The sequence below is a fragment of the Pseudomonas sp. Z18(2022) genome (assembly GCF_036346535.1).
Lineage (GTDB): Bacteria > Pseudomonadota > Gammaproteobacteria > Pseudomonadales > Pseudomonadaceae > Aquipseudomonas > Aquipseudomonas yamanorum_A.
In genome coordinates this window covers 56,809-110,830 of sequence record NZ_JAOTOA010000005.1, presented here as the reverse complement: position 1 = coordinate 110,830, position 54,022 = coordinate 56,809, and the positions used below count along the sequence as shown (strand labels likewise).

At 58.5% G+C, this 54,022-nt stretch carries 62 protein-coding genes (2 of these 62 running past the window's edge); 28 read left to right on the top strand and 34 right to left on the bottom strand.

What is annotated here, in order from left to right; translation table 11 throughout:
* Together uvrA and V3W39_RS13730 are read left to right on the top strand one after the other, a co-directional pair.
* On the top strand, window positions 1–529 hold the final stretch of the coding sequence (gene uvrA / locus V3W39_RS13735; protein ID WP_330212785.1) for an excinuclease ABC subunit UvrA. The gene continues 2,000 nt to the left of window position 1, outside the view; the window shows 529 of its 2,529 coding nt (coding positions 2,001–2,529); its start codon lies off the left edge, out of view; its stop codon occupies window positions 527–529.
* A 164-nt stretch (window positions 530–693) separates the two neighbouring features.
* Window positions 694–1,305: a hypothetical protein gene (locus tag V3W39_RS13730; protein ID WP_259197620.1), complete on the top strand. Its 612-nt coding sequence runs from the start codon at window positions 694–696 to the stop codon at window positions 1,303–1,305.
* Window positions 1,306–1,359: 54 nt separating this feature from the next.
* Here V3W39_RS13730 and V3W39_RS13725 read toward each other — a convergent pair whose 3' ends face one another.
* A complete protein-coding gene (locus V3W39_RS13725) occupies window positions 1,360–2,574 on the bottom strand; it encodes an MFS transporter (RefSeq protein WP_177076946.1) in 1,215 nt (404 codons plus the stop codon).
* 494 nt (window positions 2,575–3,068) lie between these two features.
* On the opposite strand from V3W39_RS13725, the gene V3W39_RS13720 reads away from it, so the two are divergent.
* Entirely contained in the window at window positions 3,069–3,629 is a 561-nt protein-coding gene (locus tag V3W39_RS13720) for a hypothetical protein (protein WP_177042520.1), read from the top strand.
* Between the two features lie 215 nt (window positions 3,630–3,844).
* Here V3W39_RS13720 and V3W39_RS13715 read toward each other — a convergent pair whose 3' ends face one another.
* Together V3W39_RS13715 and V3W39_RS13710 are read right to left on the bottom strand one after the other, a co-directional pair.
* Window positions 3,845–4,390, bottom strand: coding sequence for a GNAT family N-acetyltransferase (locus V3W39_RS13715; protein ID WP_330212784.1), 546 nt, complete (start codon window positions 4,388–4,390; stop codon window positions 3,845–3,847).
* A 280-nt stretch (window positions 4,391–4,670) separates the two neighbouring features.
* Window positions 4,671–5,471, bottom strand: coding sequence for a GNAT family N-acetyltransferase (locus V3W39_RS13710; protein WP_330212783.1), 801 nt, complete (start codon window positions 5,469–5,471; stop codon window positions 4,671–4,673).
* Between the two features lie 281 nt (window positions 5,472–5,752).
* Between V3W39_RS13710 and yiaY the strand changes: the two genes are divergently transcribed.
* The 3 genes from yiaY (at window position 5,753) to V3W39_RS13695 (ending at window position 8,112) form a co-directional block, all read left to right on the top strand.
* A complete protein-coding gene (gene yiaY / locus V3W39_RS13705) occupies window positions 5,753–6,901 on the top strand; it encodes an L-threonine dehydrogenase (protein WP_177042509.1) in 1,149 nt (382 codons plus the stop codon).
* Between the two features lie 430 nt (window positions 6,902–7,331).
* Window positions 7,332–7,595 carry a hypothetical protein gene (locus V3W39_RS13700; RefSeq protein WP_177019859.1) on the top strand — a complete coding sequence of 88 codons (264 nt, stop codon included), beginning with the start codon at window positions 7,332–7,334 and terminating at the stop codon, window positions 7,593–7,595.
* Between the two features lie 43 nt (window positions 7,596–7,638).
* Window positions 7,639–8,112: a hypothetical protein gene (locus V3W39_RS13695; RefSeq protein WP_330212782.1), complete on the top strand. Its 474-nt coding sequence runs from the start codon at window positions 7,639–7,641 to the stop codon at window positions 8,110–8,112.
* Between the two features lie 18 nt (window positions 8,113–8,130).
* Here V3W39_RS13695 and V3W39_RS13690 read toward each other — a convergent pair whose 3' ends face one another.
* Window positions 8,131–8,877 (bottom strand): BPL-N domain-containing protein, encoded by a 747-nt coding sequence (locus V3W39_RS13690; RefSeq protein WP_330212781.1) that lies wholly within the window; start codon window positions 8,875–8,877, stop codon window positions 8,131–8,133.
* 133 nt (window positions 8,878–9,010) lie between these two features.
* Entirely contained in the window at window positions 9,011–10,507 is a 1,497-nt protein-coding gene (locus tag V3W39_RS13685) for a methyl-accepting chemotaxis protein (protein WP_330212780.1), read from the bottom strand.
* A gap of 414 nt (window positions 10,508–10,921) precedes the next feature.
* Between V3W39_RS13685 and V3W39_RS13680 the strand changes: the two genes are divergently transcribed.
* From V3W39_RS13680 to V3W39_RS13625, 12 genes are all read left to right on the top strand, one after another.
* The gene (locus V3W39_RS13680; protein WP_318302034.1) at window positions 10,922–11,584 is read left to right on the top strand and encodes a site-specific integrase; all 663 of its coding nucleotides are present in this window, start codon (window positions 10,922–10,924) and stop codon (window positions 11,582–11,584) included.
* A 73-nt stretch (window positions 11,585–11,657) separates the two neighbouring features.
* Complete coding sequence (locus tag V3W39_RS13675; RefSeq protein ID WP_330212779.1) at window positions 11,658–12,950, top strand: AAA family ATPase; 1,293 nt, start codon at window positions 11,658–11,660, stop codon at window positions 12,948–12,950.
* On the top strand, window positions 12,950–13,450 hold the full coding sequence (locus tag V3W39_RS13670) for a hypothetical protein (RefSeq protein ID WP_330212778.1): 501 nt from the start codon (window positions 12,950–12,952) through the stop codon (window positions 13,448–13,450). The genes V3W39_RS13675 and V3W39_RS13670 overlap by 1 nt, the downstream gene beginning before the upstream one ends.
* 147 nt (window positions 13,451–13,597) lie before the next feature.
* A complete protein-coding gene (locus tag V3W39_RS13665; RefSeq protein WP_330212777.1) occupies window positions 13,598–14,473 on the top strand; it encodes a toll/interleukin-1 receptor domain-containing protein in 876 nt (291 codons plus the stop codon).
* A gap of 136 nt (window positions 14,474–14,609) precedes the next feature.
* The gene (locus V3W39_RS13660; protein ID WP_318302030.1) at window positions 14,610–14,897 is read left to right on the top strand and encodes a hypothetical protein; all 288 of its coding nucleotides are present in this window, start codon (window positions 14,610–14,612) and stop codon (window positions 14,895–14,897) included.
* A 486-nt stretch (window positions 14,898–15,383) separates the two neighbouring features.
* Window positions 15,384–15,605: a hypothetical protein gene (locus V3W39_RS13655; RefSeq protein ID WP_318302029.1), complete on the top strand. Its 222-nt coding sequence runs from the start codon at window positions 15,384–15,386 to the stop codon at window positions 15,603–15,605.
* A 15-nt stretch (window positions 15,606–15,620) separates the two neighbouring features.
* Window positions 15,621–16,046 carry a hypothetical protein gene (locus V3W39_RS13650; RefSeq protein ID WP_330212776.1) on the top strand — a complete coding sequence of 142 codons (426 nt, stop codon included), beginning with the start codon at window positions 15,621–15,623 and terminating at the stop codon, window positions 16,044–16,046.
* Window positions 16,047–16,278: 232 nt separating this feature from the next.
* Window positions 16,279–16,662 (top strand): hypothetical protein, encoded by a 384-nt coding sequence (locus V3W39_RS13645; protein ID WP_330212775.1) that lies wholly within the window; start codon window positions 16,279–16,281, stop codon window positions 16,660–16,662.
* 95 nt (window positions 16,663–16,757) lie between these two features.
* On the top strand, window positions 16,758–17,087 hold the full coding sequence (locus tag V3W39_RS13640) for a hypothetical protein (protein ID WP_330212774.1): 330 nt from the start codon (window positions 16,758–16,760) through the stop codon (window positions 17,085–17,087).
* Window positions 17,088–17,310: 223 nt separating this feature from the next.
* Complete coding sequence (locus V3W39_RS13635) at window positions 17,311–17,529, top strand: hypothetical protein (RefSeq protein WP_330212773.1); 219 nt, start codon at window positions 17,311–17,313, stop codon at window positions 17,527–17,529.
* A gap of 429 nt (window positions 17,530–17,958) precedes the next feature.
* Window positions 17,959–18,483: a DUF1993 domain-containing protein gene (locus V3W39_RS13630; protein ID WP_330212772.1), complete on the top strand. Its 525-nt coding sequence runs from the start codon at window positions 17,959–17,961 to the stop codon at window positions 18,481–18,483.
* A gap of 58 nt (window positions 18,484–18,541) precedes the next feature.
* Window positions 18,542–18,754: a hypothetical protein gene (locus V3W39_RS13625; protein ID WP_442968402.1), complete on the top strand. Its 213-nt coding sequence runs from the start codon at window positions 18,542–18,544 to the stop codon at window positions 18,752–18,754.
* 200 nt (window positions 18,755–18,954) lie between these two features.
* On the opposite strand, the gene V3W39_RS13620 is transcribed toward V3W39_RS13625, so the two are convergent.
* The 4 genes from V3W39_RS13620 to V3W39_RS13605 all read right to left on the bottom strand — a co-directional run bounded on the left by V3W39_RS13620 (window position 18,955) and on the right by V3W39_RS13605 (window position 22,532).
* A complete protein-coding gene (locus tag V3W39_RS13620; protein WP_330212771.1) occupies window positions 18,955–19,611 on the bottom strand; it encodes a hypothetical protein in 657 nt (218 codons plus the stop codon).
* A gap of 314 nt (window positions 19,612–19,925) precedes the next feature.
* Complete coding sequence (locus tag V3W39_RS13615) at window positions 19,926–20,255, bottom strand: DUF6124 family protein (RefSeq protein ID WP_177090554.1); 330 nt, start codon at window positions 20,253–20,255, stop codon at window positions 19,926–19,928.
* Window positions 20,256–20,610: 355 nt separating this feature from the next.
* Window positions 20,611–21,114, bottom strand: a complete 504-nt coding sequence (locus V3W39_RS13610; protein WP_330212770.1) for a hypothetical protein — start codon at window positions 21,112–21,114, stop codon at window positions 20,611–20,613.
* Window positions 21,115–21,305: 191 nt separating this feature from the next.
* Entirely contained in the window at window positions 21,306–22,532 is a 1,227-nt protein-coding gene (locus V3W39_RS13605; protein ID WP_017475280.1) for an MFS transporter, read from the bottom strand.
* 222 nt (window positions 22,533–22,754) lie between these two features.
* Here V3W39_RS13605 and V3W39_RS13600 point away from each other — a divergent pair, with 222 nt between their 5' ends.
* Together V3W39_RS13600 and V3W39_RS13595 are read left to right on the top strand one after the other, a co-directional pair.
* A complete protein-coding gene (locus V3W39_RS13600) occupies window positions 22,755–23,306 on the top strand; it encodes a hypothetical protein (RefSeq protein WP_330212769.1) in 552 nt (183 codons plus the stop codon).
* A gap of 80 nt (window positions 23,307–23,386) precedes the next feature.
* Entirely contained in the window at window positions 23,387–23,860 is a 474-nt protein-coding gene (locus V3W39_RS13595; protein WP_177042501.1) for a hypothetical protein, read from the top strand.
* A gap of 27 nt (window positions 23,861–23,887) precedes the next feature.
* Here V3W39_RS13595 and V3W39_RS13590 read toward each other — a convergent pair whose 3' ends face one another.
* The 3 genes from V3W39_RS13590 to V3W39_RS13580 form a co-directional block, all read right to left on the bottom strand.
* The gene (locus V3W39_RS13590) at window positions 23,888–24,697 is read right to left on the bottom strand and encodes a helix-turn-helix transcriptional regulator (protein WP_330212768.1); all 810 of its coding nucleotides are present in this window, start codon (window positions 24,695–24,697) and stop codon (window positions 23,888–23,890) included.
* 5 nt (window positions 24,698–24,702) lie between these two features.
* Entirely contained in the window at window positions 24,703–25,242 is a 540-nt protein-coding gene (locus V3W39_RS13585; RefSeq protein WP_330212767.1) for a kinase inhibitor, read from the bottom strand.
* Window positions 25,243–25,343: 101 nt separating this feature from the next.
* Window positions 25,344–26,207: a LysR family transcriptional regulator gene (locus V3W39_RS13580; protein WP_177042498.1), complete on the bottom strand. Its 864-nt coding sequence runs from the start codon at window positions 26,205–26,207 to the stop codon at window positions 25,344–25,346.
* 113 nt (window positions 26,208–26,320) lie between these two features.
* On the opposite strand from V3W39_RS13580, the gene V3W39_RS13575 reads away from it, so the two are divergent.
* Entirely contained in the window at window positions 26,321–26,929 is a 609-nt protein-coding gene (locus tag V3W39_RS13575; RefSeq protein ID WP_177076975.1) for a LysE family translocator, read from the top strand.
* Window positions 26,930–26,946: 17 nt separating this feature from the next.
* Here the strand turns inward: V3W39_RS13575 and V3W39_RS13570 are convergent, their stop codons facing one another.
* Window positions 26,947–27,519, bottom strand: coding sequence for a helix-turn-helix domain-containing protein (locus tag V3W39_RS13570; protein ID WP_177042496.1), 573 nt, complete (start codon window positions 27,517–27,519; stop codon window positions 26,947–26,949).
* A 309-nt stretch (window positions 27,520–27,828) separates the two neighbouring features.
* Here V3W39_RS13570 and V3W39_RS13565 point away from each other — a divergent pair, with 309 nt between their 5' ends.
* Window positions 27,829–28,692 carry a sensor domain-containing diguanylate cyclase gene (locus tag V3W39_RS13565; protein ID WP_330212766.1) on the top strand — a complete coding sequence of 288 codons (864 nt, stop codon included), beginning with the start codon at window positions 27,829–27,831 and terminating at the stop codon, window positions 28,690–28,692.
* Between the two features lie 165 nt (window positions 28,693–28,857).
* Here the strand turns inward: V3W39_RS13565 and V3W39_RS13560 are convergent, their stop codons facing one another.
* The 11 genes from V3W39_RS13560 to V3W39_RS13510 form a co-directional block, all read right to left on the bottom strand.
* Window positions 28,858–29,466 (bottom strand): ANTAR domain-containing response regulator, encoded by a 609-nt coding sequence (locus tag V3W39_RS13560; protein ID WP_177042494.1) that lies wholly within the window; start codon window positions 29,464–29,466, stop codon window positions 28,858–28,860.
* A gap of 4 nt (window positions 29,467–29,470) precedes the next feature.
* On the bottom strand, window positions 29,471–30,622 hold the full coding sequence (locus tag V3W39_RS13555; RefSeq protein ID WP_294738930.1) for a transporter substrate-binding domain-containing protein: 1,152 nt from the start codon (window positions 30,620–30,622) through the stop codon (window positions 29,471–29,473).
* A 9-nt stretch (window positions 30,623–30,631) separates the two neighbouring features.
* On the bottom strand, window positions 30,632–31,636 hold the full coding sequence (locus V3W39_RS13550; RefSeq protein ID WP_294738929.1) for an asparaginase: 1,005 nt from the start codon (window positions 31,634–31,636) through the stop codon (window positions 30,632–30,634).
* 5 nt (window positions 31,637–31,641) lie between these two features.
* Window positions 31,642–32,349: a branched-chain amino acid ABC transporter ATP-binding protein gene (locus V3W39_RS13545; RefSeq protein WP_177042491.1), complete on the bottom strand. Its 708-nt coding sequence runs from the start codon at window positions 32,347–32,349 to the stop codon at window positions 31,642–31,644.
* A complete protein-coding gene (locus V3W39_RS13540) occupies window positions 32,346–34,157 on the bottom strand; it encodes an ABC transporter permease subunit (RefSeq protein WP_177042490.1) in 1,812 nt (603 codons plus the stop codon). Before V3W39_RS13540 ends, V3W39_RS13545 begins: the two co-directional genes overlap by 4 nt.
* Window positions 34,150–34,983, bottom strand: a complete 834-nt coding sequence (locus V3W39_RS13535; protein ID WP_177120228.1) for a branched-chain amino acid ABC transporter permease — start codon at window positions 34,981–34,983, stop codon at window positions 34,150–34,152. The genes V3W39_RS13540 and V3W39_RS13535 overlap by 8 nt, the downstream gene beginning before the upstream one ends.
* A 58-nt stretch (window positions 34,984–35,041) precedes the next feature.
* Window positions 35,042–36,205, bottom strand: a complete 1,164-nt coding sequence (locus tag V3W39_RS13530; RefSeq protein WP_330212765.1) for a substrate-binding protein — start codon at window positions 36,203–36,205, stop codon at window positions 35,042–35,044.
* Window positions 36,206–36,241: 36 nt separating this feature from the next.
* The gene (locus V3W39_RS13525) at window positions 36,242–37,138 is read right to left on the bottom strand and encodes a nitrilase family protein (RefSeq protein WP_177042487.1); all 897 of its coding nucleotides are present in this window, start codon (window positions 37,136–37,138) and stop codon (window positions 36,242–36,244) included.
* 236 nt (window positions 37,139–37,374) lie between these two features.
* A complete protein-coding gene (locus tag V3W39_RS13520; protein ID WP_177076986.1) occupies window positions 37,375–38,001 on the bottom strand; it encodes a LysE family translocator in 627 nt (208 codons plus the stop codon).
* Window positions 38,002–38,064: 63 nt separating this feature from the next.
* Entirely contained in the window at window positions 38,065–38,523 is a 459-nt protein-coding gene (locus V3W39_RS13515; RefSeq protein WP_177042485.1) for a hypothetical protein, read from the bottom strand.
* 79 nt (window positions 38,524–38,602) lie between these two features.
* Window positions 38,603–39,229, bottom strand: a complete 627-nt coding sequence (locus V3W39_RS13510) for a glutathione S-transferase family protein (RefSeq protein ID WP_177076990.1) — start codon at window positions 39,227–39,229, stop codon at window positions 38,603–38,605.
* A gap of 145 nt (window positions 39,230–39,374) precedes the next feature.
* Between V3W39_RS13510 and V3W39_RS13505 the strand changes: the two genes are divergently transcribed.
* Window positions 39,375–39,536 carry a DUF2986 domain-containing protein gene (locus tag V3W39_RS13505; RefSeq protein WP_177042483.1) on the top strand — a complete coding sequence of 54 codons (162 nt, stop codon included), beginning with the start codon at window positions 39,375–39,377 and terminating at the stop codon, window positions 39,534–39,536.
* A 29-nt stretch (window positions 39,537–39,565) separates the two neighbouring features.
* Here the strand turns inward: V3W39_RS13505 and V3W39_RS13500 are convergent, their stop codons facing one another.
* Window positions 39,566–40,003 carry a winged helix-turn-helix transcriptional regulator gene (locus V3W39_RS13500; protein WP_177042482.1) on the bottom strand — a complete coding sequence of 146 codons (438 nt, stop codon included), beginning with the start codon at window positions 40,001–40,003 and terminating at the stop codon, window positions 39,566–39,568.
* Window positions 40,004–40,112: 109 nt separating this feature from the next.
* On the opposite strand from V3W39_RS13500, the gene V3W39_RS13495 reads away from it, so the two are divergent.
* Window positions 40,113–40,892: an SDR family oxidoreductase gene (locus V3W39_RS13495; RefSeq protein ID WP_330212764.1), complete on the top strand. Its 780-nt coding sequence runs from the start codon at window positions 40,113–40,115 to the stop codon at window positions 40,890–40,892.
* Between the two features lie 29 nt (window positions 40,893–40,921).
* On the opposite strand, the gene V3W39_RS13490 is transcribed toward V3W39_RS13495, so the two are convergent.
* The 6 genes from V3W39_RS13490 to V3W39_RS13465 form a co-directional block, all read right to left on the bottom strand.
* Window positions 40,922–41,338: an addiction module antidote protein gene (locus V3W39_RS13490; RefSeq protein ID WP_330212763.1), complete on the bottom strand. Its 417-nt coding sequence runs from the start codon at window positions 41,336–41,338 to the stop codon at window positions 40,922–40,924.
* Between the two features lies 1 nt (window position 41,339).
* On the bottom strand, window positions 41,340–41,657 hold the full coding sequence (locus tag V3W39_RS13485) for a type II toxin-antitoxin system RelE/ParE family toxin (protein WP_259197678.1): 318 nt from the start codon (window positions 41,655–41,657) through the stop codon (window positions 41,340–41,342).
* A 181-nt stretch (window positions 41,658–41,838) separates the two neighbouring features.
* Window positions 41,839–43,404 carry a DHA2 family efflux MFS transporter permease subunit gene (locus tag V3W39_RS13480; protein ID WP_330212762.1) on the bottom strand — a complete coding sequence of 522 codons (1,566 nt, stop codon included), beginning with the start codon at window positions 43,402–43,404 and terminating at the stop codon, window positions 41,839–41,841.
* A complete protein-coding gene (locus V3W39_RS13475) occupies window positions 43,401–44,510 on the bottom strand; it encodes an HlyD family secretion protein (protein ID WP_330212761.1) in 1,110 nt (369 codons plus the stop codon). The genes V3W39_RS13480 and V3W39_RS13475 overlap by 4 nt, the downstream gene beginning before the upstream one ends.
* 22 nt (window positions 44,511–44,532) lie before the next feature.
* Window positions 44,533–45,054 carry a winged helix-turn-helix transcriptional regulator gene (locus tag V3W39_RS13470; RefSeq protein ID WP_177042478.1) on the bottom strand — a complete coding sequence of 174 codons (522 nt, stop codon included), beginning with the start codon at window positions 45,052–45,054 and terminating at the stop codon, window positions 44,533–44,535.
* Window positions 45,055–45,238: 184 nt separating this feature from the next.
* A complete protein-coding gene (locus tag V3W39_RS13465) occupies window positions 45,239–46,423 on the bottom strand; it encodes an MFS transporter (RefSeq protein WP_330212760.1) in 1,185 nt (394 codons plus the stop codon).
* A gap of 94 nt (window positions 46,424–46,517) precedes the next feature.
* Here V3W39_RS13465 and V3W39_RS13460 point away from each other — a divergent pair, with 94 nt between their 5' ends.
* From V3W39_RS13460 to V3W39_RS13445, 4 genes are all read left to right on the top strand, one after another.
* On the top strand, window positions 46,518–47,411 hold the full coding sequence (locus V3W39_RS13460) for a LysR substrate-binding domain-containing protein (RefSeq protein ID WP_177042476.1): 894 nt from the start codon (window positions 46,518–46,520) through the stop codon (window positions 47,409–47,411).
* A 255-nt stretch (window positions 47,412–47,666) separates the two neighbouring features.
* Complete coding sequence (locus V3W39_RS13455) at window positions 47,667–48,122, top strand: (2Fe-2S)-binding protein (RefSeq protein ID WP_003215609.1); 456 nt, start codon at window positions 47,667–47,669, stop codon at window positions 48,120–48,122.
* Window positions 48,122–50,374 carry a xanthine dehydrogenase family protein molybdopterin-binding subunit gene (locus tag V3W39_RS13450; protein ID WP_330212759.1) on the top strand — a complete coding sequence of 751 codons (2,253 nt, stop codon included), beginning with the start codon at window positions 48,122–48,124 and terminating at the stop codon, window positions 50,372–50,374. The genes V3W39_RS13455 and V3W39_RS13450 overlap by 1 nt, the downstream gene beginning before the upstream one ends.
* Window positions 50,375–50,391: 17 nt before the next feature.
* Complete coding sequence (locus V3W39_RS13445; RefSeq protein WP_177120236.1) at window positions 50,392–51,735, top strand: c-type cytochrome; 1,344 nt, start codon at window positions 50,392–50,394, stop codon at window positions 51,733–51,735.
* 100 nt (window positions 51,736–51,835) lie between these two features.
* Here the strand turns inward: V3W39_RS13445 and msrA are convergent, their stop codons facing one another.
* The 3 genes from msrA to V3W39_RS13430 all read right to left on the bottom strand — a co-directional run.
* Window positions 51,836–52,342 carry a peptide-methionine (S)-S-oxide reductase MsrA gene (gene msrA / locus V3W39_RS13440; RefSeq protein WP_177042473.1) on the bottom strand — a complete coding sequence of 169 codons (507 nt, stop codon included), beginning with the start codon at window positions 52,340–52,342 and terminating at the stop codon, window positions 51,836–51,838.
* Complete coding sequence (locus V3W39_RS13435; protein WP_330212758.1) at window positions 52,339–53,826, bottom strand: MFS transporter; 1,488 nt, start codon at window positions 53,824–53,826, stop codon at window positions 52,339–52,341. The genes msrA and V3W39_RS13435 overlap by 4 nt, the downstream gene beginning before the upstream one ends.
* A 183-nt stretch (window positions 53,827–54,009) precedes the next feature.
* Window positions 54,010–54,022: the 3' end of an Lrp/AsnC family transcriptional regulator gene (locus V3W39_RS13430; RefSeq protein WP_076016960.1), read on the bottom strand. Its footprint extends 458 nt past the window's final position; only the last 13 of its 471 coding nucleotides appear in the window; its start codon lies beyond the right edge, outside the window — the gene reads right to left on this strand; it ends in the stop codon at window positions 54,010–54,012.

The following is a 54,022-nucleotide window of genomic DNA, read 5'->3' as shown; positions in this document are numbered from 1 at the left end:
CCATGGCGCGCGGTACAACCCGGATACGTTAGCGATCAAGTGGCAAGGATTGACCATCGCCCAAGTGCTGGGGCTGACGGTTGAACAGGCGGTTGAGGTGTTTGCCGAAGAGCCGGGCGTGCTGCGCTCGCTGCAAGTGCTGCGGGATATCGGGCTGGGGTATTTGCGCCTTGGCCAGCCGGCCACCGAGTTGTCGGGCGGGGAGGCGCAGCGGATCAAGCTGGCGACCGAGCTGCAGCGCAATGCTCGCGGCGCCACGTTGTACGTGCTGGATGAGCCGACTACCGGGTTGCATCCGCGGGATGTGGACCGGTTGTTGAGACAGCTCAATCACCTGGTGGAGGCGGGGCATACGGTGATTGTGGTGGAGCATGAAATGCGCGTGGTGGCGCAGAGTGATTGGGTGATTGATATCGGGCCAGGGGCAGGGGATCGCGGCGGGAAGGTGGTGGTGAGTGGCACCCCGCAGAAAGTTGCGAAGAGCAAGAGCAGCCGGACTGCGCCGTTTTTGGGGCGGGAGTTGGGATAGTTTGTGGCGTTTTGCCCTAAGCTGCAGCTCAGGTAGTCTCAAACCCGGCCCCCAGGTTTTTCGTCGTGTAACTCATGGAGCTTTCTGAGGGCAGTACGCCGCTTTACCAACGATTGACCCGGTATGCCCTACCGGTTCGCAATTTCACCACAAGGAAATAAAGGATGAACAAGTGGTTACTGGCGTTCGCCGCGATGCTATCGCTGGGCGGCTGCGCCACCCCTTCCAACATGATTGATCGCGCTGATGAACGAAAGCCCATCGATCCGCAAAAAGCCATTATTGTCGGTTTTGTTTCCGAGGGCTTTCTCACTCAGCCCCACGGGCTGTATGTACTGCTCAAATATCAGGATCCGAACCCCCAAGCGATAGCGACACGCATCGCACTTACCACCCTGGACCAGAACAACGAAGTTCTTGGCAAACCGCATATCATGGGCAATACCTTCGTATACGAAGTACCTGCGGGCACCTATGACGTCACCCACTGGTTCTACCGTTTTTATGACGGGTTCAGTGCCGATCAGAAAAAACCGCTGACCTTCAGCGTCAAGCCTGGGGACGTCGCCTATATCGGCAACTTCCACGCAAACTCGCTGACGATGTGCCTTTCCAATACTGATGACTTTGCAAAGGCCGTTATCGATATCAAAAAGGCTCACCCCTTCCTGGCCAACGTGGCGATAACGAACCTGTCCCATGACCTGCAATTTCCAGGCTGGCCGAATACAAAGGCCACGGATGTGTTTGGAAAAGGGTTGTGCAAGGTGCAGTAACGCCGGATGGTTTGGCGTTGTCCGCTGCTTGTGGCTAAGAGCGGTCCTTTGCACTCACTGGCCGCGATCACCGCGTCCAGTGTCATAGCGTTTCGAATAGGAAGCGCCCATCAGATAGAAACACCCGCCCGCCACGATAAACGCTGCGAGCATATAGAACATGAAATGCGCCGGCTGCGATGCCAGGGCAAATCCGCACAACACCGGCCCCAGCGCACCGCCGAGGCTGGACAGGTTTTGCGCGCCGTAATACATGCCGCGCAAGTGCTCCGGCGCGATGCGGTCGATGAACATGTACTCGGCCGGGAACACGATAATTTCGCCCACGGTGAATATCCCCACGGCCAACGCCCAATGCAACACGGTGGTGGACAACGCAAAACCGACGACGCCCAGCAGAAACAGACTGAAGCCCGCCGTCAGCCATTGATTCAAATGCTCGTTGGTAATGCGCTTGCCCACCATGTATTGGAGGCAGATCACCACCGTCGCATTAACCGCCACCACCGAGCTGATGACCTGGTAGGTAAATTCCGGGGTGCTTGTAGTCACCAGGTATTGGGAGATGTAGCCGGTGAACTGGCCGAACGCCACAGCGCTCAACGCGCCGCCAACCGTGAAGCAGACCAGGCGATAGTCCTTGAGCAGAATGCGCCCCACCGCGACGAACGACACCGGTGCATTGGCCGGGTCGGCGGAGCTGAGGCTCCTGTCGCCCCACACCATATAAGTCACGAAGAAGCCCATGCCGAGGATCGCAGATATCAAGAACGGCAGTTTCATATCCATGTGCGCGAGCCCGGCGCCAATGAACGGCCCCACCGCGTAACCCACGTTGATCAGGGTGTAGCGCACCGAAAACACTTTGCCGCGTTCGGCTTCCGGCAGCAGTTTGCCAAACGCGGCCTTGACCACAATGTCGATAACCGAATAGGCGAAATTGAACGACACCAGAAACAGGAAAAACAGCCACAGGTGCGACGTGACGCACATACCGATGAAGCCCACGGTGAAGAAACCCGTGAAACTCAGGATCAATCGATAGCTGGAAATCTTGTCAGTCAGGTAACCGCCGTAAAGGCTTAGCAACGAGCCGACAAGCATCGCACCGCCCACCACCAGGCCGATGTCGCTGATACCCAACGTGAAGTTGGATGACAGATAAATCACCATATACGGCAGGGTAATGGCGCGCCCCAGTGTCAGAAACAACGCCGACGACAGCAGCAGATTGACCGAAAACGGGTAGTGTCTGAAGGCGGCGAGCATCAGAGTGGGTTCCTGTAATGGGCAGTATCAGGGCTGAGTCATATATCGTTACATATCCTACTTTGACTTGACAGCGGGATCTGTCAGCTGGAAAGCCACAACATCTTTTTAAAGTGCTTCCAGGTTTTGACCTGCGATGTGTACATGAAGTGCTCCCTGCGGATTGACGGTCAAGAGCGCCGTTTTTTCAGCGCAAACGGGCCGGCGCGAAAGTGGCTGCACAAACAGCAACCATCCAATACCAGGCCCGGTCGGCTTATTGCCCGGCCTGGCTGACAGGGGTAACGCTGCGGGTGTGATAATCGCCCGACGAGTCCTGGATGCAGTAATTCGGGGACATCGGTTTTTCCTTGGCGGCGGCCTTTTCTCTCCCGATGTGTCGCACGTACAGTCTGCCCTGTTATTCTGATTCAGCAATCTGACGTGTAGATAAGATGCTATTCGGCATCAAGTGACAGGAATGTCGGCTAATTGATAGTTAGGGAAAACTGAGTATGCGTCGCTTAATAGCCAGCGGGTTTGTGTTTGTCAGCATTGCGATATTCTGTTCCGGCTGCACATCTTATTCGTCCCAGCCGACAATCAACGAACCCGCTGAACCCGAAACAAAAGAAATCGTCTCCAGCTTCAGTTACGCAATAAACTCCCCATGGAAAGACAGTCGCTTCGGCAAGGACGCATACGCTGCGACACTCAAAGTTATTCCCGATGCACAGGATAAGGGCTCCAGCCTTGCCGCCCCGACCCTGCCGGCATTAGAAATAGAGATCTCGGAATTCTCATCTGGCGGCGCTTGCGGACAAGAATACTTGACGGGCCTGAGTCTGGGTTTGATCCCCAGTTGGTGTACGCGGACAAACCTTTTCAAGTTTGATTTTATATTGAATAAGGATCAGCGCTTTTGCAGGCAGAAAACCTACTCGATCAACTCCACGTCGTTTTCACATCTCACGATGATTCCGTTTGCACTATTCAATACGGACAATCAGCCATTGACGCTCTATCAGGCGGCGCTTAAAGATTTTCTTCGGATAGGTCAATGTGCGACGCGTTGAGAGGCCTGTTAACAGGCTTTGTTTTGCGGCTACGAGGGGCTCATTCGAGGCGTTGGGACGTTCGAAATTTATCTTAGGTGAGCGGCAGCTTTTGGCCGTTTTCTGCACGTCGTGAGAGTCAGAAAACGGCCAGATGCAGACATCTAAAGCGTCTACTAAACTCGGGGCGATTCAGGTTTTGGGTTGGAACATCCGTAGATGAGTGACCGCGCCTTTCACCTCAGCGATGCCTCCCAGTGAGCGCGCGTCAGTCCGTAACACTTCGCCAAGGCCGGCTTGGCGGATATTTTCAGTTCGGCGTCATACAAATGCACTGCGCCCAACTTCAGCGTGGCCGTTTGCGAACGAATGTTTGTAGGCGCTATGTGGAAATAGACGATGTCGTAAGCCCGGAATGCATGCTCCAGCATCAACTGCTTAAGCTCGCGGTTGGCATCGCCACCCCACTTCGCACGCACCAGAAAGGTAAACCCGATGGCTATGCTGTTCGGTAGATCCGGTGGCGTGTAGTAGCTTGACGTGCCAACGATATCCCCTGAGTCAATATCAGTGACCGCGAGCGCTTTCTTCGTGGCGAGTAGAGAGGCGAAGTACACCTCGAACACATCGCGTTTATAACGATCCCTGGCGGGATGGCCGTCCCAGATGTGTGGATCAGCCGCTGCCTGAAACATAGCGTCAAGATCACTGTCTGCCAGAGGTTTAAGCCTCAGGGTGCTGCCGCGCAGATCGGGTTGGCAATCGAAGTCGTGGGCGGACATGGGGTTCTTTCCGAGTGGCCAAGGGGGATGGAGCCAGTCTAGAGCGGCAGTTTGATAAAGAAAGATCCAATGTGAAGGGTAATGAGGGGGCCATCACTGTAGAAAAATGGACGGATTTATTTTCCGGTTGGAAAGCGCCCTCTGTGGGTTAGACGACGTTTAATAATAGTGTCTGCCCCCCTAATTTCCCCTAACCGAGAGCTGTTGTTGAATTGCCGTCATAAAGCGGCCACGAAAGGCCATTATCGGCCAATAGCAAACGCCCCCGCACCGACATCTTTCAACCACCCACCAAGCGATACAGCGCCTGAGCATGAGATGCCGCCAGCCCAGTGCGCTGCAAATTACGCCGACTCTGCGAACCGGGAAGCGCTGTCGCGGCAATCACAAGACTGCCGTGCTTCTTTGCTTGCTCTATCCGGTGAGATATCAGGGCTCCATGGTAGCCCAGGCCTCGTGCGTTTTTTCGGGTGGCGGCCGTCCCCAGGTAGGCAACACCATTGCTGGCCAGGTACATCAACGCGCCTGCAACGACCTGCCCATCAGCTTTAAGGACGTAGATCTTCAGACGATCATTTGACATCAGCCCTGCAAACGAAGCCTGGCTCAACTGACGATGTTCTGGCTTGGTATGAAAGCTACTCGCATGAACCGCTGCGAACTCCGGAAGAGAATCTGAAGTGGCCTCTTCGATGTCGAATGATTGGGGATTCAACACCGCATTCTCGATAGGGCACATCAGCTGCAGGTGCGTCCACCCCCTCAAGCGCTCCATTCGCTGCTCCCCCGCAAAAGCGTACTGCTCCAACGTCGAGGCCTTGCCGATAAGAGGCGTTACTGTCGAATACGCTGCTGACTCCTTGAGCAGGCTCAGCAGTGACTGAGGGTTGCCAGTGTGATCACCGTAGATGCGGTTGAACATCGGACTCGGTGTTGCCTTCACTTGAAAGCACGGAAAAGCCCCGTTGGAAAACACACGCGCACCAAAAGGATTGCCACTCACCCGCGACAAGCTCTCAACGCGTGAACACAAGTACTCGCTTTCTGCGGCCTCGATCGCATGAGCCAATTCAACATCCATGTGCACAGTTCCTCTGCAAGATTTCCAAGGAAGGTAGCGGTAAATCAAACACTGCGCACCTGCAAAGTCGCCTGCCAGTCGATCGCCTGTTCGCAGCGGTTCTCCTCCCAGTACTAAAGGAGGAGCCAATGCCCGCTAAAGGACCATTTCGGCCTGGCGCCAGAGGTTTAGGCTCAGCTTCGTGATCGTCAACGATGACAACAAGACGCACCGCACCCCTGCGATATGAGTAGAAAACCTCACCTGACTCCCGCGTTTCCAGAATAAAAAGAGGAATTATCATGAGCAGCACCTTCTTCATTCCATCCGTGAACATGATGGGCATTGGCAGCCTCGACGAGGCGATGCTCGCAATCCGCAAGTACGGGTTCCGCAAAGCCCTGATCGTCACCGATGCCGGCCTGGCCAAAGCCGGCGTGGCTGCCAAGGTCGCCGGCCTGTTGGCCCAGCAAGACATCGACTCCACCCTGTTTGACGGCGCCAAACCGAACCCCACCGTCAGCAATGTCGAGAAAGGCCTTGAACTGCTGGGCCGCAGCGACTGCGATTTCATTATTTCCCTGGGCGGCGGTTCACCCCATGACTGCGCCAAGGGCATTGCCCTGTGCGCCGCCAACGGCGGGCACATCAGTGACTACGAAGGCGTGGACCAATCCGCCAAGCCACAAATGCCACTGATCGCGATCAACACCACCGCCGGAACGGCGAGTGAAATGACCCGCTTCTGCATCATCACTGACGAAGTCCGCCACGTGAAAATGGCCATCGTCGACCGCAACGTCACACCTCTGTTATCGGTCAACGACCCTTCGCTGATGGCCGCCATGCCCAAAGGCCTGACCGCCGCCACCGGCATGGACGCACTGACCCACGCGGTGGAAGCCTACGTGTCGACAGCGGCCACGCCGATCACCGACGCCTGTGCACTCAAGGCCATCGAATTGATCTCGGCCAACCTGCGCACCGCCGTTGCCCAGGGTAACGACATGACCGCCCGGGAAAACATGGCCTATGCGCAATTCCTTGCCGGCATGGCCTTCAACAATGCGTCGCTGGGTTATGTGCACGCCATGGCGCACCAACTGGGCGGCTTCTACGACCTGCCTCACGGCGTGTGCAACGCGATCCTGCTGCCCCATGTGTCGAGCTTCAACGCCAGCGTAGGCCCGGCCCGGTTTAAAGACATCGCCCATGCGATGGGGGTGGAGACTCAGCATCTGGATGCGCAGAAGGGCGCTGCGGCGGCGATTACGGCTATCCGCAAACTGTCGGCGGATGTGGGGATTCCGAGCGGCCTCGTCGAGTTGGGCGTCAAGGCTGACGATATTCCGACCCTGGCAGCCAATGCCATGAAAGATGCCTGCGGCTTTACCAACCCGCGTCCTGCCAATCAGGACGAGATTGAGCAGATCTTTCATACGGCGATGTGATTGATGTGAAGTGACGTGAGAGAAAACGCCCCGCCTTCGGTTGAAGTGCGGGGCGTTTTGGTTTGGCGGGGGCAGTAGCGGCGGGCTGGGTTTTTAAATTGTGGGCTGTCCGTGAAATTTGGATATGGTCAGACCGGGAGGCGGAATTGCTTGCGTAAGCTCTTAGCCTTCGAGTGAGAAAAAACGCCCATGAGTGCGTGGAAGGACACTCACTGAACCGTCGCGGGTTCGGCCCTGAGTAGCCATCCAAAGCAAACGCTACGATCTTGATAAGTGTTTGGGATTACCAGCGAAATGGCCCTATAGAATGCGTCGAAAATGGATCTTTTACCGATCCATTTATCTTCTATAGTCGCCCAACGCCCCAAGCATTTAACCTCGGTCATTAGTTCGGCGATGGGGTCGGGGATCCTCATTTGCGGAAGTTGATATGAATTATAAAAACGGCTCTATCAGTATCGGCGTGTCTGCCCTTTTAGTGTTGTCAGTTTTGCGTTTGTCCACTAACCAACCGCCTACCCGGGAAGAGTTTGTAAAGTATCCATCTCTCCGACAGAAATGGTTCACGATATGCGACGCACGCAGCAACCTTGCCGAGCTCAATGATGAAGGCTGCAAGCATTTACGCGAATGGCAGGCGGCCACCAAATTTCCTGTACTGGACAATTTGATGAATCAAAACCTGGGTAAGTAGCTAGCTGCCCCTATGACTTTTTCAGTTGCCTGGAGCATCCCGTTTGAATCCGGAACTCATCATCTCCCCGCACGACGGATCCATCCGAATTCAGCGAAATGAGTCCTGCATTGTGATCGACAGCACCCTCACCGCAGATACGGCTGTGGCGGAACTGGCACCGTTCTATCTGTCGGAACTGGATCATGGAAATGGCTACGTGTGGAACTCGTACAGCGGCATCAACATCAACGGTATTCCAGGCTCTTTTGCGCTGTGTTTTTATGCGGGGCGTTTGATGGAAGTCCATTTAGGCTTATCCAACTCGAACGAGGCCACCCGTAACGTGTGGCCTTCACAAGCGTCAGTTGAGCGGGACGTCGCCTTACTCCGAGAGGCGTTGATGCAACAGCTATCTCGGCCCTTTGAGAGCGGCACAGAGACGTTCCCATGGGGCAGTGCGTGGGCTGTTTTTGATGCAAAGGCATTTTTGCCCAGCGCAGGCGTCAGGTACCGACTGCCTGAGATATCCATTTAGGCGAGGCTTCTGTGCCCTCTACCTGCGCCCCTCAATGCTGCGCACCAACGCCCCAAAGAGGTCACCCCGCGGCATCTCGCTCAAGGGAATATTCGCGTTCTCAAACCACTCCCGATCCGCCTCAGGGTGCGGTCCACTCAGCACCACGACCCCGTTTTCATACGGGTAACGCGCTGCCGCCACATCACCATTCTGGTAGGTCGCAATGGTAGAAGAAGGCACGGTCGCGTCAGGCTTGGGAAAGTAAGGTCCATCCTGATAAAAGACGCTATCGGCTTTCCCATCCCACACAACCTGCACCGCCGCGTCCGCAATGCCCGCGACTTCAAACCCAGGCCTGCCCGCCTCTGAATCAAGGTCGTAGGGTATCAGGCCAAAGTTGCTGTTATCGGCAAGATAAGCGCCCATACACAGCCCCAGGTAGCGCCCACCCTGGGCGACAAAGTCACGAATGGCTTGCACCCGCGCATCCCCCAAACTATCAAGCGCCGCAGGGATGTCCTGACCGCCACCGGGTTGAACGTAGAGGTCATATTGAGCGAGGCTTTGCGGCGTGATGTCGATCGATTCATCGGCACCTACAAAGTCAATCTGGGCATCCGGGCGGACGCGCAGCAGGGCTGTTTTAACATTCTCTGAACATCCCTCGCAGCCCGCGGGGCCTCGGTAGATAGCGACATGGGTGATGGGTGTTGCGGCGTGCACCGAGTAAGGAAGCAGCGTGAAAAACGCAAAAAGCGTCGCGGCGATGGCAGGCAGGTTCATGGCTGTAGAGTCGTCTTAAAGCTGATTGGGTCCGATCCGGACTTTGCGAGTCAAAGACTAAAGCTAACAGCCACTTGAAGGAGTTAACATTTGTAAATCGGCTAGGGAAACAAGCACCGGCCCATGCTCCCACTCACTGATGAAACCGGCGCCCCAGCGCATCCAACCGCACTGCAATCGGCGGCAACCGCTCACTGCTCCTGGCCAGCGTTTCCACATCCTGCGCCGTATTCTGCGCGATGCTCTGCACCGATTGCAGCCGTCCCACAATCTCCACATTCGCCGTGGATTGCTCTCGGGTGGTCGACACAATCCGACCATTCAACTGATCGATCTGCGAAATGTCATTGCCCACCGCCCGCAGCATCTCCACTGCCAGCTGACTGTCTTCCACGCAACGCTCCACGCCTTGGCGGCTGTCGTGCATGGCTTCAACCGCCCGCCGGCTGCCGTGTTGCAACCCCTCAATAATCGTCTTGATCTCCTGGGTCGATACCGCCGTGCGCTGCGCCAGGCTGCGTACCTCATCGGCGACCACCGCAAACCCGCGCCCTTGCTCACCCGCACGGGCGGCTTCGATGGCGGCGTTGAGGGCCAGCAGGTTGGTCTGGTTGGCGATGCTGTTGATGACCTCCAGCACCGAGCCGATCTGTTCGGCCTGCACGGCCAGCCCTTGCACCGTCTCGTTGGTGTCGTGGAGGCGGGTGGCGAGTTGGGTGATTTCCTGCTGGGCGCGGCCGACGCTTTCCTGGCCACGGATGATCTGCTGGCTGGCTTGCCCCGCGTGCTCGACGGCATGCTCCACGTGCACAGCGATATGGCCCATGGCATCTTCCATGCGCTGCATGGAACCGGTCATTTGCGCGATTTCCGCCAGTTGATGGCGCGCGCCTGTTTCCAGGGTGCCGCTGGCGTGGGCCAGTTCCTTGCCGAGTTGGCCGAGGCCGTGGGAGTCGCGGGCGACGCCGTCGATCAGGCCGGTGATCTGGGTTAGAAAGTGGTCGAAACGGGTGGCAAGGGAGACATGCACTTTTTCCGCGTTGCCCTTGACGGCCTCACCGCTGAACCGGGTGGTGACGGCGAGCATTTTTTCGAGCATTTCCTGGCTTTCTACCGCTTCGGTCTGGCTGTGCACTGCGAGGTAGAGCAGGGCGACCGTCTCCATCACCACGTAGAACGCGTGGACGAAAATCATGCTCCAGCCACCGTGATGCTCCATCACAAACAGCGGGAAACCCTGGTGCTGCAAGGCATGGAACACCACGTGATGCACCGCGATAGTGACGGCGGCCACCAGGATGGGGAGCCAGTCGCGGTAGAACGTCAGCACCGCCAGCAGCGCGAAGATACCGAAGTGCGATTCGATGACGCCCTCGGCCTGGTTGATGTGCAATGCGGCCATGACCATCAGGCCAACGCCAAGCGCGCAACGCATCAGGCGAGTGCCGCCGATGACGCGATAGGCCAGGGTCAGCACCACGCTGGTGCCGCCGCCTATGAAGAGCGCTTGGAGCAGCGTGTCGTGCCAGAACGCCAGGCCCAGGGAGAACAGGGCCATCAGCCAGATCAGGGCGAGCATGATGCGGTCGGCTTTGCGGTAGTGCTCGGAGAAGCGGGCTTGGGCAGGCATTCACTCGTACTCCATGTGGGCGGGCCGGGGTGAGGCAAGCATGCGACGTGCCATACGGGCATGCGGGGAGCGAATCGGGTGTGGGGGAGCGGGGGTTGATTGGTGGTAGGAGGTTATCGGCGGTGTTGGGTGGGGCTTTAGGCCGAAGACGACCTTTAGGCGCCTCTCGCAAAAGGCAGCCATCGGCCAAAAGCGGACCGCCGGCGCGGTTCTGGTTCAGCCCGATAGTCAAGGCTCACAGCATGCGACTGCATATCTAAAGTCATTCTGGCTTATTGCTTACACCTATATCCCTATAGGCCCCCTCTCATTTTCCGTGAACACAAGGTACACCAAGTAAGCTGGGGCTAGCTCTGGCTTTTTTGGTGACGTACTATGTCAGGATTGATTGTAAATCATGGCTTAGAGTGACATATGCCTAAAGCCATTGTTATCGAAGACGAGCAGCTTGAGCATGCTGTGAAGGTCGCCAAAGTGAGCAGCCCGGAGAACGGCGGTCGTGATGCGGCGCTGCTGCTTACATGCTTTGGAACCGGCATGACCGTGACGGAGATCTGCCGCCTTCGCGTGAGCGACTACCTCACCGAGTCCGGCGCTGTGCTGATCGACTCCCATGTGCGTGCAGAAATCGCCTACAACCATCGTTCCAGGCCGCTGTGCTGGACGAGCAAGAAGTTGACCAATGCTATAGACGCTCACCTTGCCGAACGCCTCGCACGCGGTCATGGTGTCTCAACCAGAGTGAAGGCCTTTCGCGGCCTAGATCCTGACTCACCGCTGTTTGTATCCGGTCGTACTGGCGAAGGCTTGAAGATCAGCGCTCAGCGGCGCGACGGTAAAACGTACTACAGCGCGAACCAACTCAGCCGACTTTATACAAGGTTGTTTGGTCTTGCTGGCATTGAAGGGGCCAGCGCGCAGTCAGGGCGACGGACGCTTGCGGTAAAGCTCAAACGCCGTGGTATCGACTTGAGACATATAAGCGAGATTTTGGGTATCGAAAGCTTGGAGGCGGTCAAGAAGCTCTGTGCGAGCGATCCTGCCCGATTGGGCGATATTGTGCGAAGAATTATTTGATGGCTACCAGAATAACGGCGGACCAGCTCAATAACGCCGAGATGCAGATCAAAAAGCTTAGGAAGGAGTGACCATGCTGACAAATATCATTATTAAGGGATTTAAAAGTTATCGGGGTCAGCGGTTACCGCTGTCGCCCTTGACTCTGATGATAGGTGCCAATGCCTCAGGAAAAAGTAACGCGCTAGAGGCCTTCCGCTTCCTATGCTGGCTTGGCCAGGGTCAGAAGCTGTCAGTGTTACGCCACCGGGTCGATGAGTCTGAGCAGATTCTCCGAGGTCAAATCAAGGATCTTCCCTACCACCAAGGCCTATCATTCACCTTGGGTTGCGAAACCGACGACTCGGAGTGGAATAGCCTAAGTGTCGAAATTGCCCTGCGAGAAGATGAACTTCACATTGTTCAAGAAAGTATCAGCTCTCCTCTCCAAAAATTCCCGCTTTACCGTATCGAGCAAACCTCTAGCGGTTTAAGTACGGACGTGCGCGTTGCATACAATAATTTCTCAACAGGTGGTAAGAAGCCACAAATCACATGTACTGATCAAATCGCCATTCTTAACCAACTCGCCAGTTCGGCTTTGTTCGACTCCGGGCATAAAAAAGCACAGAAAGTTATCCCGCAAACGACTGAACACTTCCAGTACCTACTTGCTAACACTTTGTTTCTTGATCCCGTGCCTGCTCTGATGCGTGGCGATAGTTATCCGGATAAAAAGTTGCGTGGTGACTGCTCTAACCTGTCCGGAGTTTTGTATTCGCTCTGGCAGGATGAGGAGGTCCGTCCTGCCATAATTGAATTCATCAAGAGTCTGCCCGAGCAAGATGTAAAAAGCGTGAATTTCTTCGAGGACCGTCGTGGACGTATATCTCTGGAATTGGTTGAGAACTTTGGTTCTGTCGAGCGAAATTGGTCCGTGGAGCTGCTTTCAGATGGCACGCTTAGAGTACTGGCTATTGCCGCAGCCCTGCTTTCTGCTCCTACGGAGTCGACGCTGGTAATCGAAGAAGTTGACAACGGCGTCCACCCATCACGTGCGCGTCAATTACTCAAAACTATGCGTGAGCAAGCAGAGCTACGTGGTGTGCGCCTGCTGCTTAGCACTCACAACCCAGCTTTGATGGATGCGCTCCCAGACAGCGCTTTGGGAGATGTGGTGTTTTGCTACCGTGATCCCCAGGATGGCGACAGTCGCTTGGTACGCCTTGCCGACCTGCAGGACTACGCTGGTTTAGTTTCCCAAGGCCCATTAGGGGAGTTAGTAACCAACGGTATCGTGGATCGCTTTGTGAAATCGCCCGTGACGATGGAACAGAAACGCCAAAACGCACTGGATTGGCTCCGGAAAATGCAGGGAGAAGCCTAATGAGCTCAATCTGCTTGATCGATACTAGTGTGTTTGTAAACATGCTAAACGTGCCGGGTCTCAATCAGGATGCCGCACGTGTGGGTGCCGATTTCCTAGAGTACGCAAACAATAACTGCACGTTCATTCTGCCGATGGCCACCATCCTCGAGACCGGCAACCATGTGGCTCAAAACGGCGACGGAAGACTCCGCCGAGAAACAGCTCAGCGCTTCTGTGATGCTGTGCGCGCGGCGTTCGCCGATGAGCCCCCTTACAGACTCAGCGAGTTTCCCAGTACTGTACAAATCCTCGAGTGGCTGGCTGAGTTTCCGGATAGAGCAGGCCATAATAAGTCTGCCGCCCGAACCGGTGAAGGCACTAGCTTTGGTGATCTAAGCATCATCAAAGAATACGAGAGGTGTTTAGCGCGGTTCCCCATGAGCGAGCTATTCATCTGGTCCTTGGATAGCGACTTGGAAGCATACCATCACCAACCTGGACATCTGATCCAGCGATGATAGTGCCAGGGTGAATAATTGGCCTGTTGAAGGAAAACTGCTGCACCATGAGCGCATCATCGTTGTGGGTTTTGGCAGCGCCAAGTGTACTAATGTTGCATCTATAAGACCATAATAATAACGAATATCAATCTAAAAGGAGGCTGCATGACCAACGGACTAACAGCACTTAACGGACAAACCTTTGCCGTAGGCCTTTCATTTGCTGGCGAACAGCGCGCCTATGTTCAGGACGTTGCGCTTAGTTTGAGAGAGAAGGGTGTAACGGTCTTTTATGATGGGTTCCACGAGGTAGATCTTTGGGGATGCGACCTCGTAGACACCCTGAATGAACTATATTCCGAGAGCATGAATTTGGTTGTGGTTTTTATTTCGAAAGATTACGTCGCCAAGGACTTCACAAATGTTGAACGGCGTGCGGCGCTCTCAAAGGCTATCACTTCACGTCAGAAGTACGTCATGCCGGTGCGCTTTGATGATACCAAGATACCTGGTATACCGAACACCTTTGGTTATCTAAGTGCATCGGAGAACTCTCCAGAGCAATTGGCTGTCAAGATCTGCAAGGCACTCGGGATCAGTGAGCGGGTTAAGGCGAATGAAATCTCACCACCATACTCAAAAAGCGCCCAAGGAACGATCACCTTCAATCATACAGATCATGACGGTAGATTTTTGATTGGTGAGGATGAGTGGCAATTCGAGATTGCAACTTCAGGTGCAAGCAACGACGGCATATATATTTACAACGATCCACCAAGCATCAACGGGGTAGCTATAGCTGAAGGCTACTTGGCGATTGCTGAAGTCCAGAATGCAAAGGCTCTCAATTATACATCCCGTACAAGGCGCCCTAAGGAGGGGCAGGTCGCCGTCTTACTTAACAATCAGGGATTCTATGCGGCTCTGAAAATTGTAGATGTCAAGGCTCTGGATTTTAAAGATGACATTGACTCTATAACCATCGAATACGTCATTCTGCGCAGAGGTGGCTGCGATTTTTCTGTTGAGTTAATCGCCTGACCTATGCGGCCAATTGGGTCGACCTTATGGTTACAGAGTTATAGTAAATCGACCGTTAATGCCCCAGCCCTGCCATCGCGGGGCTGCGTACATAGAGTGGTACGCGGTTTGCGTACCAGAATTCAAGGAGAGATAAATGAAGTACAGCATCGACTATCAGCAACTGCACAAGGGCCACCAGCGACCTTCTGACGATGGAGATGTCGTCGGTGTGGAATTTGAAAGCGAGTCGGGATTCGCTCTCATACCCAATGTCGGGGATGTCGTGTATGTCCCAGCGATGGAGGGGCACGTTAGTGTGCAAGGTCTGGTGAAGACGCGCCTCTTTAGTTACACCCGCGTCGGTGCAGAACTCTACTGTGGCATCAATATCGTGGTTGAAGAACGCGACGACATTAACTGGGCCGCTCTAATTAAAGAGTAATTATGGGTAGGCCCGCTCGCGGGCCTGTTTTGTTGCAGGAAAAAACGCCCGCAGTACCCAAAGCCCCGGCCAAAAACTGGGGCCGAGGACGTAGAGAAGCGCGGTGCGCGCGCTTGCAAAAGGAGAACACAATGCAACCGAAAATGGATAACTACTCAGAACACTACGGGGCGGAGCTGCTGTGCCCTTGCTGCGGCGGAAATTATTTACACCACGCGAAGGTTGAAGTTTTTGAGCGTGGCGAAGATGCGAAAGTTGGCACACACGTAACCTTCGAAAATGGTGCGGCCAAATTAGATGGGGACATCAGCGGAAACCCTAGCCGCCGCCGAGGTGGAATTTCCATTCACTTCACTTGCGAGCATTGCCCGGCAGAGCCTGTCCTATACATATCCCAGCATAAGGGATGCACATTATTGGACTTAAAGTAGGCCTTCTGTAATCGATCCATGCCCCGGCTCGCCGGGGCTTCAAGGGAAAAGATTGGTGAAAGTCTCATCTGAAAATGATCAGCACCCTTTATTGCTTGCTGCAATGATGCAGCTGGTCGCTAATTATCCTGCTGTTGTGTGGATTGTTGGCGATACGTGGGTGCGTTGCGAAAACTGTGAGTACACAATTGACGCTGACGAATCTGTAACGCGTGAACAGGTTCGACAACTTCTGATAAACGCAGACTGGAACGCTGAGCAGTGGCTAGGCGACTGACGAAGGAAAAGCCGAATGAGCGTTAAACAGTCACTCCGCGATTATGAAGCCGCCCTCCATGTCGCGCCGCGCAGAATCGTAGCGGAAGGCCAGAAATGGGCGAGCGACGTGCCACAGGATGCAGGTGTCTATGTTCTCTGGAGAGATGCCACCCCTATCTACGTTGGAGAAACTTCATCTTTAAGGTCGCGAATGAGGGACTTGACTCGGGTCGAAAATCATACCTTCGCTCGGCTCACATGCAGGCAGTTCAGCATTGACGTTGGTGACCAGCCGGGATTGATCAGCATACTTTCGAAAACCTACATGCTTTCCTTCGTTTTGGTACCTCTTGGGCGAAAAGAAGTCGAGGAGTTTCTGATACTTCGGTGGCGTACAAACCCTTTTCAACAAGCCGACGACACGATTGATGAAGGGAACTCAATACGATTGGGTTTCTGAAATTGTACCCAGCCAAAAGGCTCTCTGAACTAGGAAAAAGACGATGCCCATTGAGCCCATTGAGCTTATTCAGCGAGTTGTCGCTCTTTCCCAGCATGAGGCGGCACACTGGATTATTGCGGTTGCGTTGGGTTTTGACGCGCAAGAAATCAAGTTGGAAATCCAATCGTTATAAGCCCATAGGGGCAAAGCCAACACTACTTTTGATGCGCGGTTCGAGACGATCGAAGAGATGCGTGCTGTTGTACGGCGGCGAGCGCTAATCAAGCTAGCCGGAGCGATGGGTGAAGCCATAGATCGGGGGCAACAGAAAGTTAATTCCCAAGCAGCACAACTCATTCTTGAGGCCGGGGAAACAGGCGCCGGCCAGGATTATGCAATTACACGAGAGCTAACCGTTTTGCTCCACAATTCGTTGCCGTTCAGCCAAAGCTTTTCGTCCAGGGATTTGTTGATTGCGCTTCAGAATGAAGCATTCACTCTGGTCACCCTCAACATGAAACCAATATGCGATCTGGCAGATGCGCTGACCAAAAAGGTAATGACTGGGAAGGGGCTAGGGGAAGTCAGCAAGGCTGCGATTTATCAGCCCCCGCTCTACTGCCAATTGCCATAGAAAAAAAAGCGCCACCACCTTGCGGGCCATCACGAGATTCGTATAGTCGGAACGACCATCCCGACGTGCGGATGGCAACTCAACAGAGACAGCAAATGAAAAAAACCATCGACAACACCATTGCGGCGATCACGGACGGCCTGGAGAAATTCTCGGGTCCAACTGATCGCGCCGGCCACGCTATTGAGCGCGCCTATAAGCTGGATCAGGCAGACGTTCCCCATGACGCTATCGCTTCGATCCTGACCGCTAGCAGCAAGCGGTTGGGCAAGAACAACGAATACTTCGAGAGCGAGATTCCGACCATGGTCAAGCTGTACGACGACTGCCTGAGTGGTACTCCAATCTCGGACAAGACGACGCGTGCAGTTCTTCGCGATCAAGAAGAAGCTCATGGCTTTGACGGTAACTCTATGCCGGCTTGATTTATGCGCTGACGTGATGCGTGAGCTGGGGCACCTGTAGGCGCCCCAGTCTCGACCCGGACAGATCGTTCCCCCGGACACCCTCACGAATGCGTACGCGACCGATAGGGTCAAGAAGATCTAAGCCGAATTACAGGAAAAATAACTGCGCCTACAAGCCCGCCTTACGGGCTTCGGCGGTTTAGGGGTGCGGTTTTCGTGCTCTCAAAAAAAGGGACGACACATGCCGAATGCACTAGAAAAGGCTCGCCAGTACATCAAATCAATCAAAACAGCGGTGGATGTCGAGAGCACTGAGGGTGCTCATAACACCGCGTGGGGTTATCAGCTTGCTCTCGGGGACTTTGATCTGATCACCCAAACTGAGAAAGACATGCTGGATCATGAAGCTAGTGACGCGAAAAAGGCGCGTTTGGCCGAGCTTAAAGCCGGGCGACGGTAACGAAGCCTTATCCTCGTGCAACCGACTGGAAAATCTTGATAGACAACCCTTACGGTTGCTGCAACCACCTACGGTGGTCGCGGCAACTGGGTCGTCGCTCGCATCGATTCAGGTAAGGAAATGATCTTACCTGGAAGGGCATTGATCGACCCTAATCATCACGATTGGTCGTAGGAAAAATCGGGGTCAGACCACATTTAAAATAATGGTGGTCTGACCCCGATTTCTCCCTGTTGATAGTACCAGCGAAGGAAATTGGAAGGGAATTGGGGGCGCCGCCATTATTTTAGATGTGGTCTGACCCCAATTTTCCCCTATGGGCTCACCCTGGCAGTCAGCAGCCCGTTGCCCGTTTTCGACGAGGAGGCTGTACAAGTAAAATAAGCTAAGATTTGAACACCCTCGCGAAATCAAGGAAGACACCCAGATATGGCCATCTACGACATAACGGCTCCCCGATTCTGGCAAATGCTGGAAGCGCTCCACGGCATGCTCTTAAAGGCAGAGCAGAGTGCAGCCGAACCTGGCGATAGCCCTGACGATTTACTGAATGCGCGGCTTGCACCCGACATGCATGACCTGTCCATGCAGATAAGATTCGTGTGCACGCAGGCTCAGGAAGCTATAGCCAGACTGACGCGAGCGGAACTCCCTGCTTTGGCAGCGCCTACCGATTTCGCCGAGGCCAAGGGGTTGATCGCGAGTACGCAGCAACTGTTGAAATCTGCCGATCGCGCAGCGATCAACGACAACGCTCAGGGCCGCATTTGCATTGAGCTTGATGGCGGGTTGACGTTTGATATGACGGGGGAAGAGTACGTCGTAGACTGGGCCATCCCTCAGTTCTACTTTCACCTCGTGACCGCCTATAACATCCTTCGAAATAAAGGCGTACCGCTGGGCAAAGCGGATTATGTACCGCATATGTTTGCCTACTCGCGTCATTGCGCTTGAGTGGGAGCGGCTTATAGCGTCAGTGGCAGACCGGACCTTCAAGGAATCAGGACAATTTATGACCTACTCGGTTGAGGGCGTTTCCCTTCGAACATTGGGCTATGACGATGTTGAGTTGACCAGCCGCTACGAAAAGGCCAACCGCGCCCATCTGCAGCCTTGGGAACCTGCGAGGGACGAAGAGTATTTTACCATTGGCAGCGCCAGGGCCCGAGTTGAGCAGCAGGTGCAAAGCGTGCAAGCCGAAGGCTCGATTTTTCCTGATGCTTGAGCCTGAGAGCGGAGAGCTTCTCGGCCGGTGTAACTACACGAAGGGAATATCGGGGCCAGACCACACTTAAAACAATGGTGGTCTGACCCCGATTTCAATCTATTAATTACATGCATTGTATATAGCAATTATTTATTGTGCTAACCAGGCAGTAATGTGCAATAAGTCAGCGCTATTTTTTCTTGGCTGTTGGAGAATACTCATTTGCGCAAGTCTACGAGATTGTGAAATTCTGATGCATTTTCGATGTTATCTTTCAATGCTTGGCCGAGCGGCATGAATAGCCTGTCCAAATCACCAAGTGCGATACCATCTTTCGCTAGCGCAGTGATGCGCTCAATGTAAAGATCGTATCCAGCCTTTGTTTTCGATCCACTGATGATAGCCTTCCATGTACCGTCTTTCTTGAATAATAGGCTGTAGCAGATGTTCGCCTGATCTGAAGTTAGCTTGACATCTATTGCCAAAAGCGCACGGAGTGCGTGTTGATCGTAGATTGGATTTTCGGGGTTCTGAAGATGTTTAGCAAATGCATGAAAGACAGACTCAGTACTCTTTGGCGAACTTGAAGGGCTGCTGTAGTTAGCCACAAAAGACTTGTATATGTTCCATTTGCCCATCTTCCATAGCAAGGCCTCCGCCAGCGACTCGGGTGCCGAAAGTTCCGGGATAGCCCAGGGATAGTCAGAAGGTAGTGCTGGGAACGATTCGGCGTCGTACTTGTAATGATGCTCTGCAAGTTTGTTTGTAGCCAAACGAACCGCATTGGTATCAAACTTGTCTTCTTGGATGCAATTTTGCAAAGTGGCAACAATGGTTCCGAGTATTGACTTAAAGTCGTGAGCCAAACGAGCCATGTCTGCAAATCCTTTCGGTAGCTATACAGGTTTATTTCAAGAGTAACCTCTGGAAACACCAGTCACAATCTTCTAGATCACTGCTGTAGCGTTTAGCAGCTTTTATTCTCCAGCTATCGGCTGGTGCCCGGTGTGTCTGTGTCATTCAATACCGTTCGCAGGTGACTGCTTTTGGCCGAAAGCCGCCATTGAGCGCGGCATGAGCGGCGACTCACCCAGTTGATGGCACATCGTCGCTGAGTCGTTGTAGACACCTACAGCGCCTCGGCGACTAAATGTTTGAACTAGTTAAGCAGCCTGGACAACGTCCGGCCTCAGCTACAAGGCACCTCCCGATCCATCAGCTTCCCCATCAACAGCACCCCCAACTCACTGAGCTGGTGAATAGCCAACGCCACATCACGGTCTTTCCCACTCAGCTCTTCCGACAGGTCAAGCAGCAACGCGCTGACCGAGGCAAAGGTTTCATAGCTATTGGTAATCAGGCTTTCACTGCTGGCGTCCGCAGCAACACTGAACAGCGCACCCGACGGCGGGGTAGTTTTGGCGGAGGAGGGATTGAGGTAGTGATCCAAGGCGCGCTGGGCGGCCTGGTGGAGTTTGAGATCGGGAGTTCCCGGAGGATTCGGCGTTACCTTGAACATCGTTAAGTTCCTTGCTCGGGCTTCCACCCCGTTGCTACTAAACGAGGGGGTGGCAGCTGTACGCAGGTTAGTAGACCGGGGGAACCTAACAAAAACCGGCGCGCCCGAGGGCGCCCTACGCACAGCCACCATCAAGCACAGACAAGGACGTCCGACAGATGAAGCTCATGCACACGTTAGGTTGGACCTCGGGCTACTAAACCCGATCACTGAGGTTTCAGCGACCGAGCAACCTTAGAGACGCTAACCCAGGTGCACAAGCCGGCGGATTCTGACGCAACTGTAGGTAATGGAGCAAGGTGCCGTACTCACTGCCTCAGGCGTGCGATAAGCCATTTCAGGTGAGTCAAATAAATCAGTCTGGTTGTTCCCCGGTAAAAACGGCTGAGGCCGATGCTTGAAAAATCACAATGCCCGCCTCAGCCAATCTGTCTGGTGTAATTCTCGACCTATTCAGCTTGTTCAGTGCCAATGTTTCCTGCGGGCTTAAAAGCACTAGGCGGTAATGTTTATGAATGTAGGAAATAATCTCTTCGTCTGTGCAACCACTGGTAACAAGCCGGATCACTTCTTGTGCAAAGGCTCTTTGCGGCATCACATGCTCAATCAAGACTCTTTCACCACGGGTCCTGGCATGATGCGCATCAATGCTGCATTCGGCATCTGGGCGTGTCTTCAAGCTATTGATATGGCGAAGGTTGGGATATTTCACGCGCTGACAAAGTATGTCGAGTATGCGCTCTACAGAATGGATTGCACCGCCGTTGTCAGTAAACCCAGCCTCGATAGCCTTATTCCGGGCGTCTATAAATAAACGCAGTGGAGGCAGAAGGGTGGGCGGGCTATATTTTCCTTGCATAGTTTATGGCTATCTCACTTGATTGAGTCAATCACGCTTACTGTCATGTCGCTATTGTTATTGGTTTTCCACTCAAGCGCTATCTAGCCATCAGCTCGGGTCTGATAAGAGCAATTATTCTTAGGGGAAAGCAAAAAAGGAGATCTATTTGATTAAAAATAGATCCCCTTTTTTCTATTTACACAGGTTTGTTAGGCCGGCTGCGCCGCCAGGCTATTACTCACCTTGCGCCCCAACACCAGCACAGTCACAAACCCGGCACCCACCAACGCCGTCGCCAGACTCAACAGCACCGAAGTCCCCATCTTGTCGACGATCTGCCCGCCAAAGAACGAGCCCACGGCAATGATCACCTGAAACAACGCCACGAACAGCGGCATGCCACGTTCCACATCCTTGGGCGCAACCACGAACATCCAGATACTCGCGCACGCCGGGAAGGCGCCAAACGCAAAGCCCCACAAGGCGATCAGCATCACGGCGCCGCTCATGCCAGTAGCGAAGTAGGGAAACAGCGCGGTGCTGGTGCCGATCATCAGTGCCACCAGCAGCAAGGTATGGCGCACGCTGCGGTTGGCTGCGAAGCCGGCGAAGACGTTGCCCATCACGCCGGCCACGCCGTAAAGCAGCAGCAGCGAGCCAATGGTCGGGCCGTCGAAGCCGGAGCTGTTTTTGAAGAACGGGGCGACGTAGGTGTACGCGGCAAAGTGCGCCAGGCCGATCAGCAATACCGCGATCAAGCCAACCCGCGCTTGTGGGTTGATGAACAGGGCCGGCAGGTCGGAGATGCGAATGGCTTTTTCCGGTTCAAGCCGGGGCAGCAGGAACATCTGTGCCAGCAGTACCGGGATGCCTACCAGTGCGGTGACGAGGAAGGTCATGCGCCAGCCCATCAGCCCGCTCAGCCAGGTGCCGACGGGCACGCCGAGGACGGTGGCCAGGGTCACGCCCATCATGATGATTGAGGTGGCCTTCGCTACGCCCACGCCTTTGGGCGCCAGGCGGCCGCTGAGGGCGATGGCCGTGGCCCAGAAGCCGCCAATGCTGATGCCCAGCAGTACGCGGCCGAACAGCAGCAGGCTGAAGTCGCTGGCGTAGGCCACCACCATGTTGGCGATGATCATGATCAGGGTCAGGCCGATCAGCAGGTAGCGACGGTCCATGGCGCCAATGCCCACCGACAGCAACGGGGCGGCGAGGGCGGCCATGATGCCGGGCAGGGTGACCATCAGGCCGGCGTGGCCGGCGCTGATGCCCAGGTCGGCGGCGACGTCGTTGAGTACGCCCACCGGCAGGAATTCGCTGGTGACCAGGGCGAAGGCGCCCACGGCGACGGAGAGAATCGCCAGCCACTGTTGCAGGACGGTTTGTTGATTATGTTCGGGGAGGCCGCTAGGGGCCCGGCTTGCGCTTGGCATGGTGTTGGGTTCCGGGAGGAGATTTCGCCTGCGGGCAGACGGGAGGGAGAAAGTGGAGGCGATTATAGGAATGGGTTTTGGTAAGCCAATAGGCGAGCAGTTCGATAGTAATCATCAACCTCATCGATTAGACGCTCTAAACCCCACGACACGGTGAATGGACAGCAGTACCGCCGTTCCGTAGCATTCCGCGCTCGTTTTCGTGTTTCAAGGATGAACTCCATGCCGTTTTTCACCCGTCGTTTGCCTGGCGCTATTGCCGTTGCTGCGTTGTTTATCTCTGTGCTGGCAGGGTGTGCGGCCAAGAGTAATTACGTCGATGCCACCGAACCCGACGCCGCCAAGCTGCGCTTCGTGTCCAATTCCTCAAACGCTAAGCTCTATTACCTCGACGACCAGCATTGCGCGGGGCGAGAGGCCGGTGCGCTCAACAACCTTTACGTGCCGGACACTCCTCGCCGTGCGGGCATGATCGTGCCGCCGCCGGCCAAGGCCCGGGGCTTTCTGGAGATCAAGGTCAAGCCCGGCACCGAGGGTTATGTGTTTGTCAGTACTGACGGCTACAGCTGGATGTGCGGCTTCCAAATCGGACTGACTCCGGAACCTAACGCTGAATATGAAGTGACCTTGAACGTGCGTGGCAATAAATGCGGCGTTGAGTTGAGCCGTTTGGGGCGGGTAGATGGGAAAGATGTGCGGGTGCCGATGCCAGCCGTCCAAAACGGTACCCCGGCATGTCTGGGGATGAAGCCTGCGGGATCAGCTGCTAAATAGTCGCCACCCGTAACGGCTCAAAAGGGACAGATCGAAAATGGATTCGTCCGCTTCTTCACTACCGGCTCGGAGGGTTGGATATGCAAGATTGGCCGACGCTATGTAAGTTAAGGGCTGGGAGTTACGTTGATTTTCTGAAGGACGCAACGGCTCTGGAAGATGGGGTCTATAAAATCTCGGACTCCATCTACTGTCTGGCAGATAGCGTTCTTGAAGCAGGTGCAGAAAGAATCCAGTGGGTCTCACTTTTTTGGGCATGCAGTGAGCCAGCCTTTCGACGAGTCTATTTCAGAGAGATTGAAAACGACGATAAGGCCGAATGTGCCCCACCGGTGGAGTTGCTTCCCTCCGGAGCGGGAATGAACTACGGCAGTATCCGCGATGCTTTGAGGTGTCTGGATCCAGAGCGTAGTTTGGAGTGTGCATCCTATCGCATCATGTCTGACGGTGCGTTCGTGCATAAGACTCTGGAGGGACGCAGGGCAACTTATTACTTCCGCTCAGCTGAAATTATCGAGAGTGAGTTGCCGTACGCAATTTTGTGGCGCAGTTAAATCAGGCATCACGGCCTTATGACAACCTCACATCGCCGCCCGCAACGACCGCGGCGACAGCCCATAGTGCGACTTGAACCTCACCGCAAACCGCGATGCCGACGCATACCCACACGCGCTGGAAATCTCGCCAATGGAATCCCTGGACGTTTGCAGCTGTTGCAACGCCGCTCCCAGGCGAACATTTTCCAGGATCGACCTGAAGCTCGCATCCTCATTGGCCAACTGCCGGCGCAGGGTCGACTCCCCCAGATTCAACTGCTGCGCAACGCTGGCCACCGTCCAGTCCCGGGACAGGTTGCTGCCGATCAACCGCTGCACCCGCTCGCTCAACGGATCATTGCGATCCATCAGCAACGGCCCCGCCTGGCCGGCCAGGCACAGGCACAGCAGCACGGCTTCGCCATAGTGGGTGCACAAGGTCGCCGGGGCGCCGGTACCCAGTGCGGTCAGCAGTTGGTCCCAGGCTTGGCGGGTCTGTTTGTCCAGGCGCACGCACAGGTCTGTATTCAGGCTGCCCTTGAACTGCGCGCCATACCGGGCAACGAAGTTGCGCAACACCGGCACCGGAAACGACACCACGTCAGCGATGTAGTCACCCTGGGCGCCGGGAAAGTTGGTTACGCCCAGCTCGCGACCCGCCGGCAGCAAAATCAAATCCTGTGGGCCGGCGCGCATTTCGCGCGCGTCCCACTGCATCAGCTTTTGCCCCTGGCGCACGCGGCACAGGGCGGTCATGAAGATCGGCACGCGTTGCAGGGTGTGGTGTTGCCGGGCCCTGATCACGCAGCTTTCGATGATGCTTTCCCTGTGCCGCAAACCTTCGTGAACATCCATCGTGACTAGCGTCCGTAAGGGGCCGTGATTGTGGCCTTGGCCAGGCTGTTGGCATTGAGCATGTAGCCGACCAGGGCGCCGCTGGACTGATTGTCGATCGGCAGCGTGTCGACTTTCAACGCCCATACGGTGAATTGATAGCGATGGGGTTTATCACCCACGGGCGGGCAGGCACCGCCGAAGCCGGGTTGGCCGTAATCCGTGCGGCCCTGCACAGCACCGGCCGGCAGGTGGGCGCCCACGTTGCTCGGCAGGCGGGTGACGGTGGCGGGCAGGTTGACCACGGTCCAGTGCCACCAGCCGCTGCCGGTGGGTGCATCGGGGTCGTAGACGGTGATGGCAAAGCTTTTGGTGCCCGCCGGGGCGTTGGCCCAGGACAGGGCAGGGGAGGTGTTGCCGCCGTTGCAGCCAAAGCCGCTGAATTCTTGCAGGCGCGTCAGTGGGCGCTGGTCGGCGATGTCCGGGCTGCTGAGGGAGAAGCTGGCGGCGTGCCCGCTGGCGGCCATGATCAGGGTGATCGCAGGTGCAAGTGCTTTGAGTTTCATCGCGGTGGTGTCCAGGCGTGGTTTGAGCGTTAAGCCTAAACAGCGCCGGCACGCGGCACTGCGCCGAAGCGCTCGATGATTGTGCCGAAACGCTCTGTGCACTAAGGCTGAACCCTCAGCGTGCGGATGATGAACGCATGCAGGCTGTTGACCGCCTTGGACCCGCGAGACGCCCGGCTGCGCAGTATCGAAACTTCCATGGGTTCAATGCTGCCCAGGCCGTGCTCGTCCCCCAGTACCTGCAGCGATTCCTGCACGGTGCACTGGGTGATCGCCGCAATCGCCAGCCCGCCCTCGACGGCAGCCACCTGGCCGGCAAGGCTGGAGCTGTTGTACACCACCTTGAATTCGCGCCCTTGCTGGGTGAGTGCGTTCACCGCATACCGCCGGGCCAGGCTTGCGCTTTCGTAGACGGCGATGGGGATCGGGTCGCGTCGCCACAGTTCGAACTGGGGTGAGCCCACCCACACCATGGGCTCCTTGAACAGGAAGGTGCCGCTTTGCGGTGAGTCCCTGGAGACCAGCGCCAGGTCAAGATCGCCGCTGCGCAACTGCGGGATCAGCGTGGTCGACTGTTCACAGGTGAGTTCGATTTCCACCCCGGCGTAGCGCGGCGAATAGCGCTTGAGCAGCGGCGTGAGGTACCGGGCCGCGTAGTCTTCCGCGACGCCCAGGCGGATGCGCCCGGTCAGTTCTTCACCGTGAAACGCCGCCTGGGTCTCGGCGTGAAGGGCGAGCATGCGCCGGGCGTAGCTCAGCAGGGTCTGGCCGTCGGCGGTTAGTTGCAGGTGCCTGGGGCCTCGGCTCAACAGTTGCCGGCCAAGGGCGGCTTCGAGTTTTTTCATCTGCATGCTGACGGCGGACTGCGAGCGGTTGACCTCATGGGCAGCGCCCGACAGCGAGCCGGCATCCACCACGGCCACAAAGCATTTGAGCCAATCAAGTTGCAAATCACTGGCCGGCATCGCGGTGACCTCTATTCGTTAATCGAATGGCTAAAGCCTGAATTATGCGCTTTTCATGAGGGTTTGTTCACCCGCAACATTCTGCCCGGAACCAACACTTACTGGATCGGATCATGCCCTTTGATACATGGCTGCTTTACCTGGTCACCTGCGTCGGCATCTCGGTGGTGCCAGGGCCCAATGCGTTATTGGCGCTGACCCATGGCGCCCTTCACGGCAGCCGCAAAACACTGTTCACCATCAGCGGCGGCGTGCTCGGTTTTGCGATTGTGCTGGCGCTGTGTGCGTTGGGGTTGGGGGCGTTGATCCAGGCGTCGGCCAGCTTGTTCACTGCCTTGAAGGTGGCGGGCGGGCTGTATCTGATCTGGCTGGGTTTCGGGCTATGGCGGGCGGCACCGGTCAGCCTTGAGGCGACCGGCACTACCAGCTCACGGAGCTGGCCGCTGTTCCGCCAGGGGCTGGTGTCGGCCATTTCGAACCCCAAGGCCTTGCTGCTGTTCACCGCGTTTATTCCACCGTTCCTGGACCCGCACCGCAACATCATCGCGCAGACGATCACCATCGCGCTGACCTACGCCGTGGTGGAGTTTATCGTTGAGTATCTGGTGGCCAGCGCTGCGCACCGGGTTCGGCCTTGGCTGGCGCGAACAGGGCGCCGCTTCAATAAGGTGTGTGGCGGGTTTTTTGTGCTGTTCGGGTTGGCGCTGCCGATTCATGCCTGAGGGCGCATCCCCGCACCTCAAGGGTGTTCGATCACCATCACCGCGGTGGTATCGGCCTCCAGCGCTTCGAACACATGGGGCGCATTTGCCAGATAGCTGATGTAGTCGCCGGCATGCAACAACACGGGCTCATTGGCCGGGCCGATGTTCGCGCTGCCGCTGCACAGCACCACGTGTTCCAGGGTGCCGGCAGGGTGAGGCTGCGACAGCCGCACTTCGCCGGGCTGGACCTTGAGCCGGTAGATATCGCGGCGCACTCCCGCCGGGCAATCCGCAAGCAGTGTGGCTGCGTAGTTGCCGGTTTCAGTAGAAGTGGTCGGGCCTTCGTTGGCGCGAATCACCCGCAGGTGCTGCTGGGGTTGTTCGAAGAACCGGGTCACCTGCAGGCCCATTGCCGTGGCCAACGACCACAGTGTTTCGATGCTGGGATTGCCGATGCCGGATTCCAGTTGGGACAGGGTCGACTTCGCCACCCCCGCGCGTTTCGCCAGTTCGGTCAGTGAAAGCCCGGCGGCCTGGCGCTCACGCTTGATCGACAGGGCCAGCAGGTCGATTCGGCTCGAATTGGAGTTGTTCGTTATGTCGGTCATTTGTTCCTCAAATCATCCTTAAATGGGTTGACGCTTTGTCGCCTGTTGTTCAGCATAGCAATCATTCGTTCATTATAAAAACCGAGCGTCGAATGATCTGGTGCGTGTTCCACCTTCACTCCTATTGGCCGTGGCTGCTCTGGCGGGCGCTGTCCTATGATCTGGAAGGGTGGCGCAGCCTGCTGGTGGCGACCCAGTTGACGCAACAACATTGCCTTGGATTATTCTGTGGGCCGCTGTGATTCCTTTCCGCCATCGTTCGGGATCGGGCTATGATCGCCCAATCCGAACCAGACGCTCCCCCGACCTATGCCCGTTGACCTGCAAGCCCTCTATCCCAAACTGATCCACTTGATGCTGGATACGGTGTTCGTGGTCGACAGTGACAACCAGATCGTTTTTGTCAGTGATGCCTGCGAAGCGTTGCTGGGTTACCGCGCTGACGAGTTGATCGGCACCCCAATCACGAACTACATGCACCCCGAAGACCTGGCGCGCACCCGGGCCTCGATTGTGCGGGTCATGAACGGCAAGCCTCACGTCGACTTCCGCAACCGCTATATCCGCAAGGATGGCAGCGTCGTACACATCCTGTGGGCGGCGTTTTGGTCCGAGGAAGTGGGGGCGAGAATCGGCGTTGCGCGGGATATCACAGCGCTGACGCAAGCCGAGGAAGAGCTGCGTTTCCTCGCTCACCACGACCCGCTGACGGCCCTCACCAACCGCTCATTGTTCAATGATCGGCTGGACGAGGCCCTGCAAGCGGCCCATCACCACAAAAATCCCCTGGCCTTGCTGTTTCTGGACGTGAATGACTTCAAGGGCATCAACGATGTGCACGGGCATGCCATGGGCGATCGCGTGCTCTGCGTGATTGCGCGGCGGCTGGAAGGCTGCGTGCGTGAGAGCGATCTGGTGGCGCGCATGGGCGGGGATGAGTTCACCGTATTGCTGGCGGATATCCAGTCACCGGAAGCCGTGTCGGCGAAGGTGCAGCAGATACTCGCGGTGATGGCCCAGCCCCTGAGCGCGGAATTTGGCGCGGTGAGGATGCCGTCCTGCAGTATCGGCGTGGCGTTTTACCCGGCGGATGGGGCAGATGCCGACAGCCTGCTCAGCCACGCGGATGGCGAGATGTACCGGGTTAAACGGCAGCGGTTTGCAACGGAGTGATATACGTAACGATCACTACAATAATGTAGGAGCTGTCGAGCTTTAGCGAGGCTGCGATGGCGGTATGTCAGCCAACATCAATGTTTGCAGGGCTGACGCCATCGCAGCCTCGCTAAAGCTCGACAGCTCCCACCTTTGATCCAAGTTGATCGTTCAATACCCCACCTAAAGCCCAAGCCCAAGCCGCTCCATCGCCTCATGCGCCTCGATGATCATCCCGGACACCTCGGCCACCGTAACGTGCAAGCTGGTGGCCCGCGACCTCATGTGTTCGTAAGCCTGGGTCTCGGTCAGCTTTTGACGCTCGACCAACACTCGAATGGCTTTTTCGATCTGGCGCCGGGATTTTATGGTCAGTTCCAGCTTGTCGATCTTCCCCTGCAGTCGTTCCTGATAGCTATAGGACGCTCTCGCCAGTACCAGCGTGCTGAGAATGCCGGAGGACCGAAACGGTTTTGAGATAACACCGTGGGCACGCGTGTCGAGCAACAACTTCAGGATGGTCGGGCTTTCGTAGTCGGAGAGGGCAATGAGTGCCGCGTTGACGGAGGCTCCGGACCAGATTTTGTTGCCTTCCAGCTCCTGCGTGATCTGAAACAGAATAACGTCGACGTCTGCCGGAGGCTCTGAGGGGAAGGGCCACACGACTTTCACGCGGCAGCCAATTCTTTTCAGTTGCTGCATGACAATATCGCGATCATCCCCGGGGGGATAAACAAACGCGACGCAGATACTGCGCAAATCTTCATAGAGGCGGCGAAGGCTGGAACTCATGGCGTTACCTCAACCAAAACTCGGAGAACCCGAAAGTAGACAGGTACGGATCGGGTTTGACCGGACCTGAACCTTCCCAGACGACGTCGAACTGTCCATCACTGCGGCAAATGCCGATTCGGGGTGTGAGCGCGCAATGGTTGTTTTCCGGGTCAATCGCAATGGGACCTTCCGGAGACGCAAACTTTATCTTGTGTGCGGCCTCGACCAATTTTCGCCTGTCCAGGCTGCCCGCTCGCTGCAGGGCGCGCGCGAACAGATGCACTTGAGAATACGCCATTTCCGACCAGGTGCTGGTGGGGCGATCCCCGAATCGATTGCGCCAAAGCTCGATGAACCGTTGATTGCTTTCATTGGCCAACGAGCCGAAGTACGTCGCCGCCGTGATGTGGCCTTCACACAGCTGTGGCCCGATCAAACGGATTTCTTCTTCGGCCATGGACAGGCTGGCAATCGGGATTTTCTTCGGGTCGAGCCCATGGGCGGCATAGAGCTGATAGAACGATCGCGCCGACTGCCCGACCAGGGTCGAGAAGACAACATCCGGCTGGGCTTCGCGGACTTCATCCAGAACGTCCTTGATCCGCTCTGGTTCTGCGTCGATGGGCAGGTAGATTTCGTCGACAATCTCACCACCGTACTGCTCGACCACATCGCGCATGATGCGGTTGGATTCGCGCGGATAGATATAGTCCGCCCCCACCAGAAATAACCGTGTGCCCTTGTTTTGCAGGAGGTAGGCCGCGAGCTGGATACTGTTCTGGTTGGGAACGGCCCCGGTATAAATGATGTTGGGCGAGTATTCGAACCCTTCGTAGAACGAGCAATACCAGAGCAATGCGTTATGACGTTCGATGAGCGGCAGCACCGCCTTGCGGCTGGACGATCGGGAACAGCCAAAGATGACGTTGATCTCGTCTTCGATGAGCAGCTTGCTGGTCAGGCGCCGGTATTCCTCCGGCGAGCCCTTGGGGTCATACGCGGTGGGAATCAGCGGCAGATTCAGTACGCCGCCCAGCGCGTTGATTTCTTCGATGGCCAGCGCAGTGCCAAAGAAGTGCTCGGACTCGGTGACCCCGGTTGCACCCGAGCGCGAGTACAAGACGCCGACCGGCCATCCCTGATCTTTAGCGACTACTGTCCGGGTAGTTGGCATGACGCTCACCTATTGATCAAACAGTTCTTGAAGTCCGGATGTGGGCCTGATGACCTGGAGGGCCAGCATCAGCAGGATTCTAGCCTTTTGCGGGCTCAGGTCATTGGCGAAAATCACACCTGCGCTCTTGAGCGTCATGCCGCCTCCGGGGAAACCATACACCGGGCCGACCCGCCCGCGGGGCACGCGGGAGGCAATGACGATGGTAATGCCCGAATCAATCGCGTACGAAATGGCCGTTAATAGATCGGCGTTCACATTGCCTGCGCCCAAGGCCTGGATGACCACACCTTTGGCGCCCGCGTGCACGGCGGCGTTCAACAACGCAGCGTCTGCGCCGGCATACATCGGCACGATGTCGACGCGAGGCAGTTCATCAAGCGCCAGGGGCACGTGTTGTCGACGGCAGGAGGTGCGGTAGAAGGTGACGCGATCACCGTCCACTCGCCCAAGCAGGCCCGCATCGCCGGAGTTGAATGACTCGACGTCGCAGGTATGTGTCTTGGTGACTTCCCGGGCAGCATTGATCTGGTCGTTCAGCACCACCATCACCCCCTGGCCTGACGATTGCGGTGCAACGCATACCCGCGCGCCGCTCCTTAGGTTGCGCGGGCCGTCGAAGTCCGGCTCGGACGCGTTTCGCTGGGCGCCGATGAGCACCACCGGCTTGTCGCGGTGCGTCAGCGTCAAGTCGAGAAACCACGCCGTCTCTTCGAGGGTGTCGGTGCCATGGGACACCAGTACTCCTGCAATCTCCTTGCGCGCCAATGCGGCCTCGATCGCGTGATGCAGCTGCACCCAGCGTTGCGGCCCCATTTCGACGGATGGAATATTGGACAGGTTGTTCACTTCCAGCTGTGCAAACGCTGCTATTTCCGGCGCCGCCTTGATCAAGTCGCTGCCCGACAACGCCGGTATCGCGGCCAAGGTGGAAGGGTCTACCCGCATGGCAATGGTGCCACCTGTCGCAATGAACAAGCACATCGGTAGCTCGTCAGCAGTTGATTGGGTCATGAGCCTCACACCCTCAGATGGTTGAAAATCGACTCGGCGGCGCCCGGTGCGTTGGCGTCGCCGTCTTCTTCGATTTCGCCTTGTTTGAGCACCAGGTAGCGGTCCGCGACCTTTAGCGCAAAGGGCACATTCTGCTCGATCAGCAGCAGGGTCGTGCCATGGAGCTGTCGCTCGTGCATCAGGGCGACGGCGATCCGGTCAATCACCGAGGGTTGCAGGCCTTCAGTGATTTCGTCCAGCAATATAATGGAAGGACGCATCATCAGTGCCCGCGCGACCAGCAACATCTTTTGCTCGCCGCCCGACAGGGTGCCGGCATACTGCTTCAGACGGTCCTTGAACACCGGGAACACGGGCTCGATGGCCGCGAAACGTTCATCGAACAACGCGTCTTTTTCGAGCCCCATGCGCAGGTTGTCGCGGATGCTCAGCTCGGTGAACAAGGACTTTTCCTGGGCGGCATACGCAATGCCCACCTGTGCGACGCGGTGCGGCGGGAGCCGGGTGATGTCGATGCCGTTCACGCGCACGGTGCCTTGCTTTTTGGGCAGGTAGCCCATGATGGTCTTGAGCAAGGTCGTCTTGCCCATGCCGTTCTTGCCCAGCAACGCCACCGCTTCGCCGGCCCCGACCGTGAGCGACAGGTCGCGAATCACGACGGAAGCCCTGTAGCCGCTGGTGACGGCACTCAAGTTCAACGTGGCACCGTTCATACGACCTCCCGTGGCGCGAACGCAGACCCGGCATAAATCGTCTTGACCAATTCCGAGTTGACGACCTCTTCGAATGTCCCCTGCATGATCATCTTCCCTTGGTGCAACACCACAATGCGCGTCGCGATCTGTTCCACAAAGTCCAGGTCGTGTTCAACCAGCAGGCAGCACAGCTGGTAGCGGTGAGCGAGCAAGGACAGCACCTCGCCAATCTGCGTGCGCTCGGTTTTTGTCAGCCCGGCGGTCGGTTCGTCGAGCAGTACGATGCGCGGCTCCAGCACCAGCACCATGGCCAGTTCCAGCGCTTGCTGTTCACCATGGGACAAATCCCGGGCGACCACGTCCAGCATGTGGTCCAGCCCGGTGACCCGCAGTACGTCGAGCGCATAAGAGGGCAGGGCCAGGGTGTTTGCCTGGCTGAAAAAAGCCGGTTTGTGGTGAAGCGTGCCGGCGATGCGCAAGCACTCGGCCACAGTCAGCGATTCGAAGATATTGGCATTCTGGAATTTTCGCCCCAGGCCAAAACGCACGCAGGCTTCAGCCGGAAGCCGACGGATATCGTGGCCACACAGGTGCACGGTGCCTGAGGTGCGGTCAGCTCCGTCGCTCATGCAGCGCATCAAGGTGGTTTTGCCCGCACCGTTGGGGCCGATCAGGCCCACCAACTCTCCGGCTTCGGCCTTGAGGTTGATGCCCTGCAATACCTTGAGTGACCCATAGTGTTTGGTCACTTCCTCCATCAGCAGGGCGGGCGTTCCCGTCGACGCGGCAACCTCCCGGCCCGCACGCTCCACCAGGGTGGGCGCTCGCCGCGTGCCTGCACCCAGGCCGAAAGGCTTGAGCAGCGCCGGCACGATGCCCTGGGGCAGCAAGACAATGACCAGCACAAAGGCGAGGCCCAGGATCAGTTGCCACAGGAACGGCATCCGGCTGCCCAGGTAGGCAGTGGCGACGTTGATCAGAATGGCGCCCGCCAGGGGGCCCCACAAGGTTCCGCGTCCACCCAGGGCCACCCAGATAATCAATTCGGTTCCCAGTACAAACCCCGACAGCTCGGGGGCCACCACGCCACTGAAGGCCCCATAGCCAAACCCTGCGATGCCGGTAATCGCCGCGGTGGCGATCAGCAGCAGGATTTTGATGTGCGCAACATTGATCCCCAGGTAAGCGCACCTCGACTCGTTGTCACGGATCGCCGCAAGAACCCGCCCGGCATCACTGCGTACGAACAGCCATGCGAAAACGCCGATCAGTGCGACACCGCCGCCGGCGATCCAATACCAGGCTTGCAGCGACAGGTCGAAGGTGTCATAGCCGGTCAGCCCCGAGCTGGAGCCGGTCCACTCGCCGCCGGACAGCAGCAGTTGAGTCATGACGATTGGAAGCACCAGTGAGATCACCGTGGCGAAGAACGGGGATGCCCCCCGGTAGAAGGACAGCCATCCCACCAATGCTGCGACCCCCATGGGCACAATGATTGCCAGCCCAATGGCGATGGCAATCGTGGCTGGCGACAGGCCAAAGTGGGTGAACACCAATCCTGCGGCATAGGCGCCGATGCCGAAAAATGCCGATTGCCCAAACGTCAGGTAGCCGGTATAGCCCCACAGCACATCGACGGTGATGACAACGATCGCGAACAGAAACGCCTTGATCAGCAGGTTGAGCACGTAGCTGTCAAAGATCCATGGGCCTGCGACCAACAACGCAATGCCGACCAGGGCCAGCACGGTCGAGCGGCTCAAGGCGCGCTGGTCACGCGAGCGTGAGGGTTGAGTGTGCGTCGCTTGCAAGGTTGGATTAGTCATGGGCGAACCCCTTTGGACGGATACGTAAGGTGAGCGCCGCCAGCACGGCGATCGTAAGGCCGCCGAGTACCGGACTCCCATAGGTACTCACGAGGACCTGGCACGCACCGAATACGGCGCAGGTCACCAGCAGGCTGAGCATCGAGTGCCCGGAGACCATCACCAGCATGAAAGCGGAAACCAGCCAGGTAATGCCCATACCCGGGTCAATGCTCGACAGCGGGCTGATCAAGGCGCCGGCCAAGGTGCCGAGGCCCGCCCCCAGGCTGAAGGTGATGAAGCGTATGCGCCCGGCATGGATGCCCAGGCCGCTTGCCAACTCCTCGTTCATGATCACTGCGCGAGTTTTCACCCCAAAGCGAGTGCCGTTGAGCAACACGGTCAACAAGGCGCACACGCCCAGGGCCAAGGGGATTAACAGCAAACGGTAAGCGGAGTAATCCGTGCCGTCCAAGGACCAGGTACCGGTCAGGGGCACGTCGGCGAACTTCACATCGCGGCCAAAGCCGATGATGATCAATTGGCCGATCACGATGCCCAGGCCCCAGGTCGCGAGGATGGCATCCAGGGGCCGTTTGTAGAGTGGCCGCACAATCAGGTATTCGATGATCGCGCCCACCGTCATCCCGGTCACCAGCGCCAGCGGCCAGGCCAGCCAGGGGCTCCATCCCAGTTGGGTGACGACGAACGCCGCATACCCACCCATCGTCAGCAGCGCACCATGGGCGAAGTTGACGATTTTCATGATGCCGAAAATCATCATCAGCCCCGCCGTCACAATAAAAAGCATGGCTATTGTTGTTGTTATATCGAGAATTAACACCATGACGTCTCCCTCCGGGGAGCCTGTAGCGTGAAGCAATACTGAGTGAGCCTGCGGTGGACTATTTCAGGTCCGGGCATTGAATGCCTGGGCTGACCGCCTCTTGGGTATCGAGTATGCGAATCGAGCCATCGCTTTGTATCTGGCCCAGGCGCATGGCGAGCGGTGTATGGCGGCTGGCGTTCATCTGCACCACGCCACGCGGCCCGACGATCGAGACTTCTTTCAGCGCCGCGACGACGGCAGTGGAGTCGGTGGTGTTGGCTTTTTCGACCGCCGCCTTATACAGAAAAAACGCCTCGTATTGCGGCTCGGAAAGCTCGTTGGGCGTGGACAGGTTGCCTGAAAATTTCTGGCTCAGGTCCGCGAGGAATTTCTTGTTTTCCGGTGTGTCGATAGTGGTCAAGTAGGAACCGGACATATACATGCCCGTAGCGACATCCCCCATGGTCCTGGCTGTGCCTTCGTCGATGGCCAGGTTGCCATAAGGCAGCGTCAGCGCGGCCGCTTTCAACTGCTTGGCCAATGAGACGTTGGGGGCACCACCGGCCGTGGCGCTGATCAGCGCGTCGGGTTGCGCCGAGCGGATTTTTGAAATCACTGCGGTCCAGTCGCTGCCGTCCATCGGCAAGAACTCTTCGCCGATGACCTTGCCACCGTGTTGCTCAATATAGGCTTTGGTGAACTTCAGCATGCCACGGCCAAAAGCGTAGTCGTTGCCCACGAGAAAGTAGGTTTTGGCTCCCAGCTTCTGGCCGAAGTAATCCACTACAGGCGCCACTTGTTGTTCAGGCACCCAGCCGTTGACGTACATCCATTTGTTGCAGGAACGGCCTTCATAGAACGAGGTGTAGATATACGGCACGCGCCCTCGGGAAATCACCGGCAGGGCAGCATTGCGCGCGGCACTGTTTTCCATTGCGATAATCGCATCGACTTGCTTTTCCAGCACCAGGGTATCGAATGCTTTCTGCGCGCCTATCGCGCCGGAGGCGTCATCAACAATTTCCAGCTGCACCGGGCGCCCGAGTATCCCGCCGGCCGCGTTGATCTGGTCCACTGCCAATTGCGAGGATTGGACAACTGCGGGTGCCACGACGCTATTGGCGCCAGACAAACCCACCGCCACGCCAATCTTTATCGGCTCGGCGGCGTAGGCCTGGGTGGCGAGCAGCGCTGTTGCTGCCAGCGCCGCGAAGCGGGTGAGGTGATGACTGTGTTTCATGTGGGTACTCCTCAACTGTTGTTTTTATCGATGGGGTCAGTAGCGAGGTGGCTGCCAACCCGTGCCGAGCATGGGGTCGTAGACGTCGGTACGGCGGTCACGCAGGACCGTGTTGAACGCCGTCAGGTGATGGGATTGGCGAGACGTTTTGAGGTTGATGTCGGCGTAGAGTATTTGCTCGCGGTCTGCACTGGCGGGAGCCGCCAAGGGCCAACCGTCGGCGCCGACGATGAGGCTATTGCCGACAAAGTACTGGCCGCGCTCGGTACCGACACGATTGGCGCAAATGATGTTCAGGCCGTTGACGTGCGCACTGGCAATCGCAAGGGTGTTGGCCATGATCGTGGCGCCGTCCTCTTGGCCCGGCATGGGCACCCAATTGGTCGGCATGCACACGATATCTGCGCCCCGCACGGCCAGGAGTCGATACACCTCGGGAAACCAACCGTCGTAGCAGATGATCATTGCCAAACGCCCCAGGGGCGTGTGGAACACTGGTAAGCCCAGGTCTCCGGCTTCGAAATACAGGTGCTCGTCGCCCCAGAGATGAAGCTTGCGATAGGTGCCGATGTAGCCTTCAGGGCCGACCATCACAGCAGAGTTGTAAAGCGTCTGTCCCACGCGTTCCGCGATGCCCGCGATCACGTAGATATTGCGTTGGCGCGCGATGGCTTCCCAGGCTTGAGTGCTGGCCCCGGCGGGTATCAACTCTGCCATTTCGAAGGCCTCCTCGCGGCTGGAAAACACATAACCGCTGCTCGTCAGCTCGGGCAGCACAACGATCTGTGCACCGGCAGTCGCCGCCTCGTCGATCAAGCGTAACGAGGCTTCAAGGTTGGTTGCCTTGCAGCCCACACGGGGCTCCATTTGCACGGCAGCCACGGTGATGTTCGGAAATGCCTGGGGCTGTTCGGTGAAGTGCAATGTCGACATATAAAAATTTTCCAAAAAAAAAGCCCCCGAATGCGTGAAAACGCAAATCAGGGGCTTCTATAGCCGATATGTACTCAGCAATATTGCTGAGGGCCTACGATTTCTCTTACAAGAAAAAGCGACCGATGTGACCGAAATTACAGAGATCTACTGAGCGATGTCAATGCATTTTTTTCAAGGGATTAAAATCTCGTTTCAGGGGCGAGCAAACGGCATCGACTGGGTCAGTGCGCGTCTTATCGCTGCTGAAACGCTATTTTCAGCCCCAACCCCATAAACAAAGTACCAATGATCTTCCCCTCCCAACGGCGCAGCCTCGAAAGCCCCACCATCCATTGACTCAGCGGGCGAATCGCCACCGAAATCAGCGTGGTGTACACCGCGCTGAGCCCTGAAAAGATCAGCCCCAGCACCGCGAATTGAGCCAGAGAAGAACCCGATTCCGGGTGAATGAACTGCGGCAGAAAGGCCAGGAAGAAAATCGCGGTTTTGGGGTTCAGCACTTCCGCACCCACCGCCTGGAAGTACGCCTGGGTCGATGTCACCGTGGGCAAGTCTTTGCGCGTGCTCGCGCCGGGTTTGGCCATGAAGGCGCGCACGCCCAGGTAGATCAGGTAACAGGCACCTGCGACTTTAACCACGTTGAATGCCACGGCCGAGGTCATCAGGATCGCGGACAGACCCAGCGCCGCGCACAGTGTGTGGATCAAGTCGCCCGAAGCCACGCCCAGCCCGGTGGCAATGCCCACCTTGCGCCCACCCTGGAGGGTACGGGTGATCACCAGCAATACGGCCGGGCCGGGGATCAGGAAGAGACCGATGACCACGGCGATATACGTGAGGATAGCGGCCAGTTCAAACATCGCGAGTTACCTCAGGATTGGAAGCGTCCCACAATAATCCTCATCCTGGGGTTTAACGCAACGTCAGGGGGTTGGTAGTCCAAGCCGATGCGCTTCCGTGCTCAGGCTCATCTTCGGCACCTTGAGCACGGGTGGGTGGCCGAGCAGTCGGGTAGCGGGTACCAGGCTGTCATCCGCCGGTGCGAGCAGCGCCTGCAAATTCACAGGGTCGATGAGCCCCCAGTTCGACAAGTCGTAGCAGCCGCTGCCGCCGCATATGGCCTGATAGACGATGATCGGGTTACCGCGGGCATCGGTGTCGCAGTCGCCGCCAATGAAATCAATATTGCTGTATCGCAGCAGCGTTGAGCGCGGCCCCTGGTCTACACGCAGCATCACATCAACACCTTCAATCGAGCGTAACGGCGAGGTCGTATCAATGCTGATGGTGACGGTGGCGTTGCCACACTGAAAGGTTTGTTCAGCCAGGGCCGGCTGGGAAGCAAGTAAGGCGAGGAGGGAACAGGCAGCGATCCGTAGCATGCGCGTAGCTCAAGAAATTCGAAACGCGGATGCTAACAGACCGGCCTGGAAAGACGATGAAACTCATGGCCTCGGCGAATTATTTCGCGAAGGCATATTCGCCGCCCTGTTCCACAGCCTTTTGATACGCAGGCCTTGCCTGGAACCGTTGCACCCACGCCGCCACATTCGGGTACGCCTGTAACTTGCCCTGGGCCCTGGCGATTTCGCCGATGAAGCTCATCTGGATATCCGCGCCGGTCAATTCGTCACCCACCAGGTACGGCGTTTTTCCCAGCGCGGTGTTCAGATAACCCAAGTAATTCGCCACCTCGGATTCGATACGCGGATGCAACGGCGCACCCGCGTCACCCAGGCGGCCGACGTACAGGTTGAGCATCAGCGGCAGCATGGCCGACCCTTCGGCGAAGTGCAGCCATTGCACGTATTGGTCATAGGTGGCAGTGGCCGGGTCGGGTTGCAGGCGGCCGTTGCCATGGCGACGAATCAGGTAGTCGATGATGGCGCCGGACTCGATCACCACGTTGGAACCGTCCTCAATCACCGGTGATTTGCCCAGGGCATTGATGGCCTTGAGTTCCGGTGGCGCGAGGTTGGTTTTCGGGTCGCGCTGGTAGCGCTTGAGCTCGTAGGGCAGGCCGAGTTCTTCGAGCAGCCACAGGATGCGTTGCGAACGGGAGTTGTTGAGGTGGTGGACGATGATCATGGTGGCTCCGCTGGGTGAGAATGGGGGCGTATAGGCACAGACCGCTGTGACGCTGTGGAGTGCCGTGAATTAAATGTGCTTCGATCAAGGCTTGAAAGATGGATAATCACGCCGGCAAGCACTGATTACAAACCGGATAGACACCATGAATCGTCAAAAAAAACTACAGCAGCTGTTCAAGGCCAAGGCCAAAAAGGCCAGCGCCAAACTGGCACCGGCCCGCAAGGACAAGTACATCAGTAAAGCTGACCGGCTGAAACTGGCCAGTGAATCCGCTGAGGAGCCAGTTGTCGCTTCCGAGAGCTGATCCAGCGGGCGGTGACGAGCTGTCTGCTGTCACTCGGCACTGCACCTCAAATCGAAATCCGCCCGTGCCTGTTCAATCTCCTCCAGGTTGTTAGCCGCCCAGACCCACACGCCACAAAAGGCGGCACCCAGCGTAAAGCCGAGGGTTGTCAGGCTGTATTCGACTTTCGGCGGTACGACGGGGTAGACCTTGCGCACCACCAGGCCGTCCCTCTCCATTCCCCGCAAGGTCTGCGTCAGCATCTTCTGGCTGATGCCGCCGACTCGCTCACTCAGGCGCGTGAAGCGCAGCGGCGTCGTCTCGATCAAGGCTTCAAGAATCAGCATGGTCCATTTGTCCGCAACGCGACCTATCAGGTCGGTCACCAGGGGCGCGATGCGTGGGTCCAGATCCTTCGGGGGTGTTTGCCGGGCGTAGAACTGGGCGGCGGCAATCTGCTCGTCGGTAAAGCCAGGGTTTTTGTTCATTCGCTGGACACTCTCTTTGGGGTGCGTATAGATCTTTTGGGTGCCTACTTACTTAAGGCCAGTGTATCCCTCAAGCTCCTTGCGTGTGACCCACAATTGGAGAGCTTCGATGAAGATGAGCGGAAGAACAGTGCTAGTGACCGGAGGTTCGAGTGGTATCGGGCTTGAGCTTGCCCGCCAGCTGATGGCGCGAGGCAATACCGTGATCGTGACGGGCCGCGATCAGCACAGGCTGGACGAGGCGCGGCAACGGCTGCCGGGTCTGCACACGTTTCAAAGCGACGTGCGCGAGCTCGCCAGCATCCAAACGCTGTTTGCGGCAGTCACCCGTCAGTTCCCGGGGCTCGATACGCTGGTGAATAACGCGGGCGTGATGCGCAATATCAAGCTGGGCGAGGCGCGGACGCTGGAGGACGTGACTGAAGAGATCGAGATCAACCTCAACGGTCCCATCTGGATGATCCAGCAGTTTCTTCCGTTTCTTCTCAAGCAGCCGCGCGGCTTGATTATTAACGTGTCGTCGGGGCTGGCGTTTGTGCCGTTTCCGGCGGCGCCTGTCTACAGTGCGTCCAAATCGGCATTGCACGCTTACACCCAATGCCTGCGGGCGCAGCTTCAACACAGCACCGTCACCGTGGTCGAGCTTGCCCCGCCCGGCACGGAAACACCGCTGCTTAGAGCCGAGTTCGCGGAAGAAATGAAGAATGAAAAAGGCATGGACCCGGTGCTGATGGTGCAGCAGTGCATCCGGCAAATTGAAGCCGGGCAACTGGAAATATGCCCGGGCCTGAGCAAGGTGCTGAAGGTGGCCAGCCGGGTTGCGCCGGGCTTGATATTCAAGCAGATGACCAAGCTCAGCCGGCTGGCTCCGTTGCGGCCTTTAATGTGATCGGTCGATGAAAGGGCACGTCATGATCATCAGGATCGAATTTTCGCGGCAGGCTTGGTTGCTACAACAGGTTTGCCAGCTCTTGGAGCGGCCGCTTTTGAAGTGACAGCCAGTGCCGTAATCGGTTGTACAGTGAGCTCCAAACCGATCGCGGTCATCAGTTTTCGGATGGTTTCAAACCGCGTTTTCGAGCCGGCTTTCAACACTTTATAAAGGCTTTCACGATTGACCCCGGCATCCTTGGCGACCTTATTGACGCCTTTGGCTTTTGCGACTTCAGCCAAAGCATGAATAAGACCTTCCGTCTCGCCGGTTTTCAGACTTTCAGCCAAATAAGCCGCGATAGCTTCCGGGCTATCGAGAAAACGCGAGGCTTCATAACGAGTCGTGCCCGTCGTGGTGAGGCTGAGGATTGGCATTTCCTCAGGATTGAATTTATCGCTCATGTCATTTACCTCTCAGGGTATCGAGGATCGCTTTAGCTTTCTTGATGCCCCGCTTTTGATCTGTTTTATCGCTTCCGCTGAGCATCAAGTACTCTGCGATCCCTGACCGCACAAAGTAAATTCTGTACCCCGGCCCAACAAAAACGCGCATTTCGCTCATCCCTTCGCCAACCGATTCGCAATCACCAAAATTGCCGGCTCCGGCACGATCCAGGCGGGTCAGGATGGCCGTTTTTCCCAGAGCATCATTCACACGGTTGAGCCAATTCCCAAACTCGGGTGTTTGGTGGATTTCGTATATTTTTTTCTTGTTGATCATAGTTCCATTTGTAGCTATATGGCTACATCTTAACGACGCGAGGTTGTGTGCAAGTGAAGGGGCTTTCAGCGCCCGAGCGACCTTATATAGGCCCATCCAGGCGCACAAGCCGGCGGATTCCGACACAACTGTAGGCATTGGAACCAGGTGCTGTCCTCACAACCCAAGGGCTGTGATTGCTTCAATGCGCATCCGCAGACGGCTGCTTCGGCGGCTGCACCTTGCGCATCAACGGCACCAGCAACACGGCGACGATGAAGCACACCATGATCATCAGGAATGCATCCGCATAGGTCAGCGTTTGCGCCTCGCGCCAGGTCAGTGCCCATAGCTGATGCAGCGCGAACTGGCTGGCATCCAGGCTGTTTTGCCCGAGCAACTGGGCATTGCCTGAAAGCTGCTCAAGCCACACATTCATCGATTCGTTCTGGATGTTCAGGTGTTCGGCCAGGCGCAGGAAATGCAGGTTGGTGCGGTCGTTGAGCACGGTGGCGCAGGCGGCGATGCCGATGGCGCCGCCGAGGTTGCGCATCAGGTTGAACAGGCCGGAGGCGAGTTTCAGCCGGTCGGGGGCCAGTGCGCCGAGGGTCAGGGTGACTACGGGCGGCACTGCCATTTGTTGGGCAAAGCCGCGTATGGCCTGGGGCAGCATCAACTCCTTGGCACCCCAGTCGTGGGTGATGGGGGAGAAGTCCCACATCGACAGGGCGAACAGCGACAAGCCGAACATCAAAATCCAGCGCAGGTCGAAGCGGTTGGCCAGCAGCGCGTATACCGGGATCGCCAGCAACTGGAACACCCCCGTGGAAAACACCGCCAGGCCGATATCCAGCGAGCCGTAGCCGCGCACCCGGCCGAGGAACAGCGGCGTAAGGTAGATGGTGGCGAAAATGCCGATGCCGGTGATGAATGAAAACAGGCAGCCCAGGGCGAAGTTGCGGTCGCGCAGGGCGCGCAGGTCGACAATCGGTTCCTTGATTTCCAGGCAGCGCCAGATAAACAGCCCGCCACTGATGGCGGCGATCCAGGCGGTGGTGGAGATGGTGCTGTCACTGAACCAGTTCCAGCGCGGGCCCTCTTCCAGGGTGTATTCCAGGCAGCCAAGAAACACCGCCATCAGGCCCATGCCGATGTAGTCGGCGCCCTTGAGCAACGACGGGTTGGGGCGGTCGATTTTCACCAGCATCGGCACCGCGAATGTCACGAACAGGCCGGGCACCAGGTTGATGTAGAACAGCCAGTGCCAAGAGGAAATATCGGTGATCCAGCCGCCGACTGCAGGGCCGAGCGTCGGCGCCAGGGACGCGATGGCGCCGATGGTGGACGCGGCGATCACCCGTTGCTTGCCGTTGAAGTACATGAACGCAGTGGTGAACACCAATGGGATCATCGAGCCCCCGAGAAACCCCTGCAAGGCGCGAAACGCGATCATGCTCTGGATGTTCCAGGCCATCGCACACAACAGGCTGGTCAAGGTAAACCCGGCCGCCGACGCGGCGAACAGCCAGCGCGTGCTCATCACCCGCGAGAGCCAGCCCGACATGGGGATCACGATGATCTCCGCGATCAGGTAGGCGGTCTGCACCCACGCCGTATCGTCCGCACCCGCAGACAGCCCGCCGCCGATGTCCTTGAGGGAGGCGGACACGATCTGGATATCGATCAAGGCGATAAACATGCCCACGCACATGGTGGCGAAGGCTGCGACCTTTTGCGCGGTGCTGAGGGCGGGCAGCGGGCTGTTCATAGCTGGGCCTTGAGGTCGCTGGCCTGGTCTTCGAAGGCCTCATTGGTGTTGACCTTGGCCATCACCGACAGGCCCGGGCGCAGGGCGCCGAACTCGGCGTCATTGCTGTCGAGCCGCACGCGCACCGGCACGCGCTGCACGATCTTGGTGAAGTTGCCGGTGGCGTTTTCCGGCGGCAGCACACTGAATTGTGCGCCGGTGGCGGGGGCCAGGCTTTCGATGTGCCCGTGGAATTCACGGCCGGGGAGGATATCGGCGCGGATGCTCACGCTTTGCCCAACCTGCAGGCGCCCCAGTTGGTCTTCCTTGAAATTGGCGTCTACCCACAGCCCTTTTGCGGGCACCACTGCGATCAATTGGGTGCCTGCCGCGGCGTAGGCACCGACCCGGGCGCGGCGGTTGCCCACGTAGCCGTCCACTGGGGCCCGCAGTTCGGTGTAGCTGATGTTCAGTTGTGCCTGGTCGCGTTCGGCCTGGGCCTGTTGCAACGCGGCGCGGGTCTGGCCGCGTTGGGTTTCAATCACGTCGATCTGCCGGCGTGCCGCCATCAGCCCGGCTTGCGCCCGGGAGTGATCGGCGCGGGCGGTCTTCCACACGGCGTTGACCCGTTGCGCGCTTTCCACCGACACCGCCTGGCTGCGTACCAGGTTCTGGTAGCGCGTCTGGTCGTCGCCGGCCCGTTGGGCTTCGGCGTCGGTGGCGTCGATCTGCGCCCTGGCCTGGTTGATCACCGCCAGTTGCAGTTGTTCGGTGGCGTCGAGGTTGGCGAGCGCGGCCTGTTGCGCGGCCACGGCGCCATCGGCCTTGGCCAGGGCGGTGCGGTAGTCCCGCACATCGATGCGGGCCAATACGTCGCCGGCGTGCACGAACTGGTTGTCCTGCACGGCCACTTCGCTGATATAGCCCGGCACCTTGGCGCTGATCACCGTCACATCCGCGCCCACGTAGGCGTCGTCGGTGTCTTCAATAAACCGGCTCACCAACCACCAGTGGCTGGCGTACCAGACGCCGCCCGCCACGGCCAGGGTCAGCAGCCCCAGGCGCAGTACGTGTTTGCGCCGGGAAGTTTTAGTGGGTTCGGGCACAGCGCTGACTTGGGCGTCCATGACGAAATGACCTCATTGAGTATTAGTGGGGGAAGGGGCTGACCAGTTGATCTTTCGCGGCGTAGGCCCGGCCGGCTCGCGCGCGCCACAGGCTCAACGGTTCGGCGTCGGCGGCGACATGCACGCGGTGGCCTTCGCGGGTGATGGGCTTGCCGGTGTTGGCGTCCATCAACGCGAGTTCCACGGGGCGCCCGGTGGCCTCATCGGCGAGAAACACCTTGGGCGATCCCTCGGCATGCCGCGCACCCCAGGCCATCAGCGTGAGAATCACCTGGCGCAAGTCCCGGCCGGCTTCGGTGAGGTGGTACTCGTGGCGGGGCGGGTTGTCCTGGTAGGGGCGTCGCTCCAGCAACCCGTTGGCCACCAGGGTGTTGAGGCGGCGGGTCAGGGTGTTCGAGGCGATCCCGAGGCTCTGCAGGAATTCATCGAAACGGCGCAGCCCGTAGAACGCATCCCGCAGGATCAACAGGCTCCAGCCATCGCCGATGTGTTCCAGGGCACGGGCGACCGGGCAGGGCATGGGCTGGAAGCTGGCTTTCTTCATGAGGCTCTCCGGGATCTGTTGCTAAATATTACGAGAGTAATATTGCACAGTGGATTTCATAATGAAAGTCACTAAGGAGAATTATTATTGTGATGAGTGCTGCTCGCGGAAATGCAAAAAGCCCCGACATTCGGGGCTTTTCAGGGGTGGGATACTCATTGGCGCAATCGAGGCGCCATGTTCGTCATGCTTGCGCCGGCTCCCTGCAGGTGCGTGAACCCACCCGCCGAGAGCGCCAACCGAGGCCCAGTACCATCAGCAAACCCAGGGCCGCCATTATCGCGCCGGCCAGCGAAATGGCCGGGTAGCCCAGCCCTGCATTGATCACCGCTCCGCCCAGCGCCGCGCCAATGGCATTACCGAAGTTGAATGCACCGATGTTCATTGCGGAGGCCAGGTTGGGCGCATCTTTGGCGGCTTCCATCACGCGCATCTGCAAGGGCGGCACCAACGCAAAACTGGCGGCCCCCCACAACAGGATCGACAAGGCGGCCGGCAGCGGCCATTGCATGAGTACAGAGAACGCCAGCAGCACGGCGATCAGCACCACGAGCGAGGTGATCAAGGTGCGGTCCACCGAGCGGTCGGCAGACCTGCCGCCCCAAACGTTACCCAGGGTCAAGCCGATCCCGAAAAGCACGAGCATCCCGGTGACGAAGTTGGTGGAGGCGTGGGTGACATCCCGCAGGATCGGGGCGATATAGGTGAACACCGTGAACATGGCGCTGGACCCCACCACGGTCAACGCCAGCGCTGCCAGTACCGGCCCGCGGCCCAGTACGCGGATTTCGGCCATCAGGCTTCCACCTTTTGGGGCTGGCGTATTCGGCAGCGCCCACCACAAGGCAAGCATCACGAATGCACCGAGCCCGCTGATGCCCCAGAACGCCGTGCGCCAACCGAAGTTCTCGCCAAACCAGGTGGCCAGCGGCACGCCGCCAATGGTCGCCAGGGTCAGCCCGAGAAACATTGCGGCAACGGCCCCCGCGCGTTTGTCCGGTGCTACCACACTGGCGGCCACGATCGAGCCGATGCCGAAGAATGCACCGTGATTCAGCGATGTCACCAGCCTTGCGACCATCAAGGTCTGGTAATCAGTGGCCAGGGCGGACAGCAGATTGCCCAGGGTGAAGATGGCCATCAGGCCGACCAGCAGATAGCGGCGTGCAACCCTGGCCGTAGCGAGGGTCATGATCGGGGCGCCGATCAGCACGCCCATGGCATAGGCGCTGACCAGCAGCCCGGCCGCAGGAATCGAGACGCCGAGGTCGGCGGCGATACCGGGCAACATGCCCATGGGGGCAAACTCGGTGACCCCGATACCGAAGGCGCCGATGGACAGTGCTACAAGGGGTGGGTTGATACGCATGGGTGACTCCTCATCTTTGTGTCAAATGCTACAATCACGCCTTTTCCAGCAGTAGCCATCGGCAGAGAACTACAGCTTTGCGTGGAGTGCACAAATGGACATAGGTGGGCGTTCGGGGGAGATGGAGGTGTTCGCCAGGGTGGCGGAGCAGGGCAGCCTGTCGGGTGCGGCTCGGGTCCTGGGCCTTACGCCGTCTTCCATCAGCCGGATCATCACCCGCACCGAGCGGCGAATAGGCACCCGCCTGCTGCTTCGCACCACTCGGGCGATCACGCTCACTGCCGAAGGCGAGGCGTACCTGCGCGGCGCACGGCGGATCCTGGCGGACATGGCGGAAGTCGAGGACGCGATTACCGACCAGGGCGCGCCACGGGGGCGGTTGAGGGTCAGCGCCGCGCTTGCACACGGGCGGCTGTTGATCGTGCCGCTGATTGCCGCGTTCAGCGCACGTTATCCCGCCATCGTGGTTGATTTGCGGCTGGGGGATGAGGTGGTGGATATCCTGGGCGGGCAAGCGGACGTTGCGATTCGCTTTGGCCCGTTGGCCGACAGTCCCTTGACCGCTCGCCATATCGGTTCCACCGGGCAGGTCATCGTCGCCTCCCCGGACTACCTGGCGCGCCACGGCACGCCACGTGTGCCACAGGATTTACTCAACCACAACTGCCTGCGTTTCAACTTCCGCCGGGCAACACCTGATTGGCCGTTTCGCCTGGATGGGCGCGATTTTTCGCTGAAAGTGGCCGGTACGATCGAGGGCAACAGTGGCGAGGCGCTTTCCCAGTTCGCCAGGCTGGGCGCGGGCATTGCACGCATTGGCGCGTTCAGCGTGGCAGACGACCTGGAACACGGTCATCTGGTGCCGCTGCTTGAGGCGTACAACCCCGGAGACGCGGAGCCGATTCACGCGGTGTTCGTCGGCGGTGCGTCGATGCCCGCGCGAGTCAGGGCATTTATCGACTTCCTGGTGGAACACCACCCGGCGTGAGGCTGACAGGCCGCGCAGGCCAATCCCGCCTTTGTGGTGCAATCCTGTCGAATACTTGCCTAATCCTCCGACCTTTCCTTCCGCGCATAGCAACCCGTTGACCGACGGTCTAGAGTCAACCGAGGATCCCTCTACACTACTCAAACTACGTGCGTTCGAACCAAACGGGCCAACGATGCCCAGCGGCGAAGCCCGGCCTTGCCGCCTGAAACACTAAAAAAAATGCAAAACCAACCGATGATCAGCGGGTGAGCCATGGAATTACGAATTAACCAGCAGACCCACCAAGTCGACGCCGAACCCGACACGCCTCTGCTCTGGGTCATCCGCGACAACCTGGGCATGACCGGCACCAAATACGGCTGCGGCCTGGCGCAGTGCGGTGCGTGTTCCGTGCTTGTGGACGGCAACGTGGTGCGTTCCTGCGTCACGCCCGTCTCCGGCGTGGTTGGCCGGGAGATCACCACCATCGAGGCCATCGAGTCGGATGATGTGGGCAAGCGAGTCGTCGCCACCTGGGTCGAGTACCAGGTCGCCCAGTGCGGCTATTGCCAGTCCGGCCAGGTGATGGCAGCCACGGCGCTGCTCAAGCACACCCCCAAGCCGAGTGATGCGCAGATCGAGGCCGCGATGGTCAATCTCTGCCGTTGCGGCACCTACAACGCCATTCATGCGGCAGTGCATGACCTTGCGCAGAAGGGAGAGGCCTGATGAACGTTCGCATCGATCCCACTGCTCTGCCCTTGGTCGCGGGCTTGACTGAACCGGTCAACCTGTCGCGCCGTCGTTTCCTGGCCAGCACCGCCGTGGGCGCGCTGGTGATCGGCTTTGGCCTGCCCCTGGGCTCTGGCCGCGTGCAGGCGGCCACTGCTGCCGCCGCCGGCGAGCGCGGTACGCAGGTGCCGGCCTTTCTGGAGATCCGTCCCGACAACACCATTCGCCTGCTCAGCCCGTTTATCGAAGGCGGCCAGGGCACGTTCACGGCGATGGCGCAGATTGTCGGCGAGGAGTTGGACGCCGACCCGGCCACGTTCCTGGTTGAGTGCGCGCCGCCCGGCGAAGCCTTTGTGGTGATGGAGAATGGCATGCGTATCACCGGCGGCAGTATGTCGGTGCGCATGAGTTACCCGACCATGCGCCGGTTGGGAGCGCTGGCCCGGGCGATGTTGCTGGAGGCCGGGGCGCAGGCGTTGAAAGTGCCGGTGGGTGAGTTGTCGACCGAGCCGGGCAAGGTGGTGCACGCGGCCTCCGGGCGGTCCCTCACGTATGGCGAGCTGGCCGGGCGGGCGATGGACCTGCCGGTGCCGGACGTGGCCAGCGTGAAGCTGCGCGACCCAAGCCAGTTCCGCTGGATCGGCAAGCCGGTGAAGCGTCTGGATGCGTATGACAAGTCCACCGGCAAGGCGCTGTACAGCATTGATATGAAGGTGGACGGCATGCTCCACGCGGCGGTGCAGCATGCGCCCCGGTTGGGCATGACGGTGGGTAGCCTGCGCAACGAGGACCAGGTCAAGGCCATGCCGGGGGTGCACTCGGTGCATCGCCTGCCCGGTGCGGTGGCGGTGGTGGCTGAGCGTTGGTGGCACGCCAAGCGTGCGGTGGAGTCGATTCAGGTCGACTGGCTGGAACCCACGGCTGATTCGAAGCTGCGCGGGATGCCGAAGGATTTTTCCAGCGACGAACACTTCAAGCGCCTCGCCGCGGAAACCGGCCCGTCCCGGGATGATGAGAACGAGGGCGATGTGGCCGGCACGCTGGCCAATGCCAAGACCAAGGTCGAGGCCACGTACCACAACCAGTATCTGCACCATGCGCAGTTGGAGCCGCCTTCGGCGCTGGCGAGTTTCAATGCTGATGGTTCGCTGGAGATCTGGTTGCCGAACCAGGCACAGGATATGTTCCTGGCCGATATCGCCAAGCGCACCGGCCTGGCCCCGGAGCGGATTACCCTGCATTCGCCGCTGCTGGGCGGGTTTTTCGGCCGGCATTTCCTGTATGACTCGGCCAGCCCTTACCCGCAGGCCATTGAGTTGGCCAAGGCGGTCGGGCGTCCGGTGAAGATGATCTGGAGCCGTGAAGAAGAATTCCTGCGGGACGTGCTGCGCCCGGTGGCGGCGGTGAGTTTCCGTGGGGCGCTGGACGCTGACGGCTGGCCGGTGGCGATTGAGGCGGTGAGTGCCACCGAGGGGCCGACCGAGGCCTTGTCGGGCAAACAGGGCGAGAAGATTGACCCGACGGCGCTGGAGGGGTTGTCCGGGAAGTCTTATGCGATTCCCAACAAGCGCATCGCGCAGATCTATGTGAAGGGCCCGGTGATGCTGGGCTATTGGCGGTCGGTGGGTAACTCGCTGAATGACTTTTTCTACGAGTCGTTCCTGGATGAGCTGGCGGACAAAGGCGGCAAAGACCCGTTCGACTTGCGCCTGCATCTGCTGCGGGATAACCAGCGGCTGACCACGCTGCTGAAGGCGGTGGGTGAGTTGTCGGGTGGCTGGAAGCGCGGCCCGTTTGTCGCCGAAGACGGCAGCAAGCGCGCGCGCGGGGTGGCGATGGCCTCGCCGTTCGGCACGCAGACGGCGGTGATTGCCGAGGTGTCGATCGAGAACGGGCAGGTCAAGGTGCATGACATCTGGCAGGCCATCGACCCAGGCAGCATCGTCAACCCGGCGATCGTCGAGGCGCAGGTGAATGGGGCGGTGTCGCTGGGCTTGTCCCAGGTGCTGTTGGAGGAAGCGGTGTATGTGGACGGCTTGCCTCGGGCGCGTAACTACGATTTGTACCCGGTGCTGCCGCCTTCGCGGATGGCGCGGGTGCATGTGCGCGTGATCGAGAGCGGGGAAAAAATGGGCGGCATTGGCGAACCGCCGTTGCCCGCCGTAGCGCCCGCCGTGGCCAACGCCGTAGCGGCGTTGACGGGGCAGCGCGTGCGCAGCATGCCGTTAAGCCGCCATTCCTTCACCTGACCGGGGCCTGAGCACTTATGAACAACCGCCGATTCGCAAGAACCGTTGGCTGGCTGGCGCTGCTGTGCCTGGTCGCCGCAGGCCTGCTGGCCTGGTATGTCACCCGCGAGCCAGCTTCGCCGCTGGCGAGCGAGCCTGTTGCCACAGAGCCGGCGCTGGTCGCCCGAGGCGAGTATGTCGCCCGGGTCAGTGACTGTGTGGCCTGCCACAGCGTGCCCAACGGCGCGCCCTTTGCCGGAGGCCTGGAGATGGCCACGCCGCTGGGGGCGATCCATGCCACCAACGTCACACCGGACCCGGAAACCGGCATCGGCACCTACAGCCTCGCCGACTTCGACCGCGCGGTGCGCCACGGCGTCGCGCCGGGTGGCCGCCGGCTGTATCCGGCGATGCCGTATCCGTCCTACGCCAAGCTCAGCGACGATGATGTGCGCGCCTTGTACGCGTTCTTCATGAAGGGCGTGGCGCCGGTGCGGCAGGCGAATATCAAGAGCTCGATCCCGTGGCCCTTGAATATGCGTTGGCCGATCGCGCTGTGGAATGGCGTGTTTACCGATGGCAAGCCGTACGTAGCCAAGGCTGGCAAAGATGAGCTGTGGAACCGTGGCGCCTACATCGTGCAGGGGCCGGGGCATTGCGGCAGTTGCCACACGCCACGGGGCCTGGCCTTTAACGAGAAGGCGCTGGATGAAAGCGGCAAGCCGTTCCTCGCGGGTGCCTTGCTGGATGGCTGGTACGCGCCGAGCCTGCGGGACGATCCCAACACCGGCCTGGGTCGCTGGAGCGAGCCGGAAGTGGTGCAGTTCCTGAAGACCGGTCGCAATAAACATGCGGTGGTTTATGGCTCGATGACCGAGGCGTTCAACAACTCCACGCAGTTCATGAGCGACGATGACCTGGCGGCGATTGCGCGGTATCTCCGGTCGTTGCCGGGGGACAAGGAGCGTGATGGGCCGGCCTGGCAGTATCAGGCGGTGTCGGCTGCAGAACGCCTGGAGGCGCCGGGCGCCCATACCTATGTGACCCGCTGCGCCTCGTGCCACGGGCTGGAAGGCAAAGGGCAACCGGACTGGATGCCGCCGCTGGCGGGTGCTACCTCAGCGTTGGCCAAGGAGACTGCTTCGGCGATCAACATTACCTTGAATGGCTCACAGCGCGTGGTGGCAGCCAATGTGGCGGACGCTTATCGCATGCCGGCGTTCAGGGAGCAGTTGTCGGACCAGGAGATTGCTGAAGTGCTGACGTTTGTGCGCGGCACCTGGGGCAATCAGGGTGGTGCCGTGGATGCGAAGGCGGTGGGCAAGTTGCGCGAGCATACGGGCCCGGCGAGCAGCAGCCCGATCATTCTGCAGATGCGCTGATGGGAAAGTGTGGGAGCGGGCTTGCCCGCGAAAGCGGTGTGTCAGTCAGCAAATTTTTTACTGACCCACCGCATTCGCGGGCAAGCCCGCTCCCACACTGTTAACCGCGTTTTGGCAGCTTCCAGTTCGGCCGGATGAAGTGGCAGGTGTAACCGTTGGGAATCCGCTCCAGGTAATCCTGATGCTCCGGTTCCGCTTCCCAGAACGGCCCCGCCGGTTCGATCTCGGTCACCACACGGCCTGGCCACAGCTTTGAGGCATCCACATCCGCCGCAGTGTCTTCGGCCACATCACGTTGCTGTTCACTCAGGTAATAAATCGCCGAACGATAGCTTGGGCCCAGGTCATTGCCCTGGCGGTTGGGCGTGCTCGGGTCGTGAATCTGGAAAAAGAACTCGAGGATCTGCCGGTAAGTGATCACCGCCGGGTCGAAGACAATTTCGATGGCTTCGGCATGGTTGCCATGGTTACGGTAAGTGGCGTTCGGTACATCACCACCGGTGTAGCCGACCCGCGTGTGCAGCACGCCGGGGTAGCGGCGCAACAGGTCTTGCATGCCCCAGAAGCAGCCGCCGGCGAGGAGGGCGGTTTCGGTCGGGTTGGTCATGGTCTGTGCTTCCCGTTGTTGGATACAGCGGTAGTTATGGGGGCGGGTTGGGCAATACCAAGATCCAGGTGTGCGCCGTCGATCGCCTTCGTCCGCGTGGCCCGCAGCGCCATCACCAGGGCCAACACCGGGGCCAGGGTAAACAGCGCGAACAGCCAGCGTGCCGCGTTGGCGACCCCGGTATTACTCGCCACATCATTGATGCCCGCCATGTTCGAGATCACCCCCGCCAGTGCCGCGCCCATGGCCATGGCGAACAGTTGCAGGGTGGTGATCGACGAAGCTGCCGTGTCCTTGTCCTGCTCCGACGCCACCTGCAGGATGCGCGTCAGCAGGTGCGGCCAGCCCAGGCCGATGCCAAAACCCACCAGGAACAGCCCGAGGCAGATAGGGGCCAGAAGTGTCCATTCGCCCTGACTGGCGATGGGAGTGGTAATGGCCAGCATGATCAGTCCGGCCACGATAAACAGCGGCCCTGCGACGATGGCGCGATGTGGACCACGGCCCGTCCAGCCGGAGCTGAGGATTTCCGAGACGGTCCAGCCCGCCGCCATCAGCGCCGCCATGTAACCGGCAATCAACGGTGACTGGCCGTGCAGGTGCTGCAGGAAATACGGCATGAAAATCTCGCTGCTCATGCCGATCACCAACAAGCATGTGGTCGCATACAGGGCGCAGAGCGGCGTGCTGAACTTCAACGCATCCCTGGGCAAAAGACGAACCGTGGCCTTGGATTCCTTGCGGATCAACAGCCACACCAGCACCGCACAGGTGGCGATGCCCAGCAGGTTCCAGCCCGGCAGCGACGAAACGCTGCCCGCACACACGGCCAGCACCGCGCCGGCCAGCAGCACCAGTTGCGGCACCGGCAAGCGGGCGGTGGTGGCCTCGGTGGTGTCCCGTGGTGGCAACGCACGGCTGGTGAGCACCATGTACGCCAGGCTCACCGGCACCATCGCGCCAAAGGCCAGGCGCCAGGCGTCCATCTCCGCAAACACGCCGCCTACCGCCGGCCCGACCAGCGTCGCGACGCCCCACATGCCCGACACCAGCGCCATTGCACGCGGCCACAGACGCTCTTCGAACACCAGCTGGATCATCGAATAACACAAGGCCAGCAAGACCCCGCCGCCCAGGCCCTGGATGAAGCGTCCCGCGAGCATCACCGGCATGCTCGGCGCCAGGGCGCATATCAGCACGCCAACCATGAACACCTGCGTGGCCACGGCATATGCTCGCCGTGGGCCGGTGTGCTGCAAGAGCTTGGAGGTGAGGGCCGAACCGAGGATCGAGGCCACCACGTACAGCGTGGTGCTCCAGGCATAGAGCTCCAGGCCGCCGATTTCCGCGACCACCGACGGCAGGATGGTGGTGGCGATATAGGTGTTGGTGGCATAGAGCGCTATGCCACCTGAGAGGGCGAGGGAACGGGTGGCATTCTTGCCGCGGAGCAACTCGCCCCAGCTGCTGTCTTGGGTGTGCATCAACGATTCCTTGTAATGCGTTCGCGGTGGAACCCGGCGAATGGCATAAGCGTCAAGCCTGGATTAATTAAGCAAGTTATTGCTTGGAATATTGAAGCGAGACGGATTCTTTTGCAAGAAATGACTTGGGGAATCGTGGGAAGAGGCTGCTTGAGGTCTGCGCGGCCCCCCAAAGGCTGGCGATCACACCGTCAAT

What these genes read in the sequence shown, in the direction of transcription:
- V3W39_RS13585 (WP_330212767.1), bottom strand. Translation starts at nt 25,242, where the DNA reads ATGAAACTCAAAGCACTTGCACCTGCGATCACCCTGATCATGGCCGCC.
- V3W39_RS13725 (WP_177076946.1), bottom strand. Translation starts at nt 2,574, where the DNA reads ATGCTCGCCGCCTTCAGACACTACCCGTTTTCGGTCAATCTGCTGCTG.
- V3W39_RS13580 (WP_177042498.1), bottom strand. Translation starts at nt 26,207, where the DNA reads ATGCCGGCCAGTGATTTGCAACTTGATTGGCTCAAATGCTTTGTGGCC.
- V3W39_RS13625 (WP_442968402.1), top strand. Translation starts at nt 18,542, where the DNA reads ATGACCTACTCGGTTGAGGGCGTTTCCCTTCGAACATTGGGCTATGAC.
- V3W39_RS13490 (WP_330212763.1), bottom strand. Translation starts at nt 41,338, where the DNA reads ATGAGCGATAAATTCAATCCTGAGGAAATGCCAATCCTCAGCCTCACC.
- V3W39_RS13700 (WP_177019859.1), top strand. Translation starts at nt 7,332, where the DNA reads ATGAATTATAAAAACGGCTCTATCAGTATCGGCGTGTCTGCCCTTTTA.
- msrA (WP_177042473.1), bottom strand. Translation starts at nt 52,342, where the DNA reads ATGACCAACCCGACCGAAACCGCCCTCCTCGCCGGCGGCTGCTTCTGG.
- V3W39_RS13505 (WP_177042483.1), top strand. Translation starts at nt 39,375, where the DNA reads ATGAATCGTCAAAAAAAACTACAGCAGCTGTTCAAGGCCAAGGCCAAA.
- V3W39_RS13450 (WP_330212759.1), top strand. Translation starts at nt 48,122, where the DNA reads ATGAACGTTCGCATCGATCCCACTGCTCTGCCCTTGGTCGCGGGCTTG.
- V3W39_RS13600 (WP_330212769.1), top strand. Translation starts at nt 22,755, where the DNA reads ATGCCGTTTTTCACCCGTCGTTTGCCTGGCGCTATTGCCGTTGCTGCG.
- V3W39_RS13455 (WP_003215609.1), top strand. Translation starts at nt 47,667, where the DNA reads ATGGAATTACGAATTAACCAGCAGACCCACCAAGTCGACGCCGAACCC.
- V3W39_RS13570 (WP_177042496.1), bottom strand. Translation starts at nt 27,519, where the DNA reads ATGACCGACATAACGAACAACTCCAATTCGAGCCGAATCGACCTGCTG.
- V3W39_RS13615 (WP_177090554.1), bottom strand. Translation starts at nt 20,255, where the DNA reads ATGTTCAAGGTAACGCCGAATCCTCCGGGAACTCCCGATCTCAAACTC.
- V3W39_RS13480 (WP_330212762.1), bottom strand. Translation starts at nt 43,404, where the DNA reads ATGAACAGCCCGCTGCCCGCCCTCAGCACCGCGCAAAAGGTCGCAGCC.
- V3W39_RS13460 (WP_177042476.1), top strand. Translation starts at nt 46,518, where the DNA reads ATGGACATAGGTGGGCGTTCGGGGGAGATGGAGGTGTTCGCCAGGGTG.
- V3W39_RS13635 (WP_330212773.1), top strand. Translation starts at nt 17,311, where the DNA reads ATGCCGAATGCACTAGAAAAGGCTCGCCAGTACATCAAATCAATCAAA.
- V3W39_RS13675 (WP_330212779.1), top strand. Translation starts at nt 11,658, where the DNA reads ATGCTGACAAATATCATTATTAAGGGATTTAAAAGTTATCGGGGTCAG.
- V3W39_RS13500 (WP_177042482.1), bottom strand. Translation starts at nt 40,003, where the DNA reads ATGAACAAAAACCCTGGCTTTACCGACGAGCAGATTGCCGCCGCCCAG.
- V3W39_RS13560 (WP_177042494.1), bottom strand. Translation starts at nt 29,466, where the DNA reads ATGAGTTCCAGCCTTCGCCGCCTCTATGAAGATTTGCGCAGTATCTGC.
- V3W39_RS13550 (WP_294738929.1), bottom strand. Translation starts at nt 31,636, where the DNA reads ATGACCCAATCAACTGCTGACGAGCTACCGATGTGCTTGTTCATTGCG.
- V3W39_RS13465 (WP_330212760.1), bottom strand. Translation starts at nt 46,423, where the DNA reads ATGCGTATCAACCCACCCCTTGTAGCACTGTCCATCGGCGCCTTCGGT.
- V3W39_RS13510 (WP_177076990.1), bottom strand. Translation starts at nt 39,229, where the DNA reads ATGATCATCGTCCACCACCTCAACAACTCCCGTTCGCAACGCATCCTG.
- V3W39_RS13730 (WP_259197620.1), top strand. Translation starts at nt 694, where the DNA reads ATGAACAAGTGGTTACTGGCGTTCGCCGCGATGCTATCGCTGGGCGGC.
- V3W39_RS13595 (WP_177042501.1), top strand. Translation starts at nt 23,387, where the DNA reads ATGCAAGATTGGCCGACGCTATGTAAGTTAAGGGCTGGGAGTTACGTT.
- V3W39_RS13645 (WP_330212775.1), top strand. Translation starts at nt 16,279, where the DNA reads ATGCGTGCTGTTGTACGGCGGCGAGCGCTAATCAAGCTAGCCGGAGCG.
- V3W39_RS13650 (WP_330212776.1), top strand. Translation starts at nt 15,621, where the DNA reads ATGAGCGTTAAACAGTCACTCCGCGATTATGAAGCCGCCCTCCATGTC.
- V3W39_RS13495 (WP_330212764.1), top strand. Translation starts at nt 40,113, where the DNA reads ATGAAGATGAGCGGAAGAACAGTGCTAGTGACCGGAGGTTCGAGTGGT.
- V3W39_RS13555 (WP_294738930.1), bottom strand. Translation starts at nt 30,622, where the DNA reads ATGCCAACTACCCGGACAGTAGTCGCTAAAGATCAGGGATGGCCGGTC.
- V3W39_RS13715 (WP_330212784.1), bottom strand. Translation starts at nt 4,390, where the DNA reads ATGTCCGCCCACGACTTCGATTGCCAACCCGATCTGCGCGGCAGCACC.
- V3W39_RS13575 (WP_177076975.1), top strand. Translation starts at nt 26,321, where the DNA reads ATGCCCTTTGATACATGGCTGCTTTACCTGGTCACCTGCGTCGGCATC.
- V3W39_RS13525 (WP_177042487.1), bottom strand. Translation starts at nt 37,138, where the DNA reads ATGTCGACATTGCACTTCACCGAACAGCCCCAGGCATTTCCGAACATC.
- V3W39_RS13630 (WP_330212772.1), top strand. Translation starts at nt 17,959, where the DNA reads ATGGCCATCTACGACATAACGGCTCCCCGATTCTGGCAAATGCTGGAA.
- V3W39_RS13670 (WP_330212778.1), top strand. Translation starts at nt 12,950, where the DNA reads ATGAGCTCAATCTGCTTGATCGATACTAGTGTGTTTGTAAACATGCTA.
- V3W39_RS13520 (WP_177076986.1), bottom strand. Translation starts at nt 38,001, where the DNA reads ATGTTTGAACTGGCCGCTATCCTCACGTATATCGCCGTGGTCATCGGT.
- V3W39_RS13545 (WP_177042491.1), bottom strand. Translation starts at nt 32,349, where the DNA reads ATGAACGGTGCCACGTTGAACTTGAGTGCCGTCACCAGCGGCTACAGG.
- V3W39_RS13665 (WP_330212777.1), top strand. Translation starts at nt 13,598, where the DNA reads ATGACCAACGGACTAACAGCACTTAACGGACAAACCTTTGCCGTAGGC.
- V3W39_RS13690 (WP_330212781.1), bottom strand. Translation starts at nt 8,877, where the DNA reads ATGAACCTGCCTGCCATCGCCGCGACGCTTTTTGCGTTTTTCACGCTG.
- V3W39_RS13590 (WP_330212768.1), bottom strand. Translation starts at nt 24,697, where the DNA reads ATGGATGTTCACGAAGGTTTGCGGCACAGGGAAAGCATCATCGAAAGC.
- V3W39_RS13605 (WP_017475280.1), bottom strand. Translation starts at nt 22,532, where the DNA reads ATGCCAAGCGCAAGCCGGGCCCCTAGCGGCCTCCCCGAACATAATCAA.
- V3W39_RS13610 (WP_330212770.1), bottom strand. Translation starts at nt 21,114, where the DNA reads ATGCAAGGAAAATATAGCCCGCCCACCCTTCTGCCTCCACTGCGTTTA.
- V3W39_RS13475 (WP_330212761.1), bottom strand. Translation starts at nt 44,510, where the DNA reads ATGGACGCCCAAGTCAGCGCTGTGCCCGAACCCACTAAAACTTCCCGG.
- V3W39_RS13535 (WP_177120228.1), bottom strand. Translation starts at nt 34,983, where the DNA reads ATGGTGTTAATTCTCGATATAACAACAACAATAGCCATGCTTTTTATT.
- V3W39_RS13620 (WP_330212771.1), bottom strand. Translation starts at nt 19,611, where the DNA reads ATGGCTCGTTTGGCTCACGACTTTAAGTCAATACTCGGAACCATTGTT.
- V3W39_RS13530 (WP_330212765.1), bottom strand. Translation starts at nt 36,205, where the DNA reads ATGAAACACAGTCATCACCTCACCCGCTTCGCGGCGCTGGCAGCAACA.
- V3W39_RS13565 (WP_330212766.1), top strand. Translation starts at nt 27,829, where the DNA reads ATGCCCGTTGACCTGCAAGCCCTCTATCCCAAACTGATCCACTTGATG.
- V3W39_RS13660 (WP_318302030.1), top strand. Translation starts at nt 14,610, where the DNA reads ATGAAGTACAGCATCGACTATCAGCAACTGCACAAGGGCCACCAGCGA.
- V3W39_RS13685 (WP_330212780.1), bottom strand. Translation starts at nt 10,507, where the DNA reads ATGCCTGCCCAAGCCCGCTTCTCCGAGCACTACCGCAAAGCCGACCGC.
- V3W39_RS13710 (WP_330212783.1), bottom strand. Translation starts at nt 5,471, where the DNA reads ATGGATGTTGAATTGGCTCATGCGATCGAGGCCGCAGAAAGCGAGTAC.
- V3W39_RS13470 (WP_177042478.1), bottom strand. Translation starts at nt 45,054, where the DNA reads ATGAAGAAAGCCAGCTTCCAGCCCATGCCCTGCCCGGTCGCCCGTGCC.
- V3W39_RS13640 (WP_330212774.1), top strand. Translation starts at nt 16,758, where the DNA reads ATGAAAAAAACCATCGACAACACCATTGCGGCGATCACGGACGGCCTG.
- V3W39_RS13445 (WP_177120236.1), top strand. Translation starts at nt 50,392, where the DNA reads ATGAACAACCGCCGATTCGCAAGAACCGTTGGCTGGCTGGCGCTGCTG.
- V3W39_RS13435 (WP_330212758.1), bottom strand. Translation starts at nt 53,826, where the DNA reads ATGCACACCCAAGACAGCAGCTGGGGCGAGTTGCTCCGCGGCAAGAAT.
- V3W39_RS13720 (WP_177042520.1), top strand. Translation starts at nt 3,069, where the DNA reads ATGCGTCGCTTAATAGCCAGCGGGTTTGTGTTTGTCAGCATTGCGATA.
- yiaY (WP_177042509.1), top strand. Translation starts at nt 5,753, where the DNA reads ATGAGCAGCACCTTCTTCATTCCATCCGTGAACATGATGGGCATTGGC.
- V3W39_RS13680 (WP_318302034.1), top strand. Translation starts at nt 10,922, where the DNA reads ATGCCTAAAGCCATTGTTATCGAAGACGAGCAGCTTGAGCATGCTGTG.
- V3W39_RS13485 (WP_259197678.1), bottom strand. Translation starts at nt 41,657, where the DNA reads ATGATCAACAAGAAAAAAATATACGAAATCCACCAAACACCCGAGTTT.
- V3W39_RS13515 (WP_177042485.1), bottom strand. Translation starts at nt 38,523, where the DNA reads ATGCTACGGATCGCTGCCTGTTCCCTCCTCGCCTTACTTGCTTCCCAG.
- V3W39_RS13540 (WP_177042490.1), bottom strand. Translation starts at nt 34,157, where the DNA reads ATGACTAATCCAACCTTGCAAGCGACGCACACTCAACCCTCACGCTCG.